Source organism: Streptomyces sp. NPDC088733, assembly GCF_044751185.1.
Taxonomy (GTDB): domain Bacteria; phylum Actinomycetota; class Actinomycetes; order Streptomycetales; family Streptomycetaceae; genus Actinacidiphila.
Genome location: NZ_JBIVLH010000024.1, coordinates 57,339 through 113,484, shown reverse-complemented (window position 1 = coordinate 113,484; position 56,146 = coordinate 57,339). Strand labels below are relative to the sequence as shown.

The 56,146-nt window shown below is 73.1% G+C and carries 50 protein-coding genes (2 of these 50 only partly in view); 23 read left to right on the top strand and 27 right to left on the bottom strand.

Annotation, left to right across the window (positions count from 1 at the left end; translation table 11 throughout):
* Positions 1-145 carry the end of a hypothetical protein gene (locus ACIP64_RS32825; RefSeq protein WP_401593961.1) on the top strand. The gene continues 1,235 nt to the left of window position 1, outside the view, so only the last 145 of its 1,380 coding nucleotides appear in the window; the start codon falls outside the window, past its left edge; it ends in the stop codon at positions 143-145.
* Between the two features lie 136 nt (positions 146-281).
* Positions 282-1,448, top strand: a complete 1,167-nt coding sequence (locus ACIP64_RS32820) for a hypothetical protein (RefSeq protein WP_401593959.1) — start codon at positions 282-284, stop codon at positions 1,446-1,448.
* Positions 1,449-1,487: 39 nt separating this feature from the next.
* On the opposite strand, the gene ACIP64_RS32815 is transcribed toward ACIP64_RS32820, so the two are convergent.
* Entirely contained in the window at positions 1,488-2,357 is an 870-nt protein-coding gene (locus tag ACIP64_RS32815; protein WP_401593957.1) for a DeoR/GlpR family DNA-binding transcription regulator, read from the bottom strand.
* 282 nt (positions 2,358-2,639) lie between these two features.
* Here ACIP64_RS32815 and ACIP64_RS32810 point away from each other — a divergent pair, with 282 nt between their 5' ends.
* Positions 2,640-4,946: a hypothetical protein gene (locus ACIP64_RS32810; RefSeq protein ID WP_401593954.1), complete on the top strand. Its 2,307-nt coding sequence runs from the start codon at positions 2,640-2,642 to the stop codon at positions 4,944-4,946.
* On the opposite strand, the gene ACIP64_RS32805 is transcribed toward ACIP64_RS32810, so the two are convergent.
* The 4 genes from ACIP64_RS32805 to ACIP64_RS32790 all read right to left on the bottom strand — a co-directional run bounded on the left by ACIP64_RS32805 (position 4,916) and on the right by ACIP64_RS32790 (position 9,653).
* Positions 4,916-7,354 carry a right-handed parallel beta-helix repeat-containing protein gene (locus ACIP64_RS32805; protein WP_401593951.1) on the bottom strand — a complete coding sequence of 813 codons (2,439 nt, stop codon included), beginning with the start codon at positions 7,352-7,354 and terminating at the stop codon, positions 4,916-4,918. The two genes, ACIP64_RS32810 and ACIP64_RS32805, sit on opposite strands and share 31 nt — an antisense overlap.
* 111 nt (positions 7,355-7,465) lie before the next feature.
* A complete protein-coding gene (locus ACIP64_RS32800; protein ID WP_401593948.1) occupies positions 7,466-8,071 on the bottom strand; it encodes a hypothetical protein in 606 nt (201 codons plus the stop codon).
* A gap of 138 nt (positions 8,072-8,209) precedes the next feature.
* The gene (locus ACIP64_RS32795; protein WP_401593946.1) at positions 8,210-9,046 is read right to left on the bottom strand and encodes an MOSC domain-containing protein; all 837 of its coding nucleotides are present in this window, start codon (positions 9,044-9,046) and stop codon (positions 8,210-8,212) included.
* Positions 9,047-9,113: 67 nt separating this feature from the next.
* Entirely contained in the window at positions 9,114-9,653 is a 540-nt protein-coding gene (locus ACIP64_RS32790; protein ID WP_401593943.1) for a DUF6643 family protein, read from the bottom strand.
* Between the two features lie 349 nt (positions 9,654-10,002).
* On the opposite strand from ACIP64_RS32790, the gene ACIP64_RS32785 reads away from it, so the two are divergent.
* The gene (locus ACIP64_RS32785) at positions 10,003-11,118 is read left to right on the top strand and encodes a glycosyltransferase (RefSeq protein ID WP_401593940.1); all 1,116 of its coding nucleotides are present in this window, start codon (positions 10,003-10,005) and stop codon (positions 11,116-11,118) included.
* Here the strand turns inward: ACIP64_RS32785 and ACIP64_RS32780 are convergent.
* A complete protein-coding gene (locus ACIP64_RS32780) occupies positions 11,091-12,317 on the bottom strand; it encodes a glycosyltransferase (RefSeq protein WP_401593937.1) in 1,227 nt (408 codons plus the stop codon). The genes ACIP64_RS32785 and ACIP64_RS32780 overlap by 28 nt on opposite strands.
* A gap of 124 nt (positions 12,318-12,441) precedes the next feature.
* On the opposite strand from ACIP64_RS32780, the gene ACIP64_RS32775 reads away from it, so the two are divergent.
* Together ACIP64_RS32775 and ACIP64_RS32770 are read left to right on the top strand one after the other, a co-directional pair.
* Positions 12,442-13,239, top strand: coding sequence for a glutamate racemase (locus ACIP64_RS32775; protein WP_401593935.1), 798 nt, complete (start codon positions 12,442-12,444; stop codon positions 13,237-13,239).
* A gap of 88 nt (positions 13,240-13,327) precedes the next feature.
* Positions 13,328-13,855: a hypothetical protein gene (locus tag ACIP64_RS32770; RefSeq protein WP_401593932.1), complete on the top strand. Its 528-nt coding sequence runs from the start codon at positions 13,328-13,330 to the stop codon at positions 13,853-13,855.
* Between the two features lie 57 nt (positions 13,856-13,912).
* On the opposite strand, the gene ACIP64_RS32765 is transcribed toward ACIP64_RS32770, so the two are convergent.
* A complete protein-coding gene (locus ACIP64_RS32765; protein ID WP_401593929.1) occupies positions 13,913-15,310 on the bottom strand; it encodes a GH1 family beta-glucosidase in 1,398 nt (465 codons plus the stop codon).
* 45 nt (positions 15,311-15,355) lie between these two features.
* Positions 15,356-16,399 carry a LacI family DNA-binding transcriptional regulator gene (locus ACIP64_RS32760; protein ID WP_401593925.1) on the bottom strand — a complete coding sequence of 348 codons (1,044 nt, stop codon included), beginning with the start codon at positions 16,397-16,399 and terminating at the stop codon, positions 15,356-15,358.
* A gap of 145 nt (positions 16,400-16,544) precedes the next feature.
* Between ACIP64_RS32760 and ACIP64_RS32755 the strand changes: the two genes are divergently transcribed.
* The gene (locus ACIP64_RS32755) at positions 16,545-17,075 is read left to right on the top strand and encodes a hypothetical protein (protein ID WP_401593923.1); all 531 of its coding nucleotides are present in this window, start codon (positions 16,545-16,547) and stop codon (positions 17,073-17,075) included.
* Positions 17,076-17,114: 39 nt separating this feature from the next.
* Here ACIP64_RS32755 and ACIP64_RS32750 read toward each other — a convergent pair whose 3' ends face one another.
* Positions 17,115-18,179: an O-antigen ligase family protein gene (locus tag ACIP64_RS32750; protein WP_401593920.1), complete on the bottom strand. Its 1,065-nt coding sequence runs from the start codon at positions 18,177-18,179 to the stop codon at positions 17,115-17,117.
* 155 nt (positions 18,180-18,334) lie between these two features.
* Here ACIP64_RS32750 and ACIP64_RS32745 point away from each other — a divergent pair, with 155 nt between their 5' ends.
* The 3 genes from ACIP64_RS32745 (at position 18,335) to ACIP64_RS32735 (ending at position 21,704) form a co-directional block, all read left to right on the top strand.
* Positions 18,335-18,820 carry an NUDIX hydrolase gene (locus ACIP64_RS32745; RefSeq protein WP_401593917.1) on the top strand — a complete coding sequence of 162 codons (486 nt, stop codon included), beginning with the start codon at positions 18,335-18,337 and terminating at the stop codon, positions 18,818-18,820.
* A gap of 85 nt (positions 18,821-18,905) precedes the next feature.
* On the top strand, positions 18,906-19,700 hold the full coding sequence (locus tag ACIP64_RS32740; protein WP_401593914.1) for a 3-hydroxybutyrate dehydrogenase: 795 nt from the start codon (positions 18,906-18,908) through the stop codon (positions 19,698-19,700).
* Positions 19,701-19,796: 96 nt separating this feature from the next.
* Positions 19,797-21,704 (top strand): helix-turn-helix domain-containing protein, encoded by a 1,908-nt coding sequence (locus ACIP64_RS32735; RefSeq protein ID WP_401594029.1) that lies wholly within the window; start codon positions 19,797-19,799, stop codon positions 21,702-21,704.
* Here the strand turns inward: ACIP64_RS32735 and ACIP64_RS32730 are convergent.
* Both ACIP64_RS32730 and ACIP64_RS32725 read right to left on the bottom strand, forming a co-directional pair.
* Positions 21,695-22,087, bottom strand: coding sequence for a VOC family protein (locus tag ACIP64_RS32730; RefSeq protein WP_401593910.1), 393 nt, complete (start codon positions 22,085-22,087; stop codon positions 21,695-21,697). The genes ACIP64_RS32735 and ACIP64_RS32730 overlap by 10 nt on opposite strands.
* A 115-nt stretch (positions 22,088-22,202) precedes the next feature.
* Positions 22,203-23,579 carry an MFS transporter gene (locus ACIP64_RS32725; RefSeq protein WP_401593907.1) on the bottom strand — a complete coding sequence of 459 codons (1,377 nt, stop codon included), beginning with the start codon at positions 23,577-23,579 and terminating at the stop codon, positions 22,203-22,205.
* Between the two features lie 302 nt (positions 23,580-23,881).
* Between ACIP64_RS32725 and ACIP64_RS32720 the strand changes: the two genes are divergently transcribed.
* The gene (locus ACIP64_RS32720; protein WP_401593905.1) at positions 23,882-26,101 is read left to right on the top strand and encodes an NADP-dependent isocitrate dehydrogenase; all 2,220 of its coding nucleotides are present in this window, start codon (positions 23,882-23,884) and stop codon (positions 26,099-26,101) included.
* Between the two features lie 75 nt (positions 26,102-26,176).
* On the opposite strand, the gene ACIP64_RS32715 is transcribed toward ACIP64_RS32720, so the two are convergent.
* Positions 26,177-26,908, bottom strand: coding sequence for an SRPBCC domain-containing protein (locus ACIP64_RS32715; protein ID WP_401593902.1), 732 nt, complete (start codon positions 26,906-26,908; stop codon positions 26,177-26,179).
* Between the two features lie 86 nt (positions 26,909-26,994).
* A complete protein-coding gene (locus ACIP64_RS32710) occupies positions 26,995-27,636 on the bottom strand; it encodes an ArsR/SmtB family transcription factor (RefSeq protein ID WP_401593899.1) in 642 nt (213 codons plus the stop codon).
* A gap of 301 nt (positions 27,637-27,937) precedes the next feature.
* Here ACIP64_RS32710 and ACIP64_RS32705 point away from each other — a divergent pair, with 301 nt between their 5' ends.
* The 4 genes from ACIP64_RS32705 (at position 27,938) to ACIP64_RS32690 (ending at position 32,854) form a co-directional block, all read left to right on the top strand.
* Positions 27,938-28,780 carry a nitrilase-related carbon-nitrogen hydrolase gene (locus tag ACIP64_RS32705; protein ID WP_401593896.1) on the top strand — a complete coding sequence of 281 codons (843 nt, stop codon included), beginning with the start codon at positions 27,938-27,940 and terminating at the stop codon, positions 28,778-28,780.
* 17 nt (positions 28,781-28,797) lie between these two features.
* Positions 28,798-30,198 (top strand): dihydropyrimidinase, encoded by a 1,401-nt coding sequence (gene hydA, locus ACIP64_RS32700; protein ID WP_401593893.1) that lies wholly within the window; start codon positions 28,798-28,800, stop codon positions 30,196-30,198.
* Positions 30,199-30,228: 30 nt separating this feature from the next.
* Positions 30,229-31,251, top strand: coding sequence for a TIGR03842 family LLM class F420-dependent oxidoreductase (locus tag ACIP64_RS32695; protein WP_401593891.1), 1,023 nt, complete (start codon positions 30,229-30,231; stop codon positions 31,249-31,251).
* A 70-nt stretch (positions 31,252-31,321) separates the two neighbouring features.
* Positions 31,322-32,854: an NCS1 family nucleobase:cation symporter-1 gene (locus tag ACIP64_RS32690; protein WP_401593888.1), complete on the top strand. Its 1,533-nt coding sequence runs from the start codon at positions 31,322-31,324 to the stop codon at positions 32,852-32,854.
* 40 nt (positions 32,855-32,894) lie between these two features.
* Here the strand turns inward: ACIP64_RS32690 and ACIP64_RS32685 are convergent, their stop codons facing one another.
* The 6 genes from ACIP64_RS32685 to ACIP64_RS32660 all read right to left on the bottom strand — a co-directional run bounded on the left by ACIP64_RS32685 (position 32,895) and on the right by ACIP64_RS32660 (position 38,919).
* Complete coding sequence (locus ACIP64_RS32685) at positions 32,895-34,538, bottom strand: PucR family transcriptional regulator (protein ID WP_401593885.1); 1,644 nt, start codon at positions 34,536-34,538, stop codon at positions 32,895-32,897.
* Positions 34,539-34,642: 104 nt separating this feature from the next.
* Positions 34,643-35,497 carry an amidohydrolase family protein gene (locus ACIP64_RS32680; protein ID WP_401593882.1) on the bottom strand — a complete coding sequence of 285 codons (855 nt, stop codon included), beginning with the start codon at positions 35,495-35,497 and terminating at the stop codon, positions 34,643-34,645.
* Positions 35,494-35,805: an L-rhamnose mutarotase gene (locus ACIP64_RS32675; protein WP_401593879.1), complete on the bottom strand. Its 312-nt coding sequence runs from the start codon at positions 35,803-35,805 to the stop codon at positions 35,494-35,496. The genes ACIP64_RS32680 and ACIP64_RS32675 overlap by 4 nt, the downstream gene beginning before the upstream one ends.
* Positions 35,802-36,806 (bottom strand): aldo/keto reductase, encoded by a 1,005-nt coding sequence (locus ACIP64_RS32670; RefSeq protein WP_401593877.1) that lies wholly within the window; start codon positions 36,804-36,806, stop codon positions 35,802-35,804. Before ACIP64_RS32670 ends, ACIP64_RS32675 begins: the two co-directional genes overlap by 4 nt.
* An 11-nt stretch (positions 36,807-36,817) precedes the next feature.
* Entirely contained in the window at positions 36,818-37,582 is a 765-nt protein-coding gene (locus ACIP64_RS32665; RefSeq protein ID WP_401593874.1) for an SDR family NAD(P)-dependent oxidoreductase, read from the bottom strand.
* On the bottom strand, positions 37,579-38,919 hold the full coding sequence (locus tag ACIP64_RS32660) for an enolase C-terminal domain-like protein (protein ID WP_401593871.1): 1,341 nt from the start codon (positions 38,917-38,919) through the stop codon (positions 37,579-37,581). Before ACIP64_RS32660 ends, ACIP64_RS32665 begins: the two co-directional genes overlap by 4 nt.
* Before the next feature lie 260 nt (positions 38,920-39,179).
* Here ACIP64_RS32660 and ACIP64_RS32655 point away from each other — a divergent pair, with 260 nt between their 5' ends.
* From ACIP64_RS32655 to ACIP64_RS32645, 3 genes are all read left to right on the top strand, one after another.
* The gene (locus tag ACIP64_RS32655) at positions 39,180-40,232 is read left to right on the top strand and encodes a sugar ABC transporter substrate-binding protein (protein WP_401593868.1); all 1,053 of its coding nucleotides are present in this window, start codon (positions 39,180-39,182) and stop codon (positions 40,230-40,232) included.
* A gap of 115 nt (positions 40,233-40,347) precedes the next feature.
* Positions 40,348-41,934 carry a sugar ABC transporter ATP-binding protein gene (locus ACIP64_RS32650; protein ID WP_401593865.1) on the top strand — a complete coding sequence of 529 codons (1,587 nt, stop codon included), beginning with the start codon at positions 40,348-40,350 and terminating at the stop codon, positions 41,932-41,934.
* Between the two features lie 2 nt (positions 41,935-41,936).
* On the top strand, positions 41,937-42,983 hold the full coding sequence (locus ACIP64_RS32645) for an ABC transporter permease (RefSeq protein ID WP_360911771.1): 1,047 nt from the start codon (positions 41,937-41,939) through the stop codon (positions 42,981-42,983).
* 30 nt (positions 42,984-43,013) lie between these two features.
* On the opposite strand, the gene ACIP64_RS32640 is transcribed toward ACIP64_RS32645, so the two are convergent.
* Positions 43,014-43,445 (bottom strand): nucleoside deaminase, encoded by a 432-nt coding sequence (locus ACIP64_RS32640; RefSeq protein ID WP_401593862.1) that lies wholly within the window; start codon positions 43,443-43,445, stop codon positions 43,014-43,016.
* Between the two features lie 2 nt (positions 43,446-43,447).
* The gene (locus ACIP64_RS32635) at positions 43,448-44,323 is read right to left on the bottom strand and encodes a TIGR03619 family F420-dependent LLM class oxidoreductase (RefSeq protein WP_401593859.1); all 876 of its coding nucleotides are present in this window, start codon (positions 44,321-44,323) and stop codon (positions 43,448-43,450) included.
* Positions 44,324-44,417: 94 nt separating this feature from the next.
* On the opposite strand from ACIP64_RS32635, the gene ACIP64_RS32630 reads away from it, so the two are divergent.
* Positions 44,418-44,897, top strand: a complete 480-nt coding sequence (locus ACIP64_RS32630) for an Lrp/AsnC family transcriptional regulator (RefSeq protein WP_401593856.1) — start codon at positions 44,418-44,420, stop codon at positions 44,895-44,897.
* Between the two features lie 67 nt (positions 44,898-44,964).
* Here ACIP64_RS32630 and ACIP64_RS32625 read toward each other — a convergent pair whose 3' ends face one another.
* Positions 44,965-47,028, bottom strand: a complete 2,064-nt coding sequence (locus tag ACIP64_RS32625) for a phosphocholine-specific phospholipase C (RefSeq protein ID WP_401593853.1) — start codon at positions 47,026-47,028, stop codon at positions 44,965-44,967.
* Between the two features lie 300 nt (positions 47,029-47,328).
* Here ACIP64_RS32625 and ACIP64_RS32620 point away from each other — a divergent pair, with 300 nt between their 5' ends.
* From ACIP64_RS32620 to meaB, 4 genes are all read left to right on the top strand, one after another.
* The gene (locus tag ACIP64_RS32620; protein ID WP_401593850.1) at positions 47,329-48,099 is read left to right on the top strand and encodes a potassium channel family protein; all 771 of its coding nucleotides are present in this window, start codon (positions 47,329-47,331) and stop codon (positions 48,097-48,099) included.
* 97 nt (positions 48,100-48,196) lie between these two features.
* On the top strand, positions 48,197-50,092 hold the full coding sequence (locus tag ACIP64_RS32615; protein WP_401593848.1) for a methylmalonyl-CoA mutase family protein: 1,896 nt from the start codon (positions 48,197-48,199) through the stop codon (positions 50,090-50,092).
* Positions 50,092-52,275, top strand: a complete 2,184-nt coding sequence (gene scpA, locus ACIP64_RS32610; protein WP_401593845.1) for a methylmalonyl-CoA mutase — start codon at positions 50,092-50,094, stop codon at positions 52,273-52,275. The genes ACIP64_RS32615 and scpA overlap by 1 nt, the downstream gene beginning before the upstream one ends.
* Before the next feature lie 4 nt (positions 52,276-52,279).
* On the top strand, positions 52,280-53,263 hold the full coding sequence (gene meaB / locus ACIP64_RS32605) for a methylmalonyl Co-A mutase-associated GTPase MeaB (RefSeq protein WP_401593843.1): 984 nt from the start codon (positions 52,280-52,282) through the stop codon (positions 53,261-53,263).
* 16 nt (positions 53,264-53,279) lie between these two features.
* Here meaB and ACIP64_RS32600 read toward each other — a convergent pair whose 3' ends face one another.
* The 5 genes from ACIP64_RS32600 to ACIP64_RS32580 all read right to left on the bottom strand — a co-directional run.
* Positions 53,280-53,570: a hypothetical protein gene (locus ACIP64_RS32600; protein WP_401593840.1), complete on the bottom strand. Its 291-nt coding sequence runs from the start codon at positions 53,568-53,570 to the stop codon at positions 53,280-53,282.
* Positions 53,571-53,725: 155 nt separating this feature from the next.
* Complete coding sequence (locus ACIP64_RS32595) at positions 53,726-54,325, bottom strand: CGNR zinc finger domain-containing protein (RefSeq protein WP_401593837.1); 600 nt, start codon at positions 54,323-54,325, stop codon at positions 53,726-53,728.
* 70 nt (positions 54,326-54,395) lie between these two features.
* The gene (locus ACIP64_RS32590) at positions 54,396-55,289 is read right to left on the bottom strand and encodes an alpha/beta hydrolase (protein ID WP_401593834.1); all 894 of its coding nucleotides are present in this window, start codon (positions 55,287-55,289) and stop codon (positions 54,396-54,398) included.
* Positions 55,290-55,316: 27 nt separating this feature from the next.
* The gene (locus tag ACIP64_RS32585) at positions 55,317-55,748 is read right to left on the bottom strand and encodes a flavin reductase family protein (RefSeq protein WP_401593831.1); all 432 of its coding nucleotides are present in this window, start codon (positions 55,746-55,748) and stop codon (positions 55,317-55,319) included.
* A 316-nt stretch (positions 55,749-56,064) separates the two neighbouring features.
* Positions 56,065-56,146: the 3' end of a DUF6597 domain-containing transcriptional factor gene (locus ACIP64_RS32580; protein WP_401593828.1), read on the bottom strand. 728 nt of this gene lie beyond the right edge of the window; the window shows 82 of its 810 coding nt (coding positions 729-810); its start codon lies off the right edge, out of view; the stop codon is at positions 56,065-56,067.

Sequence of the window (56,146 nt, the reverse complement as noted above, 5' to 3'; positions counted from 1 at the left end):
GGCGCAGCAGGCCGACTTCGTCACCCGCACCTCGCAGGCCCATGCGGAGCTGGACGGCTGGCCCGCGATCCCGCTGGGGGCGCTGGGACTCGCCGCGGTGCTCGTCGTGGCGGGTGTCCGTCCGCGACTGGCGGAGTACAGGTGAAGCCTGGGCGAACATCATCGTCGGCGCTTGTGGGGAACGTGTGTTCGTCGATAAAAAGTTCTGACCTTTTCGGCTTCTTTTGTTTGGACGAGCACCGGTGAACGCCTCCCCTCCGAATCCTGACGACATACCCTCCGTGCCCGATGACGTGTGGGACCGGTTCGTCGGTGACACGGAGGCGTCCATCAGGGCTTCCGCGCCCAAGGAGCCGTCCGCCCGGGCCCGGATGGTCACCGAGCGGCTGCGCCAGCAGGACGCCCTGGTCGCACGGGAGGCCAAGCGCCGTGGCCGCGGCGCGAAGTCCGCCGCGCGGCAGGCGCAGCCCGAGGCGTGGCGTGCCGGTCCCGATCCGTTCACGGAGGAAGTGCGCAGGCCCAGGCGGCGCAGGGGACTCGGCATCCTCGGCGTCCTGGTCGCGGTGGCCGTGCTGCTCGTCCTGCTCAACCCGGGCGCCGCGCTGTCGTGGCTGCGCGGTGGCGGGTCGGACTCCTCCGGCCTGGGACCGCTGCCGCCTGAGACCGCCCGCCCCACCGCCCCGCCGTCCGAACGGCCGGTGGTGGGCGCGGCGACGCTCGACGAGCCGTTCGCGGGTTCCCCCGCCGAGCGCTATGCGCACGGTGCGGCGGGAATCGTGCCCCCCAAGGCCAAGGCGGTCGGCTGGATGACGAGCGAGCAGGTCGCGGCGTCACTGGAGCAGGCGAAGGCCTTTCTGGTCAGCGCCAATGTCGACCCGGCCACCCTGCGGGGGGCACGTCCCGCGGCCGCGCTCGCGGCCGTCGATCCGCGACAGACGTCCATTCACTCGCTGTACGCCCAGGCCTTCAAGAAGCCGGACAAGAAGCACGACCCGCTGTGGATCGCCACCCGCTTCGATCCTTCGGAGGTGCGGGTCGTGGAGGACGCCGTGCGGACCCGCGGCCGCATGACCTTCCGGGAGGGCGAGGACCGGGAACTGGCGCTCCACGCCGACTACACCTTCGTCTATCCGCTGGTGAAGGCCGAGGGCGGTTCACGCGAGGTCGCCCGGACCATCGTGCGGCGCGTGATCGACTTCAAGGTGCCGGACCCCACGCGGTTCCAGGTCACCAAGGGGAAGCTGTACATCGCCGAGTACAACCAGGAACTGTCCAACTCCGCCTGTTTTGTGGACGACGGCTTCCTGCACCCGTTGTTCGCCTCGGATGCCCGCGCCGGCGCCGGCTCCGGCGGGCGCGGGACCGGCGAGCCCGTCGACCCCTACGACCGCAGCAGGGACATCAATGCGGGCCAGGAAGAGGGCTGCCTGAGCACCTCCCGGACCTGAGGCGGCACGGAAGGCAGCCGATCGTCGGTCGACCGTCCGTCAGGCGCTGTCGCCGTGACCGTCCGTCGCGGGGCGATCGGCACCCTCCGGCTCCCCGGCCACGATCAGGTGCGAGAGATGCTCCGAGATCTCGGCGCGCAGCACCTCGGGGATGCCCGCGTCGGTGACCAGGGTGTTCACGTCCTCAAGGGTGGCGAACGAGCTCAGGCCCACCGTGCCCCACTTGGTGTGGTCGGCGATCACCACCACGCGGCGCGCGGAGCGCACGAAGCGCCGGTTGGTCTCGGCCTCGGCGAGATTGGGCGTCGACAGGCCGGCCTCGACGGAGATGCCGTGCACCCCGAGGAAGAGCAGGTCGAAGTGGAGCGAGCCGATCGCCTGGTCGGCCACCGGGCCGACCAGTGAGTCGGAGGGCGTGCGCACGCCTCCGGTGAGCACGACCGTCGCGGCGCCCTCGCGGGTGCCCCCTGCCGTCCCGGTGCCCCGGGACGCGGAGTGGAAGACGTCCGCGACGCGCACCGAGTTGGTGACGACGGTGAGGTCGGGCACGTCGAGCAGATGATGGGCCAGTGCGTACGTGGTCGTACCGCCGGAGAGCGCGATCGCGCTGCCGGGCACGACCAGCCGGGCCGCCGCGCGCGCGATGGCCTCCTTGGCCCCGAGCTCCAGTCCGGCCTTGACCTCGAAGCCGGGCTCGTGGCTGCTGGCGGGCGCGACGGGGACGGCGCCGCCGTGCACCTTCTCCACCACGCCCTGGCGGGCGAGCGCGTCGAGATCGCGGCGGACGGTCATGTCGGAGACGTTGAGTCTCCGGGTCAGTTCGTTGACCCGGACCCCGCCGCGCCGCCGGACCTCGTCCAGGATCAGCGCGCGCCGCTGTTCCGCGAGCAGGTTCTGGTTGTCGCTCACCCCAGGTCCCGTCCCATCCTCCGAGGTCCCACGCCGTCCGCACCCGGCCTGTCCGGGCACCGGCGGACTCGCCATCCTTCCACGCCCGCGCACCGGTACGTGGGGGCGAGTGGCTCGGCGTGACGGGTCACACACACAACGCGCGTAACTCGATCGGGTGGGATCGGGACATACCCCTGTCCAATTCGCGTACGCGTGCCCGATTCTGAGTACGCGCGTTGCCGTACACGCATAACGGGGAAAGTACGGGAAAGTACGTGAAAATACGGGGAGGCGATCGCGATGCGGTCGGATGCGGTAAAAGCCGAGCTCTCGCTCGAACTGCTGGTGCACGGTGTCGGGGGCACGACGCCGCAGACGATGCTCAACGACCCGCGGATCACGCGGGTCTGCGGTGACGACACCGCCGGGATCTACCGCCGCGCCGACGACGCCGACGCCGAGAGCCGTCCGGGCGACTACAGGGACGCCCCGGTCCCCGATGCCTACTCCTGGTGCAATCTGACCTCGGGGGACGGCAGTCGCGCCCTGTGGCTGCTGCTGCTCCCCTTCATGGTCGTCAATCTCGCCCACTGGATGCGCCCACCGGTCGACCACGGCCGGCTGGACCGGGCCTACGACGTGCTCATGCGGCTGCTCGCGCTCACGCTGACCGTGCTGCTCGTGGCCGCGGCCTGCGAGGTCGCGATGGACCTGGTGGCCTGGCAGTGCGCGGGCAACGCGGCGTGCGTGGGCGGGAAGAGCTGGCTGTCCTTCCTCGCGGGCGGTGAGCCGGGGCGGCGCGTCGCGGCGGGTGCCGCGCTGCCGGTCGGCCTCACACTCCTGCTCTGGTGGCTCTCCCGGCACACCTGGTACGCGTACGAGTCCCAGCGCCCGCTGCCGCTCCCGCCGACGGCCCAGGCGCCGCCGGCGGATGCCGACGTCACCCCGCTGTCCCGGCGCGGCTTCTGGTACGGGCGGCGGCTGGTGGCCCGGTTGCGGGCCGCGCACACCGCGGCGGGACTACTGACGGTCGCGGTCGCGCTCGTGGTGCCCGCCCTCCAGCACGACATGGCACCGCGGGGCGGCCCGGTCCTCGCCTCCCTGGGATGGCTGCTCACCGGGGGCCTGGCCGGGCTGACGGTGGCCGTGGTCGCGGTGACCTGCGGGATGGGCCGCAGTGAGCACGCGCCGGACGAGGCGCTGGACCCGCGGCTGGCCCGGGCGATGCTGGGCGGCACGGCCGCCGCGGTCCTCACCGCGGCCCTGTACGCCTGCTGGCACCGCCCGGGCTGGATCTCCACCGGCAGACTCCCCGTCGGGGACGCCTTCGCCTGGCTGGCGCTGCTCCAGATGCTGCTGCTGGCGGTCCTCGGCACGGTCTCCCACCGGATGCACCGGGCCGGAGGCGGGCAGGGGGAACTGAGCGGGCTCGCGGGCCCCGTTGTGGCACTGCTGGCCTGCGCGCTCGGCGGGGTGCTCAGCGGGGGCATCGCCCAGCGCGTGGCGGACTGGCTCGACCGGGGCGGGATGCCCGGCGCCGCGGGCAGCACCGTCGCCGGGCCCCCGGTGGTGCTGTCCTGGCAGGCGGCTGTCATCCCCGTGCTGCTCCTCGTGCTGGCCTTGGTCGTCGTGCTGACCGCACGTCGTCTGTGGCACCGCGTGCGGGAGTTGATGCCCCGCGTCGAAGCGGACTACCCGGGCGAGGAGCACGAGGCGGCGCGCACCCGGCAGATCGCGACGGCCCGGGCCCGGGCCGAACTCACCGATCAGGCATCGGTCTTCATCGGGGTCACCGGAGCGGTGTCCTTCCTGCTCGGCGCGGGCGCGCTCGCCGGGGCGTGGCTGAGCGACGCGGTCCCGGGCCAGGCGAGCCACGGCGCCCCGGACATGGTGCGCACGGCGGCGCAGACCGCCCAGGCCCTGGGCTCCTGGCTGGTGGGCGCCGGTGTGGTCGCCCTGATCGCGCTGGGCCGCAGGGCCTATCGCGACGCGGGGGCACGCCGCACGATCGGCATCCTGTGGGACGTCGGCACCTTCTGGCCACGCGCGGCGCACCCCTTTTCCCCGCCCTGCTACGCCGAGCGGGCCGTCCCCGACCTCACCTGGCGCATGACGACCTGGACCGAGGCGCACCGCGGCCCGATCATCCTCTCCGGGCACTCCCAGGGCAGCGTGCTGGCCGCGGCCGCGGTGTGGCAGCTCGATCCGGCGACCAGAGGGCGGATAGCCCTGCTGACGTACGGCTCGCCCCTGTCACGGCTGTACGGGCGGTGGTTCCCCGCGTACTTCGGCCCCGAGGCACTGGCCGCGCTCCACCGAGACCTCCAGGCGTGGCGGAACCTGTGGCGCAGCACCGACCCGATCGGCGGCCCGGTGCACCTGGACGACCCCGGGCCGCCGGTGGACCGCGGGCCGCTGGCGGACCCGGCGGCGTACGGGCGTACGGAGCAACATCCGCTGCCCGCACCGCTGCTGACGCACTTCGACTACCAGGCCGATCCCGCCTTCGCCGCGGAGCGCGGCGCCCTGCTCACGTGGGTCTCCGAGCATCAGAAGGAGGTGGTGCCCGCGCAGGCTCAGGGCAGCGGCGGCAGATCCTCGGGGTAGAGCAGCTGGAGTTCCTCGTGGCTCGGCTCGCTCACCTGGGCGAGACGGCCGGCGTGGCGTTCCACCATGGCCTCGAAGGTCTGCCGGGCGGTGCGTCCGTTGCCGAACGCCGGGCCCTTGGGGATGGCGGTGAAGTACTTGTACAGCGCCTCGGCGGCGTCGTCGGCGAGCTGGTACTCGTGTTCCTCGGCCTGCGCCTGCACGATGCGCAGGAGTTCGACGGGCGTGTAGTCGTCGAAGGTGATGGTGCGGGAGAAGCGGGAGGCGACACCCGGGTTGGCGGACAGGAAGTGCTCCATCTCCGCCGTGTAGCCGGCCACGATCACCACCACGGCGTCCCGGTGGTCCTCCATCAGCTTGACCAGGGTGTCGATCGCCTCGCGCCCGAAGTCGCGCCCGGAGTCCTCGGGAGCCAGCGCATAGGCCTCGTCGATGAACAGCACGCCGCCGCGTGCCCGGTCGAAGGCCTCCTGCGTGCGGATCGCGGTGGAGCCGATGTGTTCGCCGACCAGGTCGACACGGGCGACCTCGACCAGGTGCCCGCGCTCCAGGACGCCGAGCGCCGCCAGGATCTCCCCGTAGAGACGGGCGACAGTGGTCTTGCCGGTGCCGGGGGAGCCGGTGAAGACCAGATGCCGGCGCGGGGAGGGTGCCTTGAGCCCGGCCTTCTGGCGGCGGCGGCCCACGGCGATCAGGTCGATGAGCGAGCGCACCTCGCGCTTGACGCTGTCCAGGCCGACCAGGGCGTCGAGTTCGCTCAGCACCTCCTCCGAGGGCCGGCTGTCGGGAGCCGGCGGCGCGGGCGCCGAGGACGCGGGCGTGGTGAAGGTGGGCTGCACCGGCACACCGCCCAGCAGCCCGAAGGACTGCGTCGCGGGCTGCCGTTCGGCGGCGGGCGAGCCGGCCGAGGGGGTGGTCTCGGCGGGGGTGCCGAGTTCGCCGCTCTGGTCGCCCGTGCAGTCCTCGGTGACGGGGCCGGGCTCGGCGAACTCGTAACCGCCGCGTGCGCAACGCTCGGTGCGGCAGCGGGTGAGGACGGAGCGGCACCCGTCGATGATGTGGAAGCCGTAGCCGCGGCTGCCCGTGACGCGGCACCCGGTGAAGGTGCCGCGCCCTCCGGCGGAGACGTAGAAGCCCGCCTCGGCGGGGTTGGTGACGACACATCGGTCGATGGAGGGGTCGGCGCCCTTGGTGACGATGACGCCCGTGGCGGTGTCGTCGATGGTGCAGCCGGAGAGGGTGCCGCCGCTGCCGTGGTCACGGAACCAGGCGCCGGTGGAGGCCTCGCGGATGCGGCAGTCGTCCAGTTGCACGGTGGCGCCGTCGCTGACCGAGACGGCCGTGTTGCGGACCTGGGTGATGTCGCTGTCGACGACGTCGGCGCGCGAGCCCCGGTCCAGGACGAACAGCGCGTCGGGCACGTCGTGGACGCGGCAGGACTCGAGGACGGCCGCGGCGCCGTCGCTGACCCAGACCGCCGGGTAGTCGCCCTGACTGTCGTGGATCTCGCACTGGTTGGCGTCGGCGCGGGTGCCGGGGTCCCAGACGGACAGGCCGTTGCGGCCGAAGCGGCGCACCGTGGTGCGGGTGAGCGTGAGCACCGAGCGCGAGCGCAGGTCGATGGCGTTCTCGGGGATGTCGTGGATGTCGCAGTCGGAGAGGGTCAGCACGGCGTCGGTGTCCAGCGTGATGCCGTCGCCCGTGGTGCGGTGCACCTGGCAGTCCGTGAGGTGCCCGGCCGCGCGGGAGGCGACCTGCACGCCCGTGCCCTTGACCTCGTAGATCTCGCACCCGATCGCCTCGGCGGTGGTCCCCTCACCGGTCAGCGCCAGCCCGGCGCCCGAGGTGTTGCGGATTCTGCAGCGCTCCAGGCGGGGGGAGGCCCCTCCGCGCACCGAGACGCCGCTCTGCCCGGCCGCGACGACCTCGCAGTCCTCGAAGAGGCCGCCCGAGGCCGCCTCCAGGACGCTGATGCCGAGCCCGGCGGGGTTGTCCACGGTGCAGCGGCGCACGGTGGGCCGTGCGCCGCCGCGGACCTCTATGCCCACGGCGGAGCGGGTGCTGACGCGCAGTCCGGACAGTTCGGGAGTGGCGGAGCCCTCGATCAGCAGGGCGGCGGCGGAGATGTCCTGGCCCTCGACGGACAGGTCCTGGACCGTCGCCGACGCACACACGGTGAGCGCGACCCCCGAGGGCGGGGCGATGCGCACCGACCCGGCGCCCTCGGCTCCGCGCAGCGTTATGGCCTTCTCCACGACGAGGTTTTCCCGGTAGGTGCCGGGGTTGATCGACAGCACGTCACCGTCGGCGGCCGCTTCCAGGGCGGCGGCCAGGCTCTCGTACTCTCCCGTGCGGCGGCGCCACCGTGAGCTGCTGGTATGCGTCACCTGAACCACGCCTTGTGCCATGGAGATGCTGTGCCCCGTCCTCTTGCGCTGCGCCGACCTGGGGGCCTCCACGGTAGCGTGCGCCGGGTGCCCGTCAGCACCGAGATGGAGATGGATCACCTGCCGGATATGTCAGCCGCCGGCGCCGGCCCGTCCCCAGCTCTGTCCGGCGGCGGCCCACTCGCGCTCCCACTCCACCAGGCGTCGTCGCATCAGGTGCCACAGGAGTGCCTGGCGTGCCATGAGCCCCAGAACGCAGGCGGCGATGAAGGTGCCGATCCCGGCGAGCGTCGCGTGGGTGTCGGCGGTGCCGGCGTCCAGCGGGGCCGGAGCCGGCGCCCGCCCGGCCCGGTCGGTCCACAGGGTGATCCGGTCGCCCTTGCCGCGGTCGGCCGCGATCAGGACGTGCGCGGTGCGGGCCCGGCCGTCGGCGGCGGTCCAGCGGACGACGGCGGGGCGGCGCTCCTCGCGCACCTGGCCGGACTCCGGGTCGCTGTCGGACACCGCGCGGGGACCGGCCCTGAGCACCACCGCCGGGAGCTGGGTGCGCTGCGCACGCTCGCTGCGCACGGTGTCCCTCAAGGTGCTGCCGACGGCGGCTCCCGCGGCCCAGCCGGCGGCGGGCGCGCCCAGTGCGATCACGCACGCGGAGGCGAGCGCCGCCCAGGACTCGAAGACATCCGACCGGCGGCGCAGCGGATTACGCCGCCAGCGCCATGCCAGCATGCTCACGGCCATCGCAACGCACCCCCTTCACCGTCCAAGTGCCGCACACGGCACGGGACATGTGTGGCACCGAACCGGCCGGAGAGAGCCATCCCACGCTCGGTCCGTCCGTTCGGACGCCCGGACCACGCCACGGGTACGTGACGCGCATCACTCCATGATGGTCAACGCGTCGCCGACCCGGAGTGTTCCGGTTCCGAGGGGTACGACATTCTGTCCGAACAGCAGGCCCGTGGGGGCCCTGCGGTGCCGGGCGAGCGTCCGCAGGGGTTCCTTGCCGCGCTTCGCGGTCCGCTGGTCCGTTGTGGTGACCACACAGCGCCCGCACGGTTTCGCGACACGGAATTCGACTTCCCCGATACGGATACGCCGCCATGTGTCCTCCGCCCATGCCTCGGTACCCGCAAGGACGGCGTTGGGGCGGAATCGGTTCATCGGGACCGGCCCCTCGTTCGCGTGATCGCCCGCGGCTATCAGCGTGTTGAGGGCGTCCAGCGACGCCTCGGTGGTCAGCAGCAGCGGAAACCCGTCCGCGAAACTCACCGTTTCCCCGGGGCGGGCGAAGTCCGGGTCGAGCGGGCGCCGCCGGGCCGGGTCGTCGAGATGGACAAGGGTGACCTCCATGCCCAGGTAAGCGCCGAACCAGGCGGCGGCAGCGGCCCCCGCGGCCACGGCCTCCACCTTGTCGCGCCAGATCGTCACCGGCGCGGTCGCCCCCGGGTCGGGCACGTCCACGGTCAACGGGTCCTGCCCCGGGGCGTGCAGCAGCAACCCGCCCTGCGGCAGCGACTCCGCGCGTGCCAGGGCCAGCCGGGGCTGCTCCCGCTGCGTGACGAACTTCCCCGCAGCGTCCACGAGCATCCACCGACGGTCCCCGGCGAGCCCCCACGGCTCCACCGTCGCCCAGGACAGCGGCACGCCCCCGGTCGACTTGACCGGGTACACGTGCAGTGCGCTCAGGCGTGGTGGCGGCGTCGGCGTCGTCATGCCGCCATCGTGCCAGCCGGCGCGGTCACCCACCCGTCGGCGGGGAACCGGCCGTCCGGCGTCCCGGTCAGCCCGGGTAGTACCCCTGGCCGAGGTTGCGGCGCTGCTGGTAGGGCTGCTGCTCGTCGTAGCCGCCCGGCGCCATCTGGCGCGGGGGCACGGGGCGCGGCGCGACCGGACGGGCCTGCTCGTAGCCGGCCGGGCCCTGGTACTGCTGAGGGGCCGGCGGCTGCTGCTGGTAGCCACCGTTGAACGCGGCGGGCCGCGGAGCGGTGGCCTGCTGCGGGATGTAGGGGGCGGGCGCCTGCTGCAGCGGGGGCTGCTGCTGGTAGCCGCCGGGCGCCTGGTAGCCCGAGTACGTGCTCTGGGGCGGCGCGCTCGGGGCCTGGTTGTACGAGGACGGTCCGGCGGGCAGCGCGAGGGGCGCCGCGGGCAGGGCCGGGAGATTGCTGCCGACGCTGCTGCCGACGTCGTAGGCCGACGGAACGCGGATCGGCGCGATCTGGGGGGTGCCCCGCTCCGCGACAAGACTGTCGTAGATGGGCGTGTCGGGAAAGAACGGCGACGTGTAGTAGCCACCGCCGTAAGAACCGCGGGGGGAGGTCATAGCCCATAAGTTAAGCCCACGATGTGCTGGTTGGGGAGACCGATTAGCGGGTCATTTCATGTGCAGTGAGTGACCAGCGAAGCCGATTGTGATCGAAAGGGAGAAAATCGGGCCGCGGTCGCCGTTTCGATCGCGTAAAAGCCCTGGGCCTGGGGTGTTACCGGTCGTCCGTGCGGCAGAGCGGGCGACCCTCCGCGGCATTTCCGGAAGCGTTTCCGCCCATTGCCCTGTGTGACGGAACGGCCACTCATTCGATCCAACAGCTCACCCGCACGGGGGAGCTGTCAAGCCCTTGGGATGACTCCGGCGAACTCCCCCGGGCCCCGGGCCCGGTGTGCCACAGTGGGCCATGCGCGTCGCCATGTTCTTCGGGCAGGCACGTCCGGCCAGGCCGGAGGAGTGGCACAAGGCCGCGGCCTCCGTCGCCGAGGTCGTGGACGTGGTCGCGGTCCGGGAGCTGACCCTTCCCGCCGTGCCCGGGCTCCCCTACGCCGGCCGCGATCCGGAGCGGCCCCACCACTACCAGGTGGCCCTTCCGCCCGGCGGTCTCGCCGCCCGTCGCGTCACTGTCGGGCGGATCGGGGACGTGCTGCGTCACGAGACGGCCGAGTGCGGCCGCGTCGACGTCCTGCACGGTCATGTCCCCGGCGCCGACGACCTCTTGCCGTGGGTCGCGCGCGCCGTGGGGCTGCCGTACGTGCTCAGCGAGGACGACGTGCGCTGGTTCGAGAGCCCTTCGCGCCTGCGCCGCGGGCGGGCCCGCGCCTACCGCGAGGCCGCCTCGGTGCTCGCGGTCAGCGACGCTCTGCTGCTGCGCCTCGGCGAGCAGCGGATGCCGGGGCGCCACCGCGTCGTGCCGCACCCCGTCGGCCCCGACACCCTGCCCCGCGTCCCGGCCCGTGCGCGGATCAGCCAGGACCCGGTGCGGGTGGCCGCCACGGGGGGCTTCGGGCCGCGCGAGGGATGGGAGACGCTCGTCCACGCCTTCGCCGCCGCCCGGTTGAAGGACCCCCGGCTGCGGCTGGACATCATCGCGGAGGGGCATGCCGAGGTTCCCACCGAGCTGCGCGGCCTGCTGCGGCGGTGCGGGGTCGACTCCGCCGTCACCGTGCGCCGGGCGCGCGGACGTGCCGAGGCGCTGCACGCGGTCGCCCATGCCGATCTGTACGCCGTCGCCGGCGATGCCGAGAGTTTCTGCCTGCGGGCCCTGGACGCGCTGGGCTGCGGCACCCTGGTGGTGGGCACGCGGACCGGTGCCCTGCCCGAACTCGTCGGCCACGACGGGGGATTCCTCGTACCCCCCGGCGACCCCGCGGCCTTCGCGCACGCTCTGGTGGAGGCCGCCGCGGCACTGCCCCGGCACCAGCCGGCGGCCCTCGCCGACCGCACCTTGCGCCGGTTCGGCACGGCCGCGGTCGGCGCCCGCCTTGCCGTCGCCTACGCCGAGGCGTCCGGCCGCGCATAGGTGCGGCCTTTCCATGCCGCTCCGCGGCCGCGGTAGTGCTGCACGGCGGAGTCGACCGTCATCAGCAGATAGACCACCGCGGTGAACGGCAGCAGCGGGACGAGCCACAGCGGCTGCCGGTAGTAGCGCACCATCGGCACATAGGTGCCGCACATCACCGCCCATGCCGCGGCTCCCGCGGCACACAGCCACCAGGCTCCCGCAACTGCCCCGCCGACGGCGGCGACCGGGGGCAGGACGTAGATCAGCAGCAGCCCCAGCACCGTGCCCGCGAGCAGGGCGACGCTGTGCCGCAGTTGGGCGTACGCGCTCCGCGAGACCATCCGCCACAGCTCGGACAACCCGGGGTAGGGGCGGACGCTGTCGACCCCGTCGGCCAGGCCGAGCCAGATCCGGCCGCCGCTGCCCTTCACCGCCCTGGCCAGCGCCACGTCGTCGATCACGGCGTGCCGGATGGACTCCGGGACACCGGCCCGCTCGACGGCCGAGCGGCGGATCAGCACGCAGCCGCCGGCCGCCGCCGCCGTCCTTGACCGGTCGCGGTTGACCCGGCGGAACGGATACAGCTGGGCGAAGAAGTAGACGAAGGCGGGCACGATCAGCCGCTCCCAGGGGGCGGCCACTCGCAGCCGCGCCATCTGCGACACCATGTCGAGCCCATGGGCCCGCGCCGCGGCCGTCAAGTGCCGCAGCGAATCCGGGGCATGGGCGATGTCGGCGTCCGTGAGCAGCAGGAACTCCGGTGCCACGGCGGACTGCCCGGCCACCTCGATGCCGTGCCGGACCGCCCACAGCTTGCCCGTCCACCCGTGCGGCGGCGGCCCGGGCGTGACCACCCGCAGCGGCAGTCCGCCGCTCTCCTCCGCCAGCCGCCGTGCCAGCGCCCCTGTGCCGTCCGTACTGCCGTCGTCCACGAGCACCACTTCGGCGCGGCCCGGATACCGCTGCGCCAGCACACTGGGCAGGCTGAGCGGCAGCACGCCGGCCTCGTCGCGTGCCGGTACGACGACGGCCACGTCAGGCCACGCCTCGGGCCCGCCGGCGTCCGCCGCAGGGGGCGGGGGCAGCCGTACGTCGGTTCGCCAGAACATCCCCTGCGCCAGCAGCAGCCAGAGCCATGCCAGCAGCGACACCACGGTCGCCCACGTCAGCCATGTCACCCCGGCAGTCTGCCGCCACGGCCCCCGCCTGCGCGGCATTTCCCCGGCGCACCCCGGAACCCGGCGGGCGGCAGGGCGGCACGGCCGCCGGACAGACGGGCCGCCGGGCCGCCGGGCCGCCGGGCCGCCGGGCCGACAATCGGATCACGTAAAGTGGTGACCCGTGAAGATCGCGCTGTTGGACTCCGGAATCGGGCTGCTCGCAGCGGCCGCCGCGCTCCGCCGGATGCGGCCCGACGCGGACCTCGTGCTCTCCTGCGACCCCGACGGCATGCCCTGGGGCCCGCGTACTCCCGAGGACGTCACCGAGCACGCGCTGGCCTGCGCCCGCGCCGCCGCGGCGCACGGCCCCGAGGCGCTGATCGTCGCCTGCAACACCGCGACCGTCCACGCGCTGCCCGCGCTCCGCGCCGAGCTGGAGCCCGCCATCCCGGTCATCGGCACCGTGCCCGCGATCAAGCCCGCCGCAGCCGGGGCCCGCACCGTCGCGATCTGGGCGACCCCGGCGACCACCGGCAGCCGCTACCAGCGCGACCTGATCCGGGACTTCGGCAACGGCGCGACCGTCACCGAGGTGCCCTGCCCCGGTCTCGCCGACGCCGTCGACCGGGCCGACGAGGCCGCCACGGCCGCCGCGATCGCCGCCGCGGCGGCGCTCACCCCTGCCGACGCCGAGGCCGTCGTGCTCGGCTGCACCCACTACGAGCTCGTCGCCGACCGCATCCGGGCGGCGCTGGGCACCACGGCCCCGCTGCTCGGTTCCGCGGACGCCGTCGCCGCGCAGACCCTGCGGCGGATCGGAGCGGCGCCCGCCCCGGACAACGCACCGACCGGCGGCCTCGCGGTCATTCTGAGCGGCCGGCCTGGCGCGATCACGCCGCAGGCCCTGGCCTACCCGGAGGGACGCTTCCTCGCGGAGACCGCCGCGTCCGCCGCCCCGGGCACGGCTCCTGTCCTCTGAGGGGCCTATGAGGCTCCACTGACGGTCCACCGCCACCGGTCCCGTTCGCACGGCTGCCATCCGCCCCGCGGATGAGTACCCTGCTCACATGACGGACGCGCAGCGTGACGACGCGCGTACACCCCAGGTGTGGACGGGCCACGCCAGCAACCGTTTCCAGTGGCTGCTGGCGGGCGTGGGCGCTGCCTGCATGGCGCTGGGCATCGAACTCGCCGTGGACTCCGCCTACACCTCGGGCGTCGCGCCGCTGATCATGTCGGTGGTCGGCTGCATCGCGGCCGGGCTCCTGGTGCTGTTCGGCACCATCGCCTTCACCCATGTGCGCGTGAAGGTGGACCGGGACGGACTCCAGGTGCGCTGCGGCCACATCGGCGTGCCGCGCCGCAGCATCCCGTGGCACGAGATCAACGACGCCCACCTCGCGCCCCTGGTGAGCCCGCGGCACTGGGGCGGCTGGGGGTACCGCTGGCGCCCTGAGCAGGGCACGGCGGTGGTCGTCCGGCGCGGCCCCGGTGTCGTGATCGACCTGGGCAACGGGCGGCACTTCACCGTCACCGTGGACGACGCCGAGGGCGCCGTCCGGGCCATCCGCACCCGGCTGGGCCTGCGCCCGTAGGCGGGCGGCCGCCCGCCCACGGGTTCACCCGGGTGGCCCAGCGCGGGCCGCCGCGCGTCAGGACCGCTGCCCGGTCCCCGCGCGGTGGGCGGCGATCAGGTCGCGGTACCAGGCGTAACTCGACTTGGGAGTCCGCTCGGCCCCGTTGCCGTAGTCGACGTGGACGATGCCGAAGCGCTGACCGTACCCGCGGGCCCACTCGAAGTTGTCCAGCAGCGACCAGACGTAGTAGCCGCGCACGTCCACGCCCGCGTCGATAGCAGCGGCGAGCGCGTGGAGGTGGTCGCGCAGGTACGCCACCCGGTCCGGGTCGTCGACTCCGCCGTCGGCGGAGCGGACATCGGCCTCGGCGGAACCGTTCTCCGTGATCAGGACGGGCGGCAGCGACGGGTAGCGGTCGCGCAGTTCCAGCAGGAGCGCCGTGAACGCCTCCGGCACGACCGGCCAGCCCATGGTGGTGTGCCGCGTCCCGTACGGATCGGTCTCCCGCACGCCGATGTCGACCGCGGTGCGCCGCGCCGGGTCGGCCTCGCGGTGCGGGGCGTCCTCGACGGTGAGCGGGCGGTAGAAGTTCAGGCCCACGAAGTCCAGGGGGGCGCCGATGACCTGGAGGTCGCCCTCGCGGCGGTACGAGCCGTCGGCGAGCGCGCCCCACGTCGCGGTCTCGCCCGCCGGGTAGCGGCCGGCGAACAGCGGCTCCGTCCATGTGTCGTTGTGCAGGGTGACGGCCCGGCTCAGCGCGCCCCGGTCGGCGGCGGAGTCGCTCGCGGCCTCGATGCGGTCGAGGTTGAGGGTGATGCCGATCTCGCGCGCTCCCGCCGCGCGCAGGGCCGGCACCGCGAGGCCGTGGCCGAGCAGCAGGTGGTGGGCGGCGGCGAGCGCGCCCGTGCCCTCGCGGGCGCCGGGGGCGTGCCGGCCCTCGGCGTAGCCGACGAACGCCGAGCAGTAGGGCTCGTTGAGGGTGATCCAGCGGCCGACGCGGTCCCCGAGCCGTTCGGCGACGACGGCCGCGTAGGCGGCGAAGTGCTCGGCGGTCGCGCGGCTGCGCCAACCGCCCTCGTCCTCCAGGGCCTGGGGCAGGTCCCAGTGGTAGAGCGTGACGGCGGGGGAGATGCCGGCGGCGAGCAGGTCGTCGGTGAGGCGGTCGTAGAAGTCCAGGCCCTTGGAGTTGACCGGGCCCCGGCCGTCCGGCAGTACGCGCGACCAGGCGACGGAGAAGCGGTAGGAGCCGACGCCGAGGCCCTTGAGGAGCGCGACGTCCTCGGCGTGGCGGTGGTAGTGGTCGCAGGCGATGTCACCGGTGGCGCCGTCCGCGGTGTTGCCGGGGGTGTGGCTGAAGGTGTCCCAGATGGACGGCCCGCGGCCGTCCTCGTTGTGGGCGCCCTCGATCTGGTAGGCCGCGGTCGCGGCGCCGAAGAGGAATCCGGGCGGGAAGGACGGGAGTTCGGCGGGCATGGGAAGGGGCTCCCTCGGCTCGGTGCGGATGGGGGTGCGTGCGGTTCACGGCCGGGCGGGGCGCGGCCGCGGGCGGGGAGGCGCGACGCGCTCCGGCGCCAGCAGGACGGGGGCGATCAGCCGCGAAGCGGCGGCGGGACCGGGCGGGACGCCCTGCGCACGGGCGTCGATCGCCTCCACGGCCAGGCGGACGACCTCGGCGGACATCTCCTCCACGGGCAGTTCGACGCGCGGCAGTTCGCGTCCTCCGACGTCGTCCGGGAGGTTGCCGACCGCCACGACCGACAGGTCCTCGGGGACGCGCAGCCCCTCGGCGGTGACGGCGGCCAGGATGTGCGGCAAGGCGGCGACATGCTGCACGACCAGCGCGGTCGGCGGGCGTTCGCCGCAGAGCAGGGCACGGAGCACCTGCGGCAGCCGCGGGATGTCGCCGGTCGACTCGCGGACCGCGACGTCCGCGCCGGTCCCGGCCGCGGCCCGGCGGGCGCCGGCGACGCCGCGGACCGCGTAGCCGCGCCGGGCCCGGAGTTCGTGGTCGGTGGTGGCCAGGAACGCCACGTCGCGGTGCCCGGCCGCCACGGCCGTGCGCACCGCCAGGGCGGTCGCGGCCTCCCAGTCCAGATCGGTCCAGGGCTCCCGGTCGTCGGCCGAACGTCCCAGCAGGGCGGTGGGGAAGGAGAGTTCGCGCAGCGCCTCGATGCGGGGGTCCTCCATCTCGACCGCCATCAGGATCGCGGCGTCGGCCTGCCGGCTGCCCGCGATCCGGCGCAGCCCCGGGACGCCCTCCCGCGCCGTCGTCAGCAGGACGTCGTAGCCGTGCGCCCGGGCCGCGTCGCTGATGCCGATGGCGAACCGCCCGTCGACCGCCCGGTAGCCCCCGGCGACCCGGGGCAGTGCGAGGGCGAGGACCTGCGTGCGCGTGCTGCGCAGCGTCCGCGCGCTCGCCCGCGGGTGGTACCCCAGTTCGTCGATCGCCTGACGCACCGCGCGGCGCGTGTCCTCGGAGATCTTGCGGGACCCGCTCAGGACGTACGACACGGTGCTCGGCGCGACCCCCGCGCGCTCCGCGACGTCCTTGATCGTGGCCATGCGGTTCCTTCCGGCGGTGGATCGGTGGAGCGAATCCATGCATCGAATCGATTCGACAACATCACGATGGTAGGCCGCCGCCGGGACCCGCGGCAAGTGTCTGTCCGTGGGACCGTCGTCCGCCTAGAGTGGGACGTATCAGGCCATGGGGGGCGGGATCATGATGTGGTCGGCGGCCGGGGACACGGACATCGCGGCGGAATCGGTCATCGCGCTGATCGGCTTCGCCGCGGGTGTGGTGCTCGCCTCGGTCAACGCGGTCCATGCCCGTCACAACGAGAGCCGCCGCCAGCGGGCCGAGCGCGCGGGCGACGCACTGGTCGACTTCATGCGCGGCATCGCGGAGAACGCCCAGTACCGCGGCCGCCTCTACGGAGCGGGACCCGCCGTGACGGCCGCACGGGCGGCCGAGCTGGAGGACCGGATCACCGAGTCCCTGGTGCTCGTTTCCTCCGCGAAGGCCCGCCTGGCGACCTACGGCAACGCGGAGGCAGGCCGGATACTCGCCGCGATCGAGCGGGACGGCGGCTTCGTCGGCTCCGGTCCCGTGGCCCAGCGGCGCCTGTCCGAACTCGTCGCGGCGCTGCGCGCGGAGCTGCGGCTCAGCGGCAATCTGAAGGCCGAGGAGATCCGCGACGTCCTCTTCGGCCCGCCGCGGGGGCCGTCGTCGGCGTGAGCCGGTGCCGGTCGCGACGGGCGGCGGCATCGAGGGCCGTCAGCGGCCTGACGGGGGCCCGTCGCGGGTGGGACGCGAGGTGGCGAGTCCAGCCAGCAGGCCCGCACCGGCGGTGACGGCGGCGTAGCTGAGGACGTGGTCGACGGCGGACTGCATGGCCAGGCCCGTCAGCGCGGCCGCCGCCGTGAGGACGACGGGTGTGCCGCGCGGTGAGCGGTGCAGGGCCCACAGGAGCCAGACGTAGCAGCCGGCGAGGAGCGCGACGCCGGGGACACCCTGCTCCGCGGCGAGTTGGAGCGGGGCCGACTGGGGCTTGCCGCTGCCGGCCGGGTTGTCCGCCGCCGGCTCCCCGCCGGCGTCCTCCACCTCCGCGAACCGTCCGGGACCGATCCCGCGCACCGGGCTGGTCGCCGCGGTGTGCAGGGCCTCGTGCCAGAGCCTGACGCGTGCGGGCGTGAGCTGGCCGGACAGGGACGCGGACAGGCCCGGCGGCAGGGCGTCCACGGCGACCGCGTACGTGCCGCCGACGGCCACGCAGGTGGCCAGCGCCAGTCCTGCGAGCCCGATCAGCCGCGGCGTGCGGTCGGCGGCCAGGGAGCACAGGAGCACGCCGAGCGAGGCGGCGAAGCCCGCCGCGGAGCCCAGCCCGAGGGCGATCAGGGCCGCCAGCACGCCGAGCAGCCGCAGCCCGAGCCGCACAAGGCCCGGGCGGGAGGCCCAGGCGGCGCAGCACGCGGCGCCGGTCGCCAGCACCATGAGGGCGGCGTCGGCATTGGCGTACCCCAGCGGCGGGGTGTGCGGTCCGTGCGACAGGCGTCCGGGCGGCAGCAAGGTGAGCGCGATCGCGCCCGCGGCCGCCGCGGCGGGCACGAAGACCGGCCGCAGGGCCCCGCCGATCCGTCCGGCCGCGAACCCGGCGGCGACCGCGAGGACCGCGAGCAGGAAGCCCTCGGGACGCGCGGGACGGCCGATCGCCGAGACCAGCGCCCACACCGTGCTCGTGACCAGGAGTGCCGCGCCGACGGCGTCGGTGCGCCCCGGTCGCGGGCTGTCGGGCGGGGCGTCGCCGGTGATGCCGGCCGCGTCGCCCGTTGTCGTCCTCATCCCGAACCCCCTGACGCCACCCCGCGCGGGCCCCGGGGGTCACGGTAACCGCTGTGATGTGGTGGTGTGGATATGTCGCGCGGTAACACCGGGGCGCTCGCGGCGTCCGGGCCGGCACGGCGGACATGATCCACGCGAGCACGTAGGCTCGAGGCGTGCCGATTCCCGAATTCCTCCGCGAGCTGCGCGCCCTCGTCGGCCACCGGCAGCTGCTGCTGCCCGGTGTCACGGCGGTCGTCTTCGACGACGACAATCGCGTCCTGCTCAACCGCCGTGCCGACAACGGACGCTGGTCCCTGATCGGCGGCATCAGCGAACCCGGTGAGCAGCCCGCCGAGACCGCCGTCCGGGAGGTGCTGGAGGAGACCGGCGTCCTGGCGGTGGCCGAACGCGTCGTCCTGGTGCAGACGATCAAGCCGGTGCGCTACCCCAACGGCGACCGCTGCCAGTACGTCGACATCACCTTGCGCTGCCGTGCGGTCGGCGGCCGGGCCCACGTGGCGGACGACGAGTCGCTGGAGGTCGGCTGGTTCGACGTGGACGGGCTGCCCGATCTCGGAGGGCACGGCCAGTTGCGCCTCAAGCACGCGCGCAGCGACGGGCCCACCTGGTTCGAGCCCGCGGGGCCGCCGGAAGAGTGAGTGTGGGGTGCGCCCACCAGCCCGTACGCGACTGTGGGCGTTGCCCACATCGGTGCGGGCGCCGTCGTTGCCTAGCCTCGTGGCCATGACGGACTCCACCTCCCAGCCGGGCGTCCCCGACCTGGGCGGCCGCACCGCTCTCGTCACCGGCGCCGCGGGCGGCATCGGCCGCGCATGTGTGCTGCGGCTGGCCGCCGCGGGCGCCAAGGTACGTGCCGTGGACCGCGACGCCGAGGGCCTGGCGGCCCTCGTCGAACGTGCCGCGGCCGACGGCCGCCCCGGTGCGGTCGAGGCGCTCACCTTGGACCTCACCGACCTCGACGCCGCCGAGCACGCCGCCGCCGGCACCGACATCCTCGTCAACAACGCGGGGCTCCAACTGGTGCGGCCCATCGAGGACTTCCCGCCGGAGGTCTTCTCCACTGTGCTGCGGGTGATGCTGGAGGCCCCGTTCCGGCTCCTGCGCGGCGCGCTGCCGCACATGTACGGGCAGGGCTGGGGCCGCGTCGTGAACATCTCCTCGGTGCACGGATTGCGCGCCTCGCCGTTCAAGAGCGCCTATGTGGCGGCCAAGCACGGTCTCGAAGGCCTCTCGAAGACCGCCGCGCTCGAAGGTGCCGCACATGGGGTGACCTCCAACTGCGTGTGCCCCGGCTATGTGCGCACTCCGCTGGTGGAGCGGCAGATCGCCGACCAGGCGGCCGCGCACGGCATCGCCCCCGAGCGGGTGGTCGGCGAGATCCTGCTCGCGGACTCCGCTGTGAAGCGGCTGGTGGAGCCCGAGGAGGTCGCCGAGATGGCCGCCTATCTGTGCTCCCCGCAGGCCTCCTTCGTCACCGGCGCCTCATTGACCATGGACGGCGGATGGACGGCACATTGATCTGCCGGTATCCCTGACACCGTGCCCGACCACGACGACCTCTCCGGCCACCACGACTCCTCCGCCCGGGACGACCACGAGGACACCAGCGGCCCCATGCCTCCGTACGGACCCGCCGACGCGCCGTACCTGCGGCTGCTGGCCCGTGGTGCCCCGGTGGAGGAGTACGAGCGCCCGGTCCTGGCCGCGCGGGCCGAGGGGGCCGCGCCCACCGCGCTCGCCGAGCTGGAGCAGGCCAAGCTGCTGGCGTTGCGGGTGCGGGCCGAACTGGAGGGCCGACGAAGGCGCGAGGCCGAGCTGTCGGCGCTCTTCGAGACGGCCGGCGACCTCGCGGGGCTGCGCGACCTGGACTCCGTGCTGCAGGCCATCGTGCACCGGGCGCGCTCCCTGCTCGGCACGGACGTGGCCTATCTGAGCCTGATCGACCGCAAGGCCGGCGACACCTACATGCGGGTCACCGAGGGTTCGGTCTCCGCGCGCTTCCAGCGTGTCCGGCTCGGCATGGGGGAGGGGCTCGGCGGGCTGGTCGCCCAGACCGCCATGCCCTACGTCACCGAGTCCTACTTCGACGACGAACGCTTCTGCCACACCTCCCCGATCGACTCCGCGGTGCACGACGAGGGCCTGGTCGCGATCCTCGGCGTGCCCCTTGTGCTGGGGACCGGGGTCATCGGCGTGCTGTACGCGGCCGACCGGCGGGCCCGGGTCTTCGAGCGGGAGCAGATCGCCCTGCTGGCCTCGCTCGCCTCGCTCGCGGCCGTCGCCATCGACACGGCCAACCTCCTTGAGGAGACGCGCTCGGCCCTCGCCGACCTGGGCGCGGCGAACGAGACCATCCGCACCCACAGTGCGGCGCTGGAGCGGGCCTCGGAGGTGCACGACCGGCTGACGGAACTCGTGCTGCGCGGCGGGGGCGTCGACGACGTCGCCGACGCGGTCTCCCATGTGCTCGCCGGAACGGTCCGCGTGGTGGGCCACGACCACGAGCCCGTCCCCGGCGAACTGGCCGACGCCGTCGCGCGATCCCGCAAGGACGGCCGCGCCGTCCGCCAGGGCGGCACCTGGACCGCCGCCGTCACCGCGGGCGGTGAACTCCTGGGCGCGCTGCTCCTGCGGGGCCACCCGGAACTCGGTCCCGTCGACCAACGCACCCTGGAGCGGGCCGCGATGGTCACCTCCCTGCTGCTGCTCGCCCGCCGCAACGCCGCCGAGGCCGAACAGCGCTTCCGCGGCGAACTACTGGACGACCTGCTCGACGCCCCGCACCGCGACCCCCGCCTGCTGCGCGAGCGCGCCGGACGGCTCCGCGCCGACCTGGACGCCCCGCACATCGTGCTGGCCGCGCGCATCGACGGCGAGACCGACGGCAGCGCCGACCGGCTCCGCCTGTGGTCCGCCGCCTCCCACATCGCGGCAACGCACCGCGGCCTGGCGGCGGCCAGGGACGGCGGCACCGTGCTGCTGCTCCCGCTCGAAGGAAACTCCGATGCCTCGTCCGCCTCGTCGACGGCGCGCCGCATCGCCCGCGAACTCGGCAGCGCGGTGCAAGCCGCCGTCACCGTAGGGGCGTCCAACCCGGTCGCCGCGCCGGCCGGCCGCCCGGGATCCGTGGCCCTCGCCTATGCCGAGGCCCAGCGCTGCGGCGACGCCCTGCGGGCCCTCGGCCGTGCCGGAGAGGGCGCCGCGGGGGCCGACTTCGGCTTCCTCGGCCTGCTGCTCACCGACGCCCGGGACGTCGACGGCTTCGTCCACCGCACCATCGGGAACGTCGCCGACTACGACGTGCGCAGGGGCACGGAACTCGTCCGCACCCTCGACGCCTACTTCTCCAGCGGCATGAGCCCGGTGCGCACCAAGGACACCCTCCACGTGCACGTCAACACCGTCGCCCAGCGGCTGGAGCGGATATCCCAACTCCTCGGCCCGGACTGGCAGTCGCCGGACCGCGCGCTGGAGATCCAGCTCGCGCTGCGCCTGCACCGGCTCTCCTCGGGTCAGGACTGATCCAGGGCCACGACCAGCTCCACCTCGAAGCCGTCATCGTTCTCCAGATAGGCGGCGCAGTGTCCCTCCCCGCCCGCGTGCGGGTGCCGGTCGGGGAACAGCAGCCGCCGGCCGATGCCTGCGGCGCCCTCCACCAGGCCGTCCGGCGCGACCCGGTCCGCGACGTGGAACGCCAGGTGGTTGAGCCCCGTCCGGCGCCGTTCGTACGGGCCGGGGACGAGATCCGGCGACTGCTCGACGACCACATAGGCCGGCCCGAGCCGCCAACTACGGCCCGCGGGCCACTCCTGGTACGGCTGGTAGCGCATCTCCTCCAGCAGCCAGCCCCATTCGGCACTCGCCCGCCCGAGGTCGGGCACCCACGACTCCACATGGTGCAGCACCTCCGTCCGCCCTCCGTGTCACACGCCGTCACTCACGGCTACGACGCTGGACCCCGCCACCGACAACGGTGGCGGGGTCCAGCGTCGTGAGCGTGTACGTCCGGGCCGGGGGGCCTCAGCCGGCCGGGGCCGACCGGGCCAGCGGCGTCTCGTCGGCGGTCTGCGGTTCCACGGCCGCGAGGTCGCGCCCGCGGGTCTCCCTGGCCACGGAGACCGCGACCAGGGTGATGACGGCGGCGAGGATGACGTACAGGGCGATCGGCGTGGCGCTGTCGTAGTCGGCGAGCAGGGCCGTCGCGATGAGCGGCGCCGGGGCGCCGGCCGCGACCGAGGCGAACTGGGCGCCGATCGAGGCGCCCGAGTAGCGCATCCGGGTCGCGAACATCTCCGAGAAGAAGGCGGCCTGCGGTGCGTACATGGCGCCGTGCAGGACCAGGCCGACGGTGACGGCCAGCAGCAGCGCCGGGAAGCTCTTGGTGTCGATGAGGGCGAAGAAGGGGAACGCCCACAGGCCCACCCCGGCGGCGCCCAGCAGGTAGACCGGCTTGCGGCCGATCCGGTCCGAGAGCGCGCCCCAGGCCGGGATCACCGCGAAGTGCACGGCGGAGCCGATGAGCACGGCGTTGAGCGCGGTCTGCTTGCCCAGGCCCGCCTGCGTCGTCGCGTACACCAGGACGAAGGCGGTGATCACGTAGTAGCTGATGTTCTCGGCCATGCGCGCGCCCATCGCCACCAGGACGTCGCGCCAGTGGTCGCGCAGTACGGCGACCAGCGGCATCCGCTCCACTGCCGCGGTCTCGGTCCTGCGGGCCTCGGCGCGCGCGAGGGCCTCCTTGAAGACCGGCGACTCGTCCACGGAGAGCCGGATCCACAGGCCGACCAGCACCAGGACGCCGGACAGCAGGAAGGGCACGCGCCAGCCCCAGGAGGTGAACGCGGCGTCGGACAGCAGGGCGGTCAGGGCGGACAGCACGCCGGTGGCCAGGAGCTGTCCCGCGGGTGCGCCGGTCTGCGGCCAGGAGGCCCAGAAGCCGCGCTGCCGGGCGTCCCCGTGCTCCGACACCAGCAGCACCGCGCCGCCCCACTCGCCGCCCAGCGCGAATCCCTGCACCAGGCGCAGCGCGGTGAGCAGCACTGGAGCGGCCGAGCCCAAGGTGGCGTGGGTCGGCAGCAGGCCGATGCAGAAGGTCGCGCCGCCCATGAGCAGCAGGCTCAGCACCAGGAGGCGCTTGCGCCCGAGGCGGTCCCCGTAGTGCCCGAAGACCAGCGCGCCGATGGGCCGTGCGGCGAAGCCCACCGCGTAGGTGAGGAACGACAGGAGGGTGCCGACCAGCGGATCCGAGCCGGGGAAGAACAGCTTGTTGAAGACGAGGGCGGCGGCGGACCCGTAGAGGAAGAAGTCGTACCACTCGATGGTCGTGCCGACCAGGCTCGCGGCGACGATCCGCCGGAGGCCGGCCGGCGGTGGGGGAGCGGTTACGGGGGAAGCCATGTGCACCACTTCCAGGCGGTTGTCGGGGACGTTTCCGTGTCGGCACAACGTAGGAAGACGCAGGTCACCGGCCCATGTGGTGGGACACCATAGTTAATGTGCGGGATATGCGCGCGGGCACCACGGCGCGGCTGCGGGGGAGGCCGGGAATGCGCCGGCAGGGGGGCGCCGGGAGTCCGGTGGCGGCATCCGGGCGGTGGGCGCCGCCGCCGTGGGCAGGGTCCCGTCGAGAGGGGTGCGGTCACGAGATATCTTGATGTCGAGCAATGTTGCAATGTTGCAGACGTGGAGCGGAGCACCCGGTGACTGACTCGACCATCATCTATACGCACACCGACGAGGCGCCGGCGCTGGCGACGTACTCGTTCCTGCCCGTGATCCAGGCGTACGCCTCCACGGCCGGCGTCGCCGTGGAGACCCGCGACATCTCCCTGGCCGGGCGGATCATCGCGAGCTTCCCCGAGTACCTGGAGGAGGGCCAGCGCATCCCGGACGCCCTCGCGGAGCTCGGCGAGCTGGCGAAGACCCCGGCGGCGAACATCATCAAGCTGCCGAACGTCTCGGCCTCCATCCCGCAGCTGAAGGCCGCGGTCGCGGAGCTTCAGGAGCAGGGCTACGCGCTGCCGGACTACCCGGACGACGCGAAGTCCGACGAGGACAAGGACGTCCGCGCCCGCTACGACAAGATCAAGGGCAGCGCCGTCAACCCGGTCCTGCGCGAGGGCAACTCCGACCGCCGCGCCCCCGCGTCCGTCAAGAACTACGCCAAGGCGCACCCGCACCGCATGGGCGCGTGGTCGGCCGACTCGAAGACCAATGTCGCGCACATGACCGGTGACGACTTCCGGTCCACCGAGAAGTCCGCGGTGATCGCCGAGGACGGCTCCCTGCGCATCGAGCTGCTGGGCGACGACGGCACGACCACGGTGCTGCGCGAGTCGGTCCCGGTGCTCGCGGGCGAGGTCGTGGACGCGTCCGTCATGCGGGTCGCGGTGCTCCGCGAGTTCCTGGGCGAGCAGGTCGCCCGCGCCAAGGCCGAGGGCGTGCTGTTCTCCGTGCACCTGAAGGCCACGATGATGAAGGTCTCCGACCCGATCGTCTTCGGCCACGTGGTGCGCGCGTTCTTCCCCAAGACCTTCGCGCAGTACGGCGAGGCCTTCGCGGCCGCCGGCCTGACCCCGAACGACGGTCTCGGCGGCATCCTCAAGGGCGTCGAGGCGCTGCCCGAGGGCGCGGAGATCAAGGCGTCCTTCGAGGCCGAGCTCGCCGAGGGCCCGGCGCTGGCGATGGTCGACTCCGACCGCGGCATCACCAACCTGCACGTCCCGAGCGACGTCATCGTGGACGCCTCCATGCCGGCCATGATCCGCACCTCCGGCCACATGTGGGGCCCGGACGGCCAGGAGGCCGACACCCTGGCGGTGCTCCCGGACAGCAGCTACGCCGGCATCTACCAGGCCGTCCTCGACGACTGCCGCGCGCACGGCGCCTTCGACCCGGCGACGATGGGCTCGGTCCCGAACGTCGGCCTGATGGCGCAGAAGGCCGAGGAGTACGGCAGCCACGACAAGACCTTCGAGGTCCAGCACACCGGCACCGTCCGCCTGGTCGACCGGGCCGGCAACGTCGTGCTGGAGCAGGCCGTCTCCGCGGGCGACATCTTCCGCGCCTGCCAGACCAAGGACGCGCCGATCAAGGACTGGGTCAAGCTCGCCGTCACCCGCGCCCGTGCGACCGGCGACCCGGCGGTGTTCTGGCTGGACGCGGAGCGCGCCCACGACGCGAACCTGATCGCCAAGGTCGAGCAGTATCTGCCGGAGCACGACACCGAGGGCCTGCAGATCGAGATCAAGTCGCCGGTCGAGGCGACGAAGTTCTCCCTGGAGCGCATCCGCCGCGGCGAGAACACGATCTCCGTCACCGGCAACGTGCTGCGCGACTACCTGACCGACCTCTTCCCGATCCTGGAGCTGGGCACCAGCGCCAAGATGCTGTCGGTGGTCCCGCTGATGAACGGCGGCGGCCTGTTCGAGACCGGCGCCGGCGGCTCCGCGCCCAAGCACGTGCAGCAGCTGGTCAAGGAGAACTACCTGCGTTGGGACAGCCTGGGCGAGTTCCTGGCCCTCGCGGTCAGCTTCGAGCACCTGGCGACCACCACGGGCAACGCCCGCGCCCAGGTCCTGGCCGACACCCTGGACCGCGCCACCGGCACGTTCCTCAACGAGGACAAGTCGCCCAGCCGCAAGCTCGGCGGCATCGACAACCGCGGCAGCCACTTCTACCTGGCCCTGTACTGGGCCCAGGAGCTGGCGGGGCAGACGGACGACCCGGAGCTGGCCAAGGCCTTCGCCCCGCTCGCCCAGACGCTGTCGGACAAGGAGCAGACGATCGTCGACGAGCTGATCGCCGTCCAGGGCTCCCCGGCCGACATCGGCGGCTACTACCAGCCCGACGCCGTGAAGGCCGCGGCCGTCATGCGCCCGTCGGCCACGCTCAACGAGGCTCTGGCGATCCTCGGCTGACCCGGCCCTCACGTACGCGAACGAACCGCCCCGGCTGGAGGATCAGCCGGGGCGGTTCGCTTCGTGCGGCGCGCGTCAGGCGAAGACGCCGTCGAGCCAGCGCTGCCAGCGCTCCGCGGCTTCCTTGCCGTCGGCGCCGGCCGAGAAGTCGTGCACGCTGATGCCGACCGGTGCGCCGAAGTGGTTGCGGCCGAAGACCCGGTACATGGCGTCGGTGGTGCGCACGCCGACGAAGTACGGGTTGCGGAAGTCCACGACGGCGTCCACGGGCGCCGCCACGCCGGGCAGCCGCAGGCGGACACCGGCGCCCTCTGCGGCGTCGTCGGGTACGCCGAGGGCGCGGCTGACGGCTTCCAGGGCGTCCGGCGCGGTGGAGGCGGCGGGGCCGTTGACGGTCGCGAAGGCGGCGGGGCGGCCCGCGAAGTGCGTCAGGTACTGACGCAGGGTGTGCAGGTAGAAGTCGGTGTGCTTGCTCGCGCCGTCGTACTGGGTGTCCCAGTCGTCGACGAAGATGCCGCTGTGCACGTAGCGGACCCGGCAACCGCCGTCCCCGCGGGCCTCGATGACGTGCTCGAGCTGGTTGAAGGCCTGGTTCCCGACGCCGTCGGGGAACTCCGCGCGGGCGGTCAGGTGGTGCGGCGGGTCCCAGACGGTGAGGACGCCGCCGAAGGGTGCGGCGCCGCCCTGGCGGGGCTCGAACTCCTGGGGCCAGAGCCAGCCCGCCGAGCCGGTGGTGACGGCCTCCCAGACCTCCTCCGGTGCCGCCTCGACCTCGAACTCGCGGACGATCTCGAATTCCTTGCCCATGGGGGTGCTCTCTCCTCGTGCCCGCTGACGTGCGGGGCGGATGTGGTGTGCGGAGGCGGTGGGGCGCTGCGGTGCGGGCACGGCTCCTACGCCTGCTCCTCGACGGCCGGCGGGGTTTCGGGCGTTGACTGCCCTGCGGTCACCGGGTCCTTGACGGTGGGATGGAGCGCGACGACGATGCGGTGCTCGCGGCCGCCCTCGGCGTCCGCGTCGTGGTACCGGGCGATCAGCGCGCTCACGCCGCGGGTCAGCTCCTCGACGAAGGCGGCCCGGTCGGCGGCGGACGCGAAGCGCACCTCGCCGTCCAGGGCGTAGGTCGCCAGCCGCTGGCGGGCCCTGGCCGCGCCGGTGATCAGGGTGCCGACGTCGCGCACCAGGCGGGCGGCGACGGCCAGCAGCCAGCGGGCGGACAACTGGTCGCGGAACCGGCCGGGGTCGGGCTGCACGGCGGCCAGCGCGAGCGGTGAGATGACGTACGAGGCGGCGGTCGCCTGCATCAGCCGCTCGGTGACATTGCCCTTGCGGCGTTCCCCGGCCAGTTCCACCAGGCCGTGCGTCTCCAGCGCCCTGAGGTGGTAGTTCACCTTCTGCCGGGGCAGCCCGACCCGGGCGGCGAGCATGGTCGCCGACGCGGGACCCCCGGCCAGCTCGGCCAGGAGCCGGGCCCGTACGGGGTCCAGGGAGGCGGCGGCGGCCGCGGAGTCCTCGATCACGGTCACGTCCAGCATGGCCCCAGACTCTCACCGAACAATATTTTTGTCCAGACTCATCACCTTGTCGGGCGCTCCCCGCGACACCCGCCGGTAACCGCGAAGGCGGTGACGAAACGCCGATTTCACCGGACGAGCGAGCACCCCTGACATCGCTCTGATCGGCATCCGCGCAGGTGACGCGACGGAACGCCCGGGCCCCCAGTGCGTTACAGCGTGGTACTCCACCCCGCGCCCCCCGGCTCCTAAGGTCAGCCGACAAGCGGCCCGGAGCCCGTCTCCGGGGTCCGCGCATCGCCGCGTGTCGGAGGGAAGACCGATGAGTCGAGTTGTGCGCGCAGCACTCGTGCAGACCAGGTGGACCGGCGACAAGGAATCGATGGTCGACCTGCACGAGCGGTACGCCCGTGAGGCCGCCGCCCGGGGGGCGCAGGTGATCGGGTTCCAGGAGGTGTTCAACGCCCCCTACTTCTGCCAGGTCCAGGAGCCGGAGCACTACGGCTGGGCCGAGCCCGTGCCGGACGGTCCGACCGTGCGGCGCATGCAGGCGCTGGCCAAGGAGCTGGGCCTGGTCATGGTCGTGCCGGTCTACGAGGTCGAGCAGGCGGGCTTCTACTACAACACCGCAGCGGTGATCGACGCCGACGGCTCGTACCTCGGCAAGTACCGCAAGCACCACATTCCGCAGGTCAAGGGCTTCTGGGAGAAGTTCTACTTCAAGCCCGGCAATCTCGGCTGGCCCGTCTTCGACACCGCGGTCGGCAAGGTCGGCGTCTACATCTGCTACGACCGGCACTTCCCCGAGGGCTGGCGCGCCCTCGGCCTTGCCGGGGCCGAACTGGTCTACAACCCCTCCGCGACCTCCCGCGGGCTGTCGGCCTACCTCTGGCAGCTGGAGCAGCCGGCCGCCGCCGTCGCCAACGAGTACTTCGTGGCCGCGATCAACCGCGTCGGCCAGGAGGAGTACGGCGACAACGACTTCTACGGCACCTCGTACTTCGTCGACCCGCGCGGTCAGTTCGTCGGCGACGTGGCCTCCGACAAGGAGGAGGAACTGGTCGTCCGCGACCTGGACTTCGGGCAGATCGAGGAGGTCCGCCGGCAGTGGGCCTTCTACCGGGACCGCCGTCCCGACGCCTACGGCCCGCTGACCGAGGCCTGAGGGGAGGGACGCGGGACATGAGCCGGATCCTGATCCGCGGCGGACTGGTCGTCACCGCCGCCGAGGAGACCCCCGCCGACGTGCTCGTCGAGGACGAGCGGATCGTGGCCCTGGCCGCCGCCGGCAGCACCGTCGCCGAGGGCTGGACAGCGGACACCGTGATCGACGCGACCGGGATGTACGTCATCCCGGGCGGCGTCGACGCGCACACGCACATGGAGCTGCCCTTCGGCGGCACCTTCGCCTCCGACACCTTCGAGACCGGAACGCGGGCCGCCGCGTGGGGCGGGACCACCACGATCGTGGACTTCGCCGTGCAGTCCGTGGGCGAGCCGCTGCGCGCCGGGCTCGACGCCTGGCACGCCAAGGCCGAGGGCAACTGCGCCGTCGACTACGCGTTCCACATGATCATGTCTGATGTCACCGAGGACAGCCTCAAGGAAATGGACCTCCTCGTGGACGAGGGCGTCACGTCCTTCAAGCTGTTCATGGCCTATCCGGGGGTGTTCTACAGCGACGACGGCCGCATCCTGCGCGCGATGCAGCGCGGCGCCGACAACGGCGGCCTGATCATGATGCACGCCGAGAACGGCATCGCCATCGACGTACTGGTCGAGCAGGCGCTGGCCGCCGGGAAGACCGACCCGCGCCACCACGGCGAGGTCCGGAGGGAGTTGCTGGAGGCGGAGGCCACCCATCGCGCCATCCGGCTCGCGGAGGTCGCCGGCTCGCCGCTCTACGTCGTCCACGTCTCCGCGCAGCAGGCCGTCGCCGAGCTGGCCACCGCGCGCGACCGCGGCCTCAACGTCTTCGCCGAGACCTGCCCGCAGTATCTGTTCCTGTCCACGGACAACCTGGCCGAGCCGGACTTCGAGGGCGCCAAGTACGTCTGCTCCACCCCGCTGCGTCCCAGGGAGCACCAGGCCGAGCTGTGGAAGGGCCTGCGCACCAACGATCTGCAGGTGGTGTCGACGGACCACTGCCCGTTCTGCTTCGTGGGGCAGAAGGAGCTGGGCCGGGGCGACTTCTCGAAGATCCCCAATGGTCTGCCGGGGGTGGAGAACCGGATGGACCTGCTGCACCAGGCCGTGGTGGACGGCCACATCAGCCGCCGCCGCTGGATCGAGATCGCCTGCGCCACCCCGGCGCGGATGTTCGGGCTGTACCCCCGCAAGGGCACCATCGCGCCGGGCGCGGACGCCGACATCGTGATCTACGACCCCGCGGCGGAGCAGGTCGTGTCCGCCGCGACCCACCACATGAACGTCGACTACTCGGCCTACGAGGGCAAGCGCCTGACCGGCAAGGCCCGTACCGTCCTGTCCCGCGGCACCGTGGTCGTCGACCAGGACCGCTACCTGGGCCGGGCCGGCCACGGCCGCTACCAGACCCGCGCGACCTGCCAGTACCTCGTCTGACCACACCCAGCCACCCCAGGGAGCAGAGCAATGGATTTTGGTCTCGTCCTGCAGACGGACCCGCCCGCCGCCGGGGTCGTCGAGCTCATGCGGCGCGCCGAGCGCAACGGCTTCACCCATGGCTGGACGTTCGACTCGACCGTGCTGTGGCAGGAGCCGTTCGTCATCCACAGCCAGATCCTGGCGCGGACCGAGCGGCTGGTCGTCGGGCCGATGGTCACCAACCCGGGTACCCGTACCTGGGAGGTGACCGCCTCCACCTTCGCGACGCTGAACGAGATGTTCGGCGACCGGACGATCTGCGGCATCGGCCGCGGCGACTCCGCGATGCGGGTCGCGGGCCGCAAGCCCAACACCCTCGCCCGAATAGAGGAGGCCATGCACGTCATCCGCGAACTCGCCGAGGGACGCGAGGTGGACCTCGGCGGCGGCACGGTGGTGAAGTTCCCCTGGGTGCGCCCCGGTGCCGAACTGCCGGTGTGGATGGCGGCGTACGGTCCGAAGGCACTGGCGATCACTGGGGCGAAGGCGGACGGCTTCATCCTGCAGCTCGCCGACGTCTATCTGACGGAGTGGATGGTCAAGGCGGTCAAGGACGCGGCGGTGGCCGCCGGCCGCGACCCGTCGGCGGTGAAGGTCTGCGTGGCCGCGCCCGCCTACGTCACCGAGGACGACTCGCCGCAGGCCCTGGCCCACGCCCGCGAGCAGTGCCGCTGGTTCGGCGGCATGGTCGGCAACCACGTCGCCGACCTGGTGACCAAGTACGGGGAGGAGTCCGCCGCCGTCCCCCAGGAGCTGACGGATTACATCAAGGCCCGCGAGGGGTACGACTACTCGCACCACGGCCGCACCGGCAACCCCGACACCGCGTTCGTCCCCGACGAGATCGTCGACCGCTTCTGCCTCATCGGCACCGCGGAGCAGCACATCGAGAAGCTGCGCGCCCTGAAGGCCCTCGGCGTCGACCAGTTCGCCCTGTACGACATGCAGGACGCCAAGGAGTCCGTGATCGACGTCTACGGCTCCACCGTCATTCCCGCACTCCGCGGCTGACCCCGGCCCCTTCATCCCCCCGCACGGCACGTTCGATCCCCGATCCCCGCCTCGAACGAAGGGGGCTGCCATGACAGCCACCGCTCCACCGCCGGCCGGCAGAGCCGGGGCCGACGGCCGCGTCGAGCTCGCGCCCGACGCGATTCCCTCCGGCCCCTACGCCAACCAGGACCTGCTTCCGGTACCGCTCGCCCAACGGAAGTGGACCACGTACAACTTCACCGCCCTGTGGGTCGGCATGGCCCACAACGTCGCTTCCTGGACCCTCGCCTCGGGCCTGGTCGCCCTCGGCATGGACTGGAAGCAGGCGGTCCTCACCATCGCCCTCGCCAATGTCGTCGTGCTGGTGCCGATGCTGCTCACCGGCCACGCCGGCCCCAAGTACGGCATCCCCTTCCCGGTGTTCGCCCGTGCGTCGTTCGGGGTGCGCGGCGCCAACCTGCCCGCCCTGGTCCGGGCCGCGGTCGCCTGCGTCTGGTTCGGCATCCAGACCTGGATCGGCGGCTCCGGCATCTTCCTGCTCGCCGGGAAGCTCTTCGGCGACTCGTGGGCGAGCGCCGGGACGATCGGCGGATACCCGTGGACGCAGTGGCTGTCCTTCGTCGTCTTCTGGATCATTCAGGTCGCGATCATCGTGCGCGGCATGGAGATGGTCCGCCGCTTCGAGAACTGGGCGGCGCCCTTCGTCATCGTCGGCGCCATCGCGCTGCTGATCTGGATGACGAACAAGGCCGGCGGCCTGGGCCCGCTGCTCGACCAGCCCTCCGCGCTCGGCTGGGGATCCGGGTTCTGGAAGGTCTTCTTCCCCGCGCTCATGGGCATGATCGGCTTCTGGTCGACGCTCTCCCTCAACATCCCCGACTTCACCCGCTACGCCGCCGGGCAGCGCGCCCAGCTGTGGGGCCAGTCCCTGGGCCTGCCGACCACGATGACGCTGTTCGCGCTGCTCTCGGTGCTGGTCACCTCGGGCTCGCAGGCCGTGTACGGGGAACCGATCTGGGACCCGGTGGCGCTGGCCGCGAAGCTGGACAACTGGGCCGGGGTGCTCTTCGCGCTGATCACGGTCCTGGTGGCCACCTTGTCGGTGAACATCGCGGCCAACGTGGTCTCGCCCGCCTTCGACCTGTCCAACATCGCGCCGCGCCGGATCAGCTTCCGCACCGGTGCCCTGATCACCGCCGTGGTGGGCGTCGTCATCTTCCCGTGGAAGCTGCTGGCGAGCCCGCAGGCGTACATCTTCACCTGGCTCGGCACGGTCGGCGGACTGCTCGGCACCGTGGCCGGCATCCTCATCGCCGACTACTGGATCGTCCGCCGTACCCGGCTCGAACTCGCGGACCTGTACCGGACGGAGGGACGCTACTGGTACGACGGCGGCTGGAACTGGCGGGCGCTGGCGGCCTTCACCGTGGGCGGCGTCCTCGCCATCGGCGGCTCGCACTCCGGGCTCGACGCCAAGGGCGTCAAGCAGGGGCCGTTCCCCGTCGACGGCATGATCCCGTTCCTCAAGCCGCTCGCCGACTACGGCTGGGCCGTCGGCCTGGCTGCGTCCCTGGTCGTCTACCTCCTGCTGACCCGGCTCGCCCCCGACCGCAGGAGCTGACCTCCGGCCGCCCGTGCGCGGGGCCCGGGCCCCGGCCGCCTCAGCGGTCGGCCCCGGGCCCCGCGGCGCGCTGCGCCTCGTGCGCGAGGAGCGCGACGTACAGCGAGGTCAGCTGCTCCCAGTCGTCCAGGTCGATGCCGAGCAGGGCCTCGATGCTCTGCAGCCGCCGGTAGAACGCCGGCCGGCTGACGTGGTGCATCTGCGCCGCCGCCGACTTGTTGCGGCCGGTGTCCAGATAGGCGCGCAGCGCCTCCAGCAGCGCCGGGTTCCGCAGCAGCGGGCCCAGCTCCCGCCCGATGAAGGCCTGGAGTTCCGGCTCGTCCCGCAGCAGCCGGACCAGGCCGCGCAGCCGCACGTCCCGCAGCCGGGCCACGGGTGACGCCGGGGGCCCGGCCACCGCCGCGTCCGCGACGTGCACCGCCTCGACGAAGGAGCGCCGCACCTCGTCCAGTTCGCGGCAGCCGAAGCCCGCCCCGGCGACCGCCGTGCGGCCCCGGGCCGCCAGTTCCTCGTGCACCTGGACCGCGACCCGCCGCACGGCGGCATCGGTGTCCTGCCCGTACGGGACGCTGAGCAGCACCGCCGTGCCCGCCGGGCCGATCCGGGCCACCAGGCCCGCCACGTCCGGATGCTCGGCCAGCGCGTGCTCGATCAGCTCGGGAAGGTCGTCCCTGCCGTCCGGCGCCGGACCGAGGGGGCGTACGACCACGGGAACGAAGACGCGCCGGTTGACCGGGAGCCCCGCCGCGCGCACCCGGGTCAGCAACTGCTCGGGGCGGGCGGTGCCCGAGGCCAGGTCGAGCAGCAGCGACTCGGCGGCCTGGTCCTCCCAGCCCCGGTCGCGGTCGCCCAGCAGGCGGTGCATGGCCAGCGCCTCGGCGGCGCGCGCCCCCAGCACCCGGCCCGACTCCTCCGTGCCCTGGTGGCCGACGAGCACCAGCCGGCCCCACTGCTGGCCCCGGGCCTCCAGCGGCGCCACGATCCAGCCGTCCGGTCCGACCGTCACCGCCCCGCTCCCCGCGAGCTCGGCCACCTGCCGGGAGACCCGCTCCCAGTCCCGCAGCAGGCCGTTGAGCGACCCCTGGTCCCCGGCCGAGGCCAGCACGCGCTGCGCGAGGTTGACCACGAGCGCCGGGCAGCCGCTCAGCGCGGCGATCTCGTCCAGCACCCGTTGCAGCGTCGCGCCGGAGAGATTGAGCACGGTCAGCGAGGACCGTATCCGTTCCGACAGGTCGAGGGCGGCGAACCGGCCGTGCACCAGGCGCGCGTGCACCTCCTCGGTGAGCCGGGCGAACGGCGCGGGCCGGTGCAGCACGATCAGCGGCACCCCGCAGCGCTCGGCGGCCCGCCGCATCGGCTCGGGCGTGGTGCGGAAGGCGCGGCCGAGGCCCAGGACCACGGCGGCGACGTCGGCCCGCTGCATCGACTCCACGTACTCGCGCTGGGCCCGTTCGTCGCCCGCCAGCAGCAGACCGGTGGTGAGCACCATCTCCCCGCCGCTGAGCATGACCCCGACGTCCAGCGCCTCGGCGACGTGCAGCCAGCGCACCGCGCGGTGCAGGTGCGCGGAGCCGGCGACGACCTCCGGCCCCCAGGGCGTGACGAGGTCCAGGTCCAGGACGTCGCGCACGGTCAGCCGACCCGCCGTGTGCGGCGGGGGTGCGTCCGGTCTGTCGTCGCCCACGCGATCACGCCCGTCCCTCGTCCTGCCAGGGGTGGGAGTCTAGTCACCGTCGCCGCGACCGGGCGGGTGAGCGGCCCGAGCTTCCCGGGCCGCTCACCCGCGGGTCAGATGCCGTAGACGCGGCGGGCGGTCCCGGAGAACACCGCGTCCCGCTCGGCCGGGGCGAGGCCGTCGGTCAGGGTGCGGGCGGCGTCGACGACCTCGGCGTAGGAGGCGGCGAGCCGCGAGACCGGCCAGTCGGAGCCGAACATCAGGCGGTCCGGGCCGAAGGCGTCCAGCACGGTGCCGGCGTAGGGCGCGAGGTCGGCGGTGGTCCAGGAGTCCCAGTCGGCCTCGGTGACCATGCCGGACAGCTTGCAGACGGCGTTGGGCAGCGCGGCCAGCGCCCGCAGGTCGTCCGCCCACGGCCGCAACGTTCCCGCGGCGATGGGGGGTTTGCCCAGGTGGTCCAGGACGAACACCAGCTCCGGCAGGAGCGCCGCCGCCTTGGTTGCCGCCGGCAGTTGCTCGGCCAGCACCACCAGGTCGTACACCAGACCCGCCTCGGCCACGGCGCGCAGCCCGCGCTGCACGTCGGCGCGGAGCAGCCACTCCGGGTCGGGCTCGCCCTGCACCTGGTGGCGGATGCCCACCAGGCGCTCCCCGCCGGGCAGTTCGCGCAGGGCCGCGAGCCGGTCGGCGACCGCGGGGTCCGTCAGGTCGGTCCAGCCCACGACCCCGGCGACGAGACCGCCCGGCGCGGCGAGGGCGAGGAACTCCGGTGTCTCCTCGGCGACGGTGACGGTCTGGACGAGGACGGTGGCGGTGACGCCCGCCGCCCGCGCCTCGGGTTCCAGGTCGGCGACGGAGAACGAGCGGCGCAGCGGGGCCAGCCGCTCGCCGGTGAGCCAGTCCTGGTCGCGGACGGCGAGGTCCCAGACGTGGTGGTGGGCGTCCACGACGCCGTGCGGCACGGTCACAGCTCCCACACCACCGGCAGGGTCGCCCCGGCGCCGTCCGCCGAGTAGTCGTGCGCGACGTCCAGGAGCTCCGCCATCCGCGCCTGCCAGGCGATGTTGACGGGCAGGCCCTCCAGCGCGGCGATCATCGCCGGGTAGTCGTCCACGTCCAGGAGGTGGAACAGATCGGTTCCGCTGCGCCAGATGGTCCACGCGCGCACGCCCGCGGCGCGGATCGCGGTGGTGAGCTCCTCGGGCACCTCGCGGTGAGCCGCCTCGTACTCCCCGATCCGGTCGGCGCGGACCGTGGTGTGCAGCGCGACCTTCACGACGCCTCCCCGGGGGGTACGGGCGTCTCGGCGCCGAGCAGTCCCTCGGCGCGCAGGTCGTCCCAGAGCGCGGCCGGCAGCGGGTGCTGGTGCATCGCCTCGGCGTCGCGCACCTCCGCGGGCGAGCGGAGCCCCAGCAGCACGCTCGCCACGGCCGGATGCGCGGCGGGGAAGCGCTGGGCCGCCGCGCGCAGGGGGACGCCGTGGCGGCCGGTGACGGACTGGAGACGGCGGGCGCGGGCCAGGACGGGGGCGGGGACCGGGGCGTACTCGTACCGGGAGTCCGGGCGCGGGTCGATCAGTAGGCCGGAGTTGAAGACCCCGCCGACGACCACGCTCTTCCCGCGCACCGCCGCCTCCGGCAGCACTTCGGCGAGGCCCTCCTGCTCCAGCAGCGTGTAGCGGCCGGCCATCAGCACCACGTCCACGTCGGTGTCGCGCAGGAAGCGCGCGAGCATGCCCGTCTGGTTCATGCCGGCGCCGATGGCGTCCACGACTCCCTCGGACCGCAGCTTCTCCAGGGCGGGGTAGCCCTGGCCGAAGGCCTCTTCCGCGTGGTCGTCGGGATCGTGCAGGAAGACGACGTCGATGCGGTCGAGGCCGAGGCGCCGCAGGCTGTCCTCGATGCTGCGGCGCACGCCGTCGGCGCTGAAGTCCCAGACCCGGCGGTGGTCGGCGGGGACGGCGAAGCCGTTCGCCAGGTCGTCGCCGACCGCCGCGCCGCCGTCCCCGGCGGGCTCCAGAAGGCGACCGACCTTGGTCGAGACCGTGTACTGCTCGCGCGGCCGGTCGCGCAGGGCGGCGCCGAGCCGCCGCTCGGACAGCCCCAGGCCGTAGTGCGGGGCGGTGTCGAAGAAGCGGATGCCCGCGTCCCAGGCGGCGTCCACGGCCTGCGCCGCCGCCTCGTCGGTGACCGGTGTGAACAGGTTGCCGAGGGCCGCGGAGCCGAAGCCCACCGCGGTCACGGGGACGCCGCTGCGGCCGAGGGTGTTGCGTCGCATCCCCGCTCCCCTCATTGCCCTGCCGGGCGCAGGCGCAGCCCGGCCATGCCGCCGTCGACCGCGAGCGCGGTGCCGGTGACCGAGGCCGCGGCGGGGCTCGCCAGGTAGGCGATGGCGGCGGCCACCTCGTCCGCGGTCACCAGGCGGCCCATGGGCTGCCGGGCCCGCAGCGCGGCGCGCTCGGCCTCGGGGTCGTCGGCGGCGTCCAGCAGGCGCGCCACCCACGGGGTGTCGGCGGTGCCGGGGTTGACGCAGTTGACGCGGATGCCCTCGCGGACGTGGTCGGCCGCCATCGCCAGCGTCAGCGACAGGACCGCGCCCTTGCTCGCGCTGTACAGGGCGCGCTGGGGCAGCCCCGCGGTGGCGGCGATCGAGCAGGTGTTGACGACCGACGCGTGGGCGGAGCGCCGCAGGTGGGGGAGGGCCGCGCGGGTGGTGCGGACCATGCCGAGGACGTTGACGTCGAGCACGCGGTGCCACTGCTCGTCGGGGTTGTCCTCGATGGTGCCCGCGGCGCCGATCCCGGCGTTGTTGACCACGATGTCGAGACCGCCCAGCTCCTGCGCCGCCGCGTCGACGGCGGCCCGCGTGGAGGCGTCGTCGGACACGTCCGCCTTGAAGGCCAGCAGCGGTTCCGGCAGCGCGCCGGGCGCGAGGTCGAGCACGGCGACCCGGGCGCCGCGCGCCGCGAGGAGCCGCGCGGTGGCCAGTCCGATTCCCGAGGCGCCGCCCGTCACCAGGGCGGCGAGCCCGCTCAGCCCGTCCAGTTCGCTCATGCCGTCTGTCCTTCCTGCCCTGCCCGGTCGGCCACCCAGAACGTACCGTCCGGGTAGCGGAATTCGTCGATCGATTCCGGTCTCATCTGCGCCGAGAAGCCGGGTTCCGCGGGAGCGGTGTAGTGGCCGTGCCGGATGACGACCGGGGTGACGAAGTGCTCGTGGAGGTGGTCCACGTACTCGATGACGCGGTCCTCGGTGGTGCCGGACAGCGCCACGTAGTCGAACATCGACAGGTGCTGCACCAGTTCGCACAGCCCCACGCCGCCCGCGTGCGGACAGACCGGCACACCGAAGGCGGCGGCCAGCAGCAGGATGGCCAGGTTCTCGTTGACACCGCCGACGCGCGCCGCGTCGATCTGGAGCACGTCGAGCGCCCCGGCCTGCAGCAACTGCTTGAAGACGATGCGGTTCTGCACGTGCTCGCCGGTGGCGACCCGCACCGGGGCCACGGCCTCGCGGACGGCGGCGTGGCCGAGGACGTCGTCGGGCGAGGTCGGCTCCTCGATCCAGTACGGCTCGAACTCGCCGAGCGCGTTCACCCAGGCCACGGCCTCGCCGACGTTCCAGCGCTGGTTGGCGTCGATCGCGATGCGCACGTCGGGGCCGACGGCGGCGCGGGCGGCGCGCAGCCGGCGGACGTCGTCCTCCAGGTCGGCGCCGACCTTCAGCTTGATCTGGGTGAAGCCGTCGGCGACCGCCTGCTTGGCGAGCCGGGTCAGCTTCTCGTCGGAGTAGCCGAGCCAGCCGGGCGAGGTGGTGTAGCCGGGATAGCCCCGTTCCCGCAGCCCGGCGGCGCGGGCGGCCGCGCCCTCCTTGCCGCGCCGCAGCAGTTCCAGGGCGCGTTCGGGGGTGAGGGCGTCGGCGATGTAGCGGAAGTCGACCTGGGAGACCAGCCATTCGGGTTCGGCGTCGGCCAGGAAGCGCCACAGCGGCTTGTCGGCGCGCTTGGCGGCCAGGTCCCACACGGCGTTGACGACGGCGCCGATCGCCATGTGCATCACGCCCTTCTCGGGGCCCAGCCAGCGCAGCTGGCTGTCACCGGTCAGGTCGCGGGCGACCGAGCCGGGGTCGGCGCACACCTCGTCCACCGGGCGGCCGATCAGGTGCGGGCGCAGCGCTTCGATGGCCGCGACCTGGACGTCGTTGCCGCGTCCGATGGTGAAGACGAAGCCGTGCCCCTCCAGGCCGTCGCCGGCGTCGGTGCGCAGCACCACGTACGCGGCGGAATAGTCGGGATCCGGGTTCATCGCGTCGGACCCGTCCAGTTCCCGTGAGGTGGGGAAGCGGATGTCGTGGGTGTCGATCGCGGTGATACAGGCGGAGGTCGCGGACAACTGGCTGCCTTTCACGCTCGGCCATGGGCGAGACATCGGAGGTCTCGCGCCAGGGTGACTGTAAGCGCCATCGGCCGGGGCTGGCAATCCATTCCTCGGATGTCTGTGACGGATGGGTGTGCCGCGCCCGATGGGCAACGGATTCGTCCGATCGTGTCCGTACAGGGGGTTGTCATGACAGCACGACGGACTTACTTTCCTTCTCGTCCGCGATACCTCGGATGAATCGCCCCCGCCCTGGGCAAGGAGAGAACACGGCCATGAAGCTCGCCCGTACGCGCTCCACCGCCGCGGTTGCCGCGGCCGCACTTGCGTTGGCCGCCCTCGCCACCGCCTGCAACCGCGGCAGCGACAGCACCGCCGGGGCAGGTGGTGACAAGAAGCCGGCCATCGGCATCGACCTGCCGCGCTCCGACTCCGACTTCTGGAACTCCTACGCGCAGTACATCGAGCAGGGCATCAAGGACGACGGCCTGAACGCCCTGCCGCGCAGCAACTCGCAGAACGACGTCACCAAGCTCGTGGCCAACGTCCAGGTCTTCGAGAACACCGGCGCGAAGTCCGTCGTGATGGCCCCTCAGGACACCGGCGCGATCGCCTCCACGCTCGACACCCTGGCCGGCAAGAAGATCCCGGTCGTCAGTGTGGACACCCGCCCCGACAAGGGCGACGTCTACATGGTCGTCCGCGCCGACAACAAGGCGTACGGCACCAAGGCGTGCGAGTTCCTCGGCGAGCAGATGGGCGGCAAGGGCAAGATCGCCGAGTTCCAGGGAGCCCTGGACTCCATCAACGGACGCGACCGCTCCGAGGCGTTCGCGGCCTGCATGAAGGAGAAGTTCCCCGGGATCCGGGTCTTCGAGCTGCCGACCGACTGGAAGGGTGACGTGGCGTCGGCCAAGCTGCAGAGCCTGCTCGCCCAGCACCCCGACCTCGGCGGCATCTACATGCAGGCCGGCGGCGTCTTCCTGCAGCCCACCCTCGCCCTGCTGAAGCAGAAGGGCCTGCTCAAGCCGGCCGGGCAGAAGGGCCACATCTTCATCATCTCCAACGACGGCATCCCGCAGGAGTTCGACGCGATCCGCAAGGGCGAGATCGACGCCACCGTCTCCCAGCCCGCCGACCTGTACGCCAAGTACGCGCTCTTCTACGCCAAGGCCGCCGCCGAGGGCAAGACCTTCCAGGCCGGCCCGACCGACCACGACTCCACCATCATCGCCATCCCCAACGGCCTGGAGGACCAGCTCCCGGCGCCTCTGGTGACCAAGGACAACGTCGACGACAAGGCCCTGTGGGGCAACAACATCGGCTGATCCGCGGCGGCCCGGGGCCGGTCCGGCCGCACCGGCCCGCTCCGGCCCCGCCCGCCGCCCACCCGTACGCACGCACCGCACCCGCACGCACCGCATCCGCAGAACGGAATCCACCATGGCGGACCCCGCCACCGCGCCGCCCCCCGTGGCCGAGGCGACCGGGATCGGCAAACGCTTCGGCGCCACCGTGGCGCTGCGCGACGCCCGCATCTCGGTCGCCGCCGGCGAGTCGCACGCACTCGTCGGCCGCAACGGCGCGGGCAAGTCCACCCTCGTCAACATCCTCACCGGCCTGTACCAGCCCGACGCGGGGAGCCTGCGCTTCTCCGGCGCGCCGGCTCCCTCGTTCGGGGACACCGACGCCTGGCGCGCCCGGGTCGCCTGCGTCTACCAGCGCTCCACGGTCATCGGGGAGCTGTCGGTGGCCGAGAACCTCTTCCTCAACCGGCAGAGCGCCGGCTCCCTGCGGCCCATCCGGTGGAGGACCCTGCGGCAGCGGGCCCAGGACCTGCTCGCCGAGTACGGGGTCGACATCGACCCCGCCGCCCGGGCCCGCGACCTCACCGTCGAGCAGCGGCAGTTCGTGGAGATCGCGCGCGCCCTGTCCTTCGGCGCGCGCTTCATCATCCTGGACGAGCCCACCGCGCGCCTGGACGCCGGTGGCATCTCGCGCCTGTTCGACAAGCTCCGTGACCTGCAACGGCAGGGCGTCGCCTTCCTGTTCATCTCCCACCACCTGCAGGAGGTCTACGACCTCTGCAGCACCGTCACCGTGTACCGGGACGCCCGCCACATCGTCACCGCGCCCGTGGCCGAGATCGGCCACGACGCCCTGGTGGAGGCGATGACGGGGGAGTCCGCGGGCGCCGCGCAGCCGTGGGCCGCCGCCGAGACCGCCCCCGCGGCAGCGGACGACGGGCCGGAATTGCTCTCCGTGACCGGACTGACCCTCGACGGGGCGTACGAGGACGTCAGCCTCTCGGTACGGGCCGGCGAGGTGGTGGGCCTCGCGGGAGCCACCGCGAGCGGCGCCGTGCGGCTCGGCGAGACGCTCGCCGGACTGCACCGCGCCGACACCGGGCGGATCGCCGTCGCCGGGCGCCCGGTGCGGGCCGGCGGGGTGCCCGACGCCCTCGCGGCGGGCGTGGGCCTGGTGCCCGAGGACCGGCACCACCAGGGACTGGTCGCCAACCGCAGCGTGGCCGAGAACGCGACCCTGACCGTGACCGACCAGCTCGGGCCGTTCGGCACCGTCCTCCCCTCGCGCACACGGGACTTCGCCGAGCGGATGATCGAGGACCTGGACATCAGGACCCCGGGCTTCGCCACTCCCGTCTCCGCGCTGTCCGGCGGCAACCAGCAGAAGGTCGTGGTCGCCCGCGCCCTCGCCACCGACCCGCACGTCCTGGTGGCGGTCCGCCCGACCAACGGCGTGGACGTGCGGTCCAAGGAGTTCCTGCTCGGCAGGATCCGCCAGGTCGCCGGCGCGGGCCGGGCGGCACTGATCATCTCCGACGAACTGGACGACCTGAGGGCCTGCGACCGGATCGTGGCGATGTTCCACGGCCGGGTCGTCGCGGAGTTCGACCGGGGCTGGCGGGACGAGGAACTGGTCGCCGCCATGGAGGGCGTGTCCCGCGCCCCGTCCGCCGGAGCGTCCGGCACCGCCGGTGACGCCGGCCCCTCAGAGCAGGAAAGGTAGTCATGTCCGCCACCACCGACGTCACCGAACCCCCGGTGCCCGCCGCGAAGAACTCCGCGGCGGACGAGCCGCGCCGCGGGCCCGGCGGCCTCGCGCGCTTCCGTGAACTCTCCCTCGTGCCGGCCATCTTCGTGCTCGGGGTCATCGGGTTCATCGTCTCGCCCGCCTTCCTGACCTCCGACAACCTGATCGGTGTGGCCCAGCAGTCCACCGAGCTGAGCCTGCTGGTGCTCGCCGAGGCGCTGATCCTCATCGCCGGGCGCATGGACCTGTCCCTGGAGTCCACCATCGGCGTCGCCCCGGTGATCGCCGTATGGCTCGTACTGCCCTCCTCCGGCGGCCGCTTCACCGGCCTGGAACTCCTTCCCGTGTGGACGGCGATCCCGCTGTGCCTGCTGGTCGGCGCGGTGATCGGTGCGATCAACGGCTTCCTGATCCTCAAGCTGCGCCTGAACGGCTTCATCGTCACCCTCGGCGCCCTCACCATGCTGCGCGGTCTGCAGATCGCCATCTCCGAGGGGCGTTCCATCGTCGAGCTGCCCGGCTCGTTCACCTATCTGGGGCACGCGTCCTGGTTCGGGGTGCCGGCCGCGATCTGGGTCTGCGCCGTTCTGTTCGCCGCCGGCGGCTGCGCGCTGGCCTGGCTGCGCCACGGCAGGGCGCTGTACGCGATCGGCGGCAACGCCGAGGCCGCCCGCACCGCGGGCATCCGCGTGGACCGGATCACCTGGGTCGTCCTGATCATCGGCGGGGTGCTCGCGGCCTTCGCGGGCATCCTCTACAGCGGGCACTACGGCTCGATCTCCGCCGACCAGGGCAGCGGCTGGATCTTCCAGGTCTTCGCCGCGACCGTCATCGGCGGCGTCAGCCTCAACGGCGGCCGCGGCACGCTGTTCGGGGCGCTGACCGGTGTGCTCACCCTGCAACTCGTCGTCAACGTGATGACGCTGGCGGGCGTGCCGCCGCTGTGGAACCAGTTCCTCAACGGCGCCATCATCATCGTCGCCCTGATCATCTCCCGCTTCGCCTCCGGCGAGAAGCAGGAGTAGCCGGGAGCAGGTCCCTCGCCCGTGTCCCGGTCAGTAGTAGCCCTCGACCGGGACGCGGGCCTCGTCGTAGAGGGCCGGGCCCTCCTGCGGAACCCGCGGGAACCCGGCCTTCGCGGCGGGCGACTTCAGGCCCGTGAGCTGCTCACCGGACAGGGCGTACACCACCCGGCCGAGGCCGGACCGCTCCAGGGCCCCCGCGCACATGCCGCAGGGCTGGCAGCTGGTGTACATCGTCGTGGCGGCCGCGGTCGCCGGGTCCAGCTCCCGCGCCGCCCACCGGGCCAGCTTGAGTTCCGGATGGGCGGTGATGTCGTCGTCGGTGATGCTGCTGTTGCGCTCCTCCGCGAGCACCGTGCCGTCCGGGCCGGCCAGCAGCGAGCCGAAGGGCGGATTGCCCGACGCGCGGGCCTCGGCCGCCAGCGCGACGGCCCTGCGCAGCAGGCGTGTCGTCTCGTCGTCCATGGTCACTCCGTCTCCCTCTCCGTTCCCGGTTCCACTTCTGTCTCCGTGCGCCGGGCGGCCAGCGCCGCGAGCGCGTACCAGGCCCCTTGCGGGTGCAGTGTCTCGCCGGGGTCGCCGCCGAAGGGGTCGAGGACCACCGACTCGGCTCCCATCAGCCGCAGTTGACGCAGGTCGTCCAGGATCTGGTCGAGCGTGCCCTCACCGGCACGCCGGTCGGGCGTGGTGACCGGGGCGTCGGTGAGCCGCAGGAGGACCCGGGGGGTGAACGCGGGGACCGGCCGTTCCGCCTCCCGCGCCGCCGAGACGAGCCGGTCGAGTCCGCCGCGCAGCCACGGCATCGTGGCGCGCAGCGGATGCCAGGCGTCGCCCAGCCGGACCGCCCGGCGGATGCCCGCGTCGCTGTTGCCGCCGACCCACAGCGGGATCCGGCCGCCGGCGTAGTCGGCCTCGTTCCGCCACGCCGCCCGGATCACCCCCAGGTGGTCGTCCGTCAGCCGGCCGCGGCGCTCGAAGGGGACACCGAGCGCCTCGAACTCCTGCCGCGCCCAGCCGACGCCCACCCCCAGCACCAGCCGGCCGCCGCTGAGCGCGTTGAGGTTGGCGGCCATCCGGGCCACGGCCAGCGGGTGCCGGTACGGGACGATCAGCACCGTGGTCCCCAGGCCCACCCGTTCGGTGACCCCGGCCAGCCACGAGAGCGCGGTGAACGGCTCGTAGAACGGGGCCGGGTACTGCTCGGCCACATCGGGGGTCACCGCGAGGTGGTCGGAGACCATCAGCAGGTCGAAGCCGAGCCCCTCCACCGTCCGGGCCCAGTCGCGCAGCACACCGGGGTCGGTACCCGGTCCAAAATTGGGGACGTTCACACCAAGGCGCACAACGGTCAGGCTATCCACCGCGGGCGGCAGACCGTAAGGCATTCCTCACGGTCTGCCGGGCAAGTCGCCGTGGATCCAACGGTATTCTGCGCGCATGGCCGAGACTCTTGACGGGACCGACTGGGCGATCCTGGACGAGCTGCAACGCGACGGGCGCGTCCCCTTCACCGAACTCGCGCGCCGGGTCAGCCTGAGCCCGTCGGCGACGACCGAGCGGGTCCGCCGGCTGGAGGCGCTGGGCATCGTCACGGGCTACCGGGCCGAGGTGGACCTGGAGAAGGCGGGGTTCCCGGTGCTCGCCGTCGTCCGGCTGAAGTACCCCGGCAGCCGGCACGAGCCGCTGCACCGCCTGCTCGGCGAGCGGCGGGAGATCCTGGAGTGCCTGCGGACCACGGGCGACGACTGCTACGTGCTCAAGGTCGCCGCCACCTCCATGGCCCATCTGGAGACGGTCATGGACGAACTGGCCGGCTTCGGCAGCACGGCCACCAGCGTGGTCTACCGGCAGACCCTCCCGTACCGCGGCCCCGGCGGCCCCGGCGGCCCCGGCGGCCCCGCGCCCGCGACGCCGTGACGGCGCCGGCCGCGACCCGGCGGGATGCCGGGCCGCGGCCGACGGAAGGCCTGCGGGTGACGGGCCGTCAGCGGGCGGCGATGGCCGGGTCGCTGGTGCTCGTGTAGCCGCTCTCCACGTGGGCGGCCAGACGGCGCACAAAGCCGGCGTCGTGGTCCGCGGTGACGGTCAGGTCATACCAGCCCTGGCTGCGCTTGGTCTCCGCGGAGTGCACGACGCGGGCGCCGGGACGCAGCTTGTAGGTGGCCGTCTTCTCCTTGCCGTAGCCGTCCGCCACCGTGAACTCCACCGTGGTGGGGCCGTCGTTGGTCAGCACCAGCCGCAGGATGCCGAGGTCGCCGTCGTGGCGGGCGCTGACCTCGGGGCCCGCGCCGGTGACCCCGCCGGCGAAGCGGCGCAGGAAGCCGTTGGGGCCGTGGACGGTGAAGTCGTAGCCCCCCTGCGCGTCCTCGGCGACGCTCCAGGTGTCGGACAGCGAGCGCCCGGACTCGACGGTGTACGTCCACGGGCCGGCGGCGTGCGACGCCGACGTCACGAGGAAGCCGGCCCCCGCGGTGCCGTGCGAGGCGAAGTCGATCCGCAGCGTTCCGGTGGCGGTGCTGACCCGGCCGTCCGCGGACAGGTCGTACGGCAGGGCCCGTGCCGCGCGCATGCCGCCCTCCTGGCGGGGGAGCGCGCCCTTGGCGGGCGGGGTCGGCACGTAGTCGGGGTGGCGCTTGTTGTCCGGCGGGAGGTAGCCGCTGGTGTCGGGCAGCTCCGCCGCGTCGGTGTCGCTGTGCCGGAAGTCGAACGCCGAGGTCAGGTCGCCGCACACCGCGCGCCGCCAGGGGGAGATGTTGGGCTCGGTCACCCCGAAGCGGCGCTCGATCAGCTGGATGATCGAGGTGTGGTCGAAGGTCTGCGAGCAGACGTAGCCGCCCTTGCTCCACGGCGACACCACGAACATCGGCACGCGCTGGCCGAGCCCGTACGGGCCCGCGGGGTGCGCGGCGGAGCCCGCGTACAGGTCGCCGGAGACGTCGACGGTGGACTTGCCCTGGGCGGCGGAGGCGGCCGGGAACGGCGGCACGACGTGGTCGAAGAAGCCGTCGTTCTCGTCGTAGGTGATGAGCAGCGCCGTCTTGCTCCACACCTCCGGGTTGGAGGTGAGGGCGTCCAGGACCTGCGCGATGTACCAGGCGCCGTAGTTGACCGGCCAGTTGGGGTGCTCGGTGAACGCCTCGGGCGCCACGATCCAGGAGACCTGCGGGAGCGTGCCCGCGGTGACGTCGGCGCGCAGGATGTCGAAGAAGCCCTGGCCGTTCTTGGCGTCGGTGCCAGTACGGGCCTTGTCGTACAGCGGGTCGCCGGGCTTGGCGTTGCGGTACTGGTCGAAGTACAGCAGCGAGTTGTCGCCGTAGTTGCCGCGGTAGGCGTCCTGGATCCAGCCCCAGCCGCCGGCCGCGTCGAGGCCGTCGCCGATGTCCTGGTAGATCTTCCAGTCCACGCCCGCCTGCTCGAGGCGCTCCGGGTACGTCGTCCAGGCGTAGCCCGCCTCCTCGTTGCCGAGGACGGGGCCGCGGCCCTTGCCGTCGTTGCCCGTGTAACCCGTCCACATGTAGTAGCGGTTCGGGTCGGTCGAGCCGATGAACGAGCAGTGGTACGCGTCGCAGATCGTGAAGGCCTCGGCGAGCGCGAAGTGGAACGGGATGTCCTCGCGGGTCAGGTGCGCCATGGTGGTGGCGGACTTGGCGGGCACCCACTTGTCGTACTTGCCCTGGTTGACCGCGGCGTGGCCGTCGTTCCAGCTGTGCGGCAGGTCCTGGAGGAACGCCAGCCCGAGGTCGTCGTGGTCGGGGCGGAACGGCAGGACGTCCTTCTTGCCGTCGGACTGGTACCAGACCGGCTTGCCGTTCGGCTGCGCCACCGGGTGGGGGTCGCCGAAACCGCGGACACCGCGCAGCGTGCCGAAGTAGTGGTCGAAGGAGCGGTTCTCCTGCATCAGGACGACGATGTGCTCGATGTCCTGGAGCGAACGCGTCCTGCGGTTCGCCGGGATCTCCGCCGCTCGGGCGATGCTGGTGGAGAGCACCGACAAGGCGGCGGTACCGCCCGCCAGTTGCATGAAGCGTCTGCGGTCGATGGCGTTCATGTAAGGCCTGTCTCCCGGGATGTCCGCGGCCGTAACAGGGGTGGCCAGTGTCACCAGGCCCGCGCGAACTCCCGTTGGCGGCGAGGAGAAGCAGTCGCGAAGCCTGCGCCAACCCGCTGCCGCCGGAGACGACTTCCGCCGGTCAACACCGCTTGCGACAGGCGTAGTTGAGCGTCGCTCCGTGCCGTCCTGTCCGCCTCCCGCGGACCGTACGTCGCCGCAGGTCAACGGTGGACACCCGGCCGGACGCAACGACGCTCGGACGCCCGCCGCGCCGGGGCCGCACGGGATACTGCCCCCATGAACCGTCTCGAACGCTGGGAGCAGCGGACCAGGGCGCCGCTGCTCGCGCTGGCGCTGGTGTTCGGCGCGGCGTACGCGTTGCCGATCCTGGTGCCGGGCGCCGACCCGGCGCTCATCACCACCGCCCACTGGACCGAGCGCAGTGTGTGGGCGCTCTTCGCGGGCGACTACCTGGTCCGCCTGGGGCTGAGCGAGCAGCGGTGGGAGTTCATCAGGCGCCAGCCGCTGAGCCTGGCCGTGGTCGTGCTGCCGCTGCTCGAGCCGCTGCGCCTGCTGCGCCTGGTCTCCGCGCTCTTCCTGGTGGGCCAGCGGGTGCGGCTGGCCGCGCAGGTGCGGCTGACGACCTATGTGGTGGGTGCGGTGCTGGGGCTGCTCGCCTTCGGCTCGGTCGCCGTCCTGGAGGCCGAGCGGCACTCGCCGCACGGGAACATCCGCACGATCGGCGACGCGCTGTGGTGGTCGTTCACCACCATGACGACCGTGGGCTACGGCGACCACGCCCCCACCACCGGCGTCGGCCGGCTCATCGCCGTCGGCCTGATGCTGTCCGGGATCGCCCTGCTCGGTGTGGTCACGGCCAACATCGCCGCCTGGTTCCTGGCCCGTTTCCAGGAGGACGAGGAGGAGGGCCGGATCCTCCAGGAGCTGACCGAGGAACTGCTGCGGGAGGTCAAGGAGCTGCGGCGCGAGGTCGCCGAACTGGGCGGCGCGCGGCACGGGACCGCTCCCGAAACGCCGGAACCGGCCCGCGGGGCGGGCGCCGGATAGGGCATCGGAGTGGAACCGATCAAGACGCCCCGGAATGGGCTAGGTCACAGGCGTTGCCCCTGCTGCGCGCCTGCGAACGCCCACTAACCTTTGAGGCATGACGGTCCTGCCTGACGACGGGCTTTCTCTGGCCGCCGAATTCCCGGATGCGAGCCGTGCGCAATGGCAGTCCCTCGTCGAGGGTGTGCTGCGCAAGGCGGGCAAGGACGTGTCGGGAGAGGCGGTGGAGGACGCGCTGTCCACCACCCTCGAAGACGGGCTCACCACGCGCCCCCTGTACACCGCGCCCGACGCGCCCGGAGCCTTCGGCGACGCGGTCGGACTTCCCGGCTTCGCGCCCTTCACCCGCGGCGCCGCGCCGGCGGGGGCCGTGGCCGGCGGCTGGGACGTACGCCAGCGCCACACGCGGCCCGACGCGGTCCGCACCAATGAGGCCGTGCTGAGCGACCTCGAGAACGGGGTCACCTCCCTCTGGCTCGCCGTCGGCGACCGCGGTGTTCCCGCTGCCGAGCTCGGCACCGCGCTGCGGGGCGTCCTCCTCGACCTCGCGCCCGTCGTGCTCGACGCCGGCCCGGACACCGGGGCGGCGGCCGACGCGCTGTTCGCGCTGTACGAGGAGCACGGCACGGCCCGCGAGGCCGCCCGCGGCAACCTCGGCGCCGACCCGCTGGGGCACGTGGCCCGCACGGGCGACCCCGGGTCGCTCGACGCGCACACGGCCGAGGCCGCGCGGCTCGCCCTGCGCTCCCATGAGGAGTACCCGGGGCTGCGCGCCCTGACCGTGGACGCCCTGCCGTACCACGAGGCCGGCGGTTCGGCGGCCCAGGAGCTCGGCGCCTCCCTCGCCACCGGCGTCGCCTACCTGCGCGCGCTCACCGGGGCCGGGCTGCCGGTCGACGCGGCCTGCGGGCAGCTGGAGTTCCGCTACGCCGCCACCGCGGACCAGTTCCTGACGATCGCCAAGCTGCGCGCGGCCCGCCGCCTGTGGTCCCGGGTCGCCGAGGTGTGCGGCGCGACCGCGGCCGCCGCGGCGCAGCGCCAGCACGTCGTCACCTCGCCGGTGATGATGACCCGCCGCGACCCGTGGGTGAACATGCTCCGCACCACCGTCGCGACGCTCGCCGCCGGTGTCGGCGGCGCGGACTCGGTCACGGTGCTGCCGTTCGACCACGCGCTCGGCCTGCCCGACGCCTTCGCCCGGCGCATCGCGCGCAACACCTCGGCGATCCTGATGGAGGAGTCCCACCTGGCCCGGGTCGTCGATCCGGCCGGCGGCTCCTGGTACGTGGAACGGCTCACCGCGGAACTCGCCGACGCCGCCTGGTCCTGGTTCCAGGAGCTGGAGCGCGCGGGCGGCCAGGCCGCGGCGCTGGCCTCCGGCCTGGTCGGCGAGCGGCTGGCGGCGACCTGGCGGGTGCGGGCCAAGGCGCTGGCCAAGCGCCGCGAGCCCGTCACGGGCGTCAGCGAGTTCCCGCTGCTCTCCGAGGCACCGGTCGAGCGCGACCCGGCGCCCGCGGTACTCTCCGGCGGTCTGCCGAGGGTCCGCCGCGATGAGGCGTACGAGGCGCTGCGCGCCCGCTCGGACGCCCATCTGGCCGCCACCGGGGCCCGTCCCCGGGTGTTCCTGGCCGCCCTCGGTCCGGCCGCCGCGCACACCGCCCGGGTCACCTTCGCCGCCAACCTCTTCCAGGCCGGTGGCATCGAGCCCGTCCACGACCCGCTCTCGGTGGACGCCGGGTCGGTGGCCGACGCCTTCGCCCGCAGCGGCGCGCAGGCGGCGTGCCTGTGCTCCAGCGACGCGCTGTACGAGGAGCAGGCCGCCGGTGTGGCCGCCGCCCTCAAGGCCGCGGGCGCGGGCCCGGTCTTCCTGGCCGGGCGGCCGGGAGAGCGGGAAGCGGCCTTCACGGAGGCGGGCGTCGACGCGTTCGTCTTCGCGGGCGGCGACGCGGTCGCCGTCCTGACCTCGGTGCTCGACCGGATCGGAGTGGCGTGATGCGGATCCCGGACTTCTCCGAGATCGAGCTGGGACCGGGCGCCGGCGGCGGCGCCACCGAGGACCAGTGGCGCGCGGCGGTCAAGGAGACCACCGGCCGCGCCGCCGAGGACCTGCTGTGGGAGACGCCCGAGGGCATCGGCGTCAAGCCGCTGTACACCGGACGCGACCTGGAGGGCCTGGACTTCCTGGGCACCTACCCGGGCATCGCGCCGTACCTGCGCGGCCCCTACCCGACGATGTACGTCAACCAGCCCTGGACGATCCGCCAGTACGCGGGCTTCTCCACCGCCGAGGAGTCCAACGCGTTCTACCGGCGCAACCTGGCCGCGGGTCAGAAGGGCCTGTCGGTCGCCTTCGACCTGCCGACCCACCGGGGCTACGACAGCGACCACCCGCGCGTCACGGGCGACGTCGGCATGGCGGGCGTGGCGATCGACTCGATCTACGACATGCGGCAGCTCTTCGACGGCATCCCGCTGGACCGGATGACCGTGTCGATGACGATGAACGGCGCCGTGCTGCCGGTGCTCGCGCTCTACATCGTGGCCGCCGAGGAGCAGGGCGTACCGCCCGAGAAGCTGGCCGGGACCATCCAGAACGACATCCTCAAGGAGTTCATGGTCCGCAACACCTACATCTATCCGCCGAAGCCCTCGATGCGGATCATCTCCGACATCTTCGCGTACACCTCGCAGCGGATGCCGCGCTACAACTCCATCTCCATCTCCGGCTACCACATCCAGGAGGCCGGGGCCACGGCCGACCTGGAGCTGGCCTACACCCTCGCGGACGGCGTGGAGTACCTGCGGGCCGGTCTCGGCGCGGGCCTGGACGTGGACGCCTTCGCGCCGCGGCTGTCGTTCTTCTGGGCGATCGGCATGAACTTCTTCATGGAGATCGCCAAGCTGCGCGCGGCACGCCTGCTGTGGGCCAAGCTGGTCCGGCAGTTCGAGCCGCAGAACGTCAAGTCGCTGTCCCTGCGCACCCATTCGCAGACCTCCGGCTGGTCGCTCACCGCGCAGGACGTCTTCAACAACGTCACGCGCACCTGCGTGGAGGCCATGGCCGCCACCCAGGGCCACACCCAGTCGCTGCACACCAACGCCCTCGACGAGGCGCTGGCGCTGCCCACCGACTTCTCCGCGCGCATCGCCCGCAACACCCAGCTGCTGCTCCAGCAGGAGGCGGGCACCAACCGGGTCATCGACCCGTGGGGCGGGTCCGCGTACGTGGAGAAGCTGACGTACGACCTGGCGCGCCGCGCCTGGCAGCACATTCAGGAGGTCGAGGCCGCGGGCGGCATGGCCCAGGCCATCGACGCGGGCATCCCCAAGATGCGCGTCGAGGAGGCCGCGGCCCGCACCCAGGCCCGCATCGACTCCGGCCGGCAGCCGGTGATCGGCGTCAACAAGTACCGGGTGGACAGCGACGAGAAGATCGAGGTCCTCAAGGTCGACAACTCCTCCGTGCGCACCCAGCAGATCGCCAAGCTGCGCCGGCTGCGCGAGGAGCGCGACGAGAGGGCCTGCCAGGACGCGCTGAGCGCCCTGACGGCCGCCGCCGGCGGCAGCGGCAACCTGCTGGAACTCGCGGTGAACGCCGCGCGGGCCAAGGCGACCGTCGGCGAGATCTCCGACGCCCTGGAGAAGGTGTACGGCCGGCACGCCGGGCAGATCCGTACGATCTCCGGTGTGTACCGCAACGAGGCAGGGGAGTCGCCGTCCGTGGACCGCACCCGCGCGCTGGTCGGCCGCTTCGAGGAGGCCGAGGGCCGCCGTCCGCGCATCCTCGTCGCCAAGATGGGCCAGGACGGCCACGACCGCGGCCAGAAGGTGATCGCCACCGCGTTCGCCGACCTGGGCTTCACCGTGGACGTCGGCCCGCTCTTCCAGACCCCGGCCGAGGTGGCCCGGCAGGCGGTGGAGGCCGACGTGCACATCGTCGGCGTCTCCTCGCTGGCGGCCGGACACCTCACGCTGGTGCCCGCGCTGCGCGAGGAACTGGCCGCCGAGGGGCGCGAGGACATCATGATCGTGGTCGGCGGCGTCATCCCGCCGCAGGACGTGCCCGAACTGCTGGAGGCCGGCGCGGCCGCCGTCTTCCCGCCCGGCACGGTCATCCCGGACTCCGCCCACGACCTGGTCACGCGGCTCGCCGCCGCGCTCGGCCACGAGCTGTGAGCCCATGCGCCGGCCAATCGACCCGGATGTCTACGCCAAAGGAGTCCTGGACGGCTCCCGGGCCTGGATCGCGCGCGCCATCACCCTGGTGGAGTCGTCGCGGCCCGACCACCGGGAGCTCGCCCAGCGGCTGCTGACCGAGCTGCTGCCGCACGCGGGCAGGGCCCGCAGGATCGGCATCAGCGGCGTCCCCGGAGTGGGCAAGTCCACCTTCATCGACGCCTTCGGCACGCTGCTCACCGGCCTCGGCCACCGGGTCGCGGTGCTCGCCGTCGACCCGTCGTCCACGCTGACCGGCGGCTCCGTCCTCGGCGACAAGACGCGGATGGAACGGCTGTCGGTGGACCCCGCGGCCTTTGTGCGGCCGTCGCCGTCGGCCGGGACGCTCGGCGGTGTCGCCAAGGCGACCCGTGAGTCGATGGTCGTGGTGGAGGCCGCGGGCTACGACGTGGTCCTGGTGGAGACCGTGGGCGTCGGCCAGTCGGAGACCGCGGTCGCCGGCATGGTCGACTCCTTCCTGCTGCTCACGCTGGCCCGCACGGGCGACCAGCTCCAGGGCATCAAGAAAGGCGTGCTGGAGCTCGCCGACGTCATCGCCGTCAACAAGGCCGACGGCCCGCACGAGCGCGACGCGCGCGCCGCCGCCCGCGAACTGTCCGGCGCCCTGCGGCTGATGCAGTCCGCCGACGCTGTCTGGACCCCGCCGGTGCTCACCTGCAGCGCCCGCGAGGACACCGGCCTCGACGTCGTCTGGGAACGGCTGGAGCAGCACCGCGCGCTCCTGGACTCCGGGGGGCGGCTGGAGGCCAAGCGTCGCGACCAGCAGGTGGAGTGGGCCTGGAGCATGGTCCGCGACGAACTGCTGGGCCGGCTGCGGGACCACCCCGAGGTCCGCCGTCTGGCCCCGGAGGTCGAACGCCAGGTCCGCGAGGGCACGTTGACGGCCACGTCGGCGGCCGGGCGCATCCTCGGCGCCTTCTCCGGCTGACGCACGGCCCCCGGTGTCAGGCCGCCTTCGCCTGGCTCCGGGGCACCGCGCAGCGCCCCGGCGCCCACAGCGCGCCCGGCATGTTGCAGTCCGACCCGACGCGATGCCGGTCTATGTAGGCGAACAGCCGCCGGGCCTCCGCCATGTGCGCATTGCACGCGAACGACCCGTGCCCGGGCAGCCATTGCACGTGCCACTCGGCACGGCCCCCGCAGGGCAGCGCGGCACCGGTCTCCAGGCGCCCGCACGGAGTCGTTCCGTCGATGGGGATCGGGGTCAGTCGGGGGGTGATCGGATGCTCTGCCACGGGGCTCGGCTCCCTTGTCGCAGGATGCAACGACACATGCGTACCTCGGCGGAAACGGGCGTATTCGCGCCCTCCACAAGGGGTGTGCCCGCTCAGGGGTGCCCCCGACGCACGTTCGGAGGTCAGGAGTTGGTAACCGCCCGCCCCGGCGGGGATCAGCCCTGCGGCCGGGCGCGGCGGCGCTCGCGCGAGGCCCGCAGGTTCACGGTGTTGCCGCAGACCCGGGCGTCGTGCCAGACGGCGCTGCTGTTGCGCGAGTGGTCGTAGAAGGCGACGGCGCAGCGGCCGTACCGGCAGATCTTCAGGCGCGGCCAGACGCCGCGTGTCTGCGCGACGAGACACTCCGCCAGCACCGCGGAGGTGACGCGCCGGGCGCCGTCGCCCCGGGGCTCCACGGTGACGGTGGCGTCCGCGGCCAGCCGGAGCGTCACCGCTTCCGCGGCCAGCAGCGCGTCCCCCGCCCCGGCTGCCGCCTCGGGTCCGGCGGCGGACAGGGCCTGCCGCAGCCGGGTGCGCAGCCGCTTGAGCTCGTCCAGGTCGCCTTCGATGAGCGCCACGCGCTCACGGCCGCGGCCCGAGGCCCCCGCCCAGGCGTCCATGACGCCGTCGAGCCAGGGCTGCGCGGAGGCGAGAGTGTCCAGCAGGTCGGGGTTGCGCGGCCGGCCGCCGGGCGCGGTGTTCAGCAGCTCCTGCACCAGGAAGAGTCCGCCCGGTGCGGGCCGCACCTCGAATCGCTCGCTCGCCGACCACGCCATGCCACCACCGTAGCCCTTCTCCCTGCGGATGACAGAAGTGAGGGACGTACGCCCCTGGCAGCCCGCCGACTCAGGCCAGGTGCTCGCGGAACCAGGCCCGGGCGGCGCCGCTCGCCTCCGCGAACCGGGCGACGTACGGGTCGAAGTGGCCGCCGGCGAGCGTCACCAGCCGCTTCGGCTCCAGGGCCCGCTCGTACGCGGCGAGCGCCAGATCGGTGACGGTCACGGTGTCGTTCAGCGCGACCACCATCAGCAGCGGGGTCGGCGAGACACGGGGGACCCAGGCGCCGGGCTCGTACATCCGGGCGGCGCGTCCGGAGCGGACGGTCGCCTCGTTCGTCCAGACCCCCTCGGGCAGCGGCTGGAGGTAGAAGTCGATCGCCTCCCTGGTGCGGTAGGAGGCGGGCACGGCGGGGTCGTCGCTCACGATCGCGGTCCGCCGGTGCGGTTCCCCGCGGAACCGGGCGCGCTCGTCCTCCGCGAAGGACTCCTCGAGCCCGGCGACCGCCTCCGGGGCCACGCGCCGCAGCCCCTGCTCGTAGCCGCTGATCGTCGGCACCTGGGCCACCACGCAGCGCAGCCGGCGGTCGGTCGCCCCCAGGACGATCGCGTGCCCGCCGGCGTAACTGGTGCCCCACAGGCCGATGCGCAGCGGATCGACCTCGGGCAGGCTCTCGAGGAACGAGACCGCCCGCCGCCAGTCGGCGATCTGGACCCAGGGGTCGACATCCTGGCGCGGCTCGCCGTCGCTCGCGCCGAAGCCCCGGTGGTCGTGGAGCAGCACGACGAAGCCGTCGTCCGCGAAAGCCCGGGCGAACGGTTCGAGGCCGTGGTCCTTGGTGCCCGCGTAACCGTGCGCCATTGTGATCGCGGGGTGCGGGCCGGGCCCGTCGGGCAGGAAGAGCCACCCGCGCAAGCGCACGCCACCCTCGGCCTGGAACTCGACATCCTTGCGTTCCGCCATGCGAAGAACCTCCTTGGTGTGCGTGACTCAGGACCTGACCGATCCGGAAGGGGACCATGCGTCGCCGTCGATGGGCGACCAGTCGGTGGGCCGGGCGTCGAGCCGGCTCACCCGGCGTCCGTGCCGGGCGCCGAGGATGCCGCCGTCCAGCGGTGTGGTGAAGGCGTTCTCGACCACCGTGTACTCGGCCGCGAGCCGCGCGACCGCGGGAAGGGCGTTGGTGCCGATGCGGCCCCTGTCGAGGTGGATGTCGTCGCGGATGTGGAATCGCACGACCTCCCCGAAGACGACGTGGTCGTCGAGGTCGCCGATCGTGATGATCCGCTCGACCCTGCACTCCATGGCGATCGGCGCCCCCTTCACCCGCGGCGGCCGCACCGCCTCGCACGGCCCCTTCTCCAGGCCCACCGCGTCGAACTCGTCGACCCCGGGGTCGAATTCGGCGGCGGTGCGGTGCATCGCGTCGGCATGGGGCGAGATCGGGGACGCCGTCCACCGACAGGGTGCTCACCCAGCCGATCGCCCGGGGAATGATGCTCCCGATGAGCAGTTTGTAGGCGGATGCCGGATCAAGAGTGGCGGAGTCGATGATCACGGTGGCCTCCCGTGGTTGCGGAGGTGGTCGCCGGGAGCGGACGCCGTGACGCCCTCCCGCAGTCGGGTGACTGTCCCGCTGACATGAGCGTAGATTTCTTGACTATGTCAGGCAAGGAGAAATCACCCCATTTGGGTGCGTTCCCTGTCACTCTTGGCATGCACCCGTGGACCCGCGCGCTCAGCCCGCGTAGGCGGTCGGAGGGACCCCCACCGTCGCGGTGAAGTCCCGGACCAGATGGGCCTGGTCGCTGTAGCCGAGT

Bases quoted from the DNA above. Each gene is read 5' to 3' on its own strand.
- ACIP64_RS32705 (WP_401593896.1), top strand. From the start codon at position 27,938: ATGAGTCGAGTTGTGCGCGCAGCACTCGTGCAGACCAGGTGGACCGGC.
- ACIP64_RS32640 (WP_401593862.1), bottom strand. From the start codon at position 43,445: ATGGACGACGAGACGACACGCCTGCTGCGCAGGGCCGTCGCGCTGGCG.
- ACIP64_RS32750 (WP_401593920.1), bottom strand. From the start codon at position 18,179: ATGAGGACGACAACGGGCGACGCGGCCGGCATCACCGGCGACGCCCCG.
- ACIP64_RS32585 (WP_401593831.1), bottom strand. From the start codon at position 55,748: ATGCACCGCACCGCCGCCGAATTCGACCCCGGGGTCGACGAGTTCGAC.
- ACIP64_RS32710 (WP_401593899.1), bottom strand. From the start codon at position 27,636: ATGCTGGACGTGACCGTGATCGAGGACTCCGCGGCCGCCGCCGCCTCC.
- ACIP64_RS32765 (WP_401593929.1), bottom strand. From the start codon at position 15,310: ATGCCCGCCGAACTCCCGTCCTTCCCGCCCGGATTCCTCTTCGGCGCC.
- ACIP64_RS32785 (WP_401593940.1), top strand. From the start codon at position 10,003: ATGCGCGTCGCCATGTTCTTCGGGCAGGCACGTCCGGCCAGGCCGGAG.
- ACIP64_RS32805 (WP_401593951.1), bottom strand. From the start codon at position 7,354: ATGGCACAAGGCGTGGTTCAGGTGACGCATACCAGCAGCTCACGGTGG.
- ACIP64_RS32740 (WP_401593914.1), top strand. From the start codon at position 18,906: ATGACGGACTCCACCTCCCAGCCGGGCGTCCCCGACCTGGGCGGCCGC.
- ACIP64_RS32755 (WP_401593923.1), top strand. From the start codon at position 16,545: ATGGGGGGCGGGATCATGATGTGGTCGGCGGCCGGGGACACGGACATC.
- meaB (WP_401593843.1), top strand. From the start codon at position 52,280: ATGCGCCGGCCAATCGACCCGGATGTCTACGCCAAAGGAGTCCTGGAC.
- ACIP64_RS32645 (WP_360911771.1), top strand. From the start codon at position 41,937: ATGTCCGCCACCACCGACGTCACCGAACCCCCGGTGCCCGCCGCGAAG.
- ACIP64_RS32690 (WP_401593888.1), top strand. From the start codon at position 31,322: ATGACAGCCACCGCTCCACCGCCGGCCGGCAGAGCCGGGGCCGACGGC.
- ACIP64_RS32655 (WP_401593868.1), top strand. From the start codon at position 39,180: ATGAAGCTCGCCCGTACGCGCTCCACCGCCGCGGTTGCCGCGGCCGCA.
- ACIP64_RS32800 (WP_401593948.1), bottom strand. From the start codon at position 8,071: ATGGCCGTGAGCATGCTGGCATGGCGCTGGCGGCGTAATCCGCTGCGC.
- ACIP64_RS32620 (WP_401593850.1), top strand. From the start codon at position 47,329: ATGAACCGTCTCGAACGCTGGGAGCAGCGGACCAGGGCGCCGCTGCTC.
- ACIP64_RS32770 (WP_401593932.1), top strand. From the start codon at position 13,328: ATGACGGACGCGCAGCGTGACGACGCGCGTACACCCCAGGTGTGGACG.
- scpA (WP_401593845.1), top strand. From the start codon at position 50,092: ATGCGGATCCCGGACTTCTCCGAGATCGAGCTGGGACCGGGCGCCGGC.
- ACIP64_RS32665 (WP_401593874.1), bottom strand. From the start codon at position 37,582: ATGAGCGAACTGGACGGGCTGAGCGGGCTCGCCGCCCTGGTGACGGGC.
- ACIP64_RS32790 (WP_401593943.1), bottom strand. From the start codon at position 9,653: ATGACCTCCCCCCGCGGTTCTTACGGCGGTGGCTACTACACGTCGCCG.
- ACIP64_RS32760 (WP_401593925.1), bottom strand. From the start codon at position 16,399: ATGGCCACGATCAAGGACGTCGCGGAGCGCGCGGGGGTCGCGCCGAGC.
- ACIP64_RS32810 (WP_401593954.1), top strand. From the start codon at position 2,640: ATGCGGTCGGATGCGGTAAAAGCCGAGCTCTCGCTCGAACTGCTGGTG.
- ACIP64_RS32795 (WP_401593946.1), bottom strand. From the start codon at position 9,046: ATGACGACGCCGACGCCGCCACCACGCCTGAGCGCACTGCACGTGTAC.
- ACIP64_RS32780 (WP_401593937.1), bottom strand. From the start codon at position 12,317: ATGCCGCGCAGGCGGGGGCCGTGGCGGCAGACTGCCGGGGTGACATGG.
- ACIP64_RS32625 (WP_401593853.1), bottom strand. From the start codon at position 47,028: ATGAACGCCATCGACCGCAGACGCTTCATGCAACTGGCGGGCGGTACC.
- ACIP64_RS32630 (WP_401593856.1), top strand. From the start codon at position 44,418: ATGGCCGAGACTCTTGACGGGACCGACTGGGCGATCCTGGACGAGCTG.
- ACIP64_RS32735 (WP_401594029.1), top strand. From the start codon at position 19,797: ATGCCTCCGTACGGACCCGCCGACGCGCCGTACCTGCGGCTGCTGGCC.
- ACIP64_RS32615 (WP_401593848.1), top strand. From the start codon at position 48,197: ATGACGGTCCTGCCTGACGACGGGCTTTCTCTGGCCGCCGAATTCCCG.
- hydA (WP_401593893.1), top strand. From the start codon at position 28,798: ATGAGCCGGATCCTGATCCGCGGCGGACTGGTCGTCACCGCCGCCGAG.
- ACIP64_RS32715 (WP_401593902.1), bottom strand. From the start codon at position 26,908: ATGGGCAAGGAATTCGAGATCGTCCGCGAGTTCGAGGTCGAGGCGGCA.
- ACIP64_RS32695 (WP_401593891.1), top strand. From the start codon at position 30,229: ATGGATTTTGGTCTCGTCCTGCAGACGGACCCGCCCGCCGCCGGGGTC.
- ACIP64_RS32725 (WP_401593907.1), bottom strand. From the start codon at position 23,579: ATGGCTTCCCCCGTAACCGCTCCCCCACCGCCGGCCGGCCTCCGGCGG.
- ACIP64_RS32650 (WP_401593865.1), top strand. From the start codon at position 40,348: ATGGCGGACCCCGCCACCGCGCCGCCCCCCGTGGCCGAGGCGACCGGG.
- ACIP64_RS32590 (WP_401593834.1), bottom strand. From the start codon at position 55,289: ATGGCGGAACGCAAGGATGTCGAGTTCCAGGCCGAGGGTGGCGTGCGC.
- ACIP64_RS32595 (WP_401593837.1), bottom strand. From the start codon at position 54,325: ATGGCGTGGTCGGCGAGCGAGCGATTCGAGGTGCGGCCCGCACCGGGC.
- ACIP64_RS32670 (WP_401593877.1), bottom strand. From the start codon at position 36,806: ATGCGACGCAACACCCTCGGCCGCAGCGGCGTCCCCGTGACCGCGGTG.